Source organism: Vibrio natriegens NBRC 15636 = ATCC 14048 = DSM 759, assembly GCF_035621455.1.
GTDB classification, from domain to species: Bacteria; Pseudomonadota; Gammaproteobacteria; order Enterobacterales; family Vibrionaceae; genus Vibrio; species Vibrio natriegens.
In genome coordinates, this window is sequence record NZ_CP141823.1 from 1 (window position 1) to 57,671 (window position 57,671).

The 57,671-nt window shown below is 44.9% G+C and carries 55 protein-coding genes and 1 tRNA gene (1 of these 56 running past the window's edge); 14 read left to right on the forward strand and 42 right to left on the reverse strand.

Features of this window, described 5'->3' with window-relative positions; translation table 11 throughout:
* Positions 1 to 371 precede the first annotated feature (371 nt).
* Entirely contained in the window at positions 372 to 1,103 is a 732-nt protein-coding gene (locus VER99_RS14575; RefSeq protein WP_020334825.1) for an AzlC family ABC transporter permease, read from the forward strand.
* Positions 1,100 to 1,408, forward strand: a complete 309-nt coding sequence (locus VER99_RS14580; protein ID WP_014234163.1) for an AzlD family protein — start codon at positions 1,100 to 1,102, stop codon at positions 1,406 to 1,408. Before VER99_RS14575 ends, VER99_RS14580 begins: the two co-directional genes overlap by 4 nt.
* 101 nt (positions 1,409 to 1,509) lie before the next feature.
* Here VER99_RS14580 and dld read toward each other — a convergent pair whose 3' ends face one another.
* The 5 genes from dld to VER99_RS14605 all read right to left on the reverse strand — a co-directional run bounded on the left by dld (position 1,510) and on the right by VER99_RS14605 (position 8,150).
* Positions 1,510 to 3,216 (reverse strand): D-lactate dehydrogenase, encoded by a 1,707-nt coding sequence (dld, locus tag VER99_RS14585; protein ID WP_020334824.1) that lies wholly within the window; start codon positions 3,214 to 3,216, stop codon positions 1,510 to 1,512.
* A 388-nt stretch (positions 3,217 to 3,604) separates the two neighbouring features.
* Complete coding sequence (locus VER99_RS14590; protein WP_020334823.1) at positions 3,605 to 4,507, reverse strand: LysR family transcriptional regulator; 903 nt, start codon at positions 4,505 to 4,507, stop codon at positions 3,605 to 3,607.
* 206 nt (positions 4,508 to 4,713) lie between these two features.
* Positions 4,714 to 4,787 (reverse strand) — tRNA-Cys (locus VER99_RS14595).
* Positions 4,788 to 5,024: 237 nt separating this feature from the next.
* Positions 5,025 to 6,479, reverse strand: coding sequence for an ATPase RavA stimulator ViaA (viaA, locus tag VER99_RS14600; RefSeq protein WP_014234160.1), 1,455 nt, complete (start codon positions 6,477 to 6,479; stop codon positions 5,025 to 5,027).
* Positions 6,480 to 6,488: 9 nt separating this feature from the next.
* Positions 6,489 to 8,150: an ATPase RavA domain-containing protein gene (locus VER99_RS14605; RefSeq protein WP_020334821.1), complete on the reverse strand. Its 1,662-nt coding sequence runs from the start codon at positions 8,148 to 8,150 to the stop codon at positions 6,489 to 6,491.
* A 360-nt stretch (positions 8,151 to 8,510) separates the two neighbouring features.
* Between VER99_RS14605 and VER99_RS14610 the strand changes: the two genes are divergently transcribed.
* From VER99_RS14610 to VER99_RS14625, 4 genes are all read left to right on the forward strand, one after another.
* Complete coding sequence (locus VER99_RS14610; protein ID WP_020334820.1) at positions 8,511 to 9,026, forward strand: NUDIX hydrolase; 516 nt, start codon at positions 8,511 to 8,513, stop codon at positions 9,024 to 9,026.
* Between the two features lie 15 nt (positions 9,027 to 9,041).
* Entirely contained in the window at positions 9,042 to 10,046 is a 1,005-nt protein-coding gene (gene ltaE / locus VER99_RS14615) for a low-specificity L-threonine aldolase (protein WP_020334819.1), read from the forward strand.
* A 78-nt stretch (positions 10,047 to 10,124) separates the two neighbouring features.
* A complete protein-coding gene (locus VER99_RS14620) occupies positions 10,125 to 10,442 on the forward strand; it encodes a c-type cytochrome (RefSeq protein ID WP_020334818.1) in 318 nt (105 codons plus the stop codon).
* A gap of 149 nt (positions 10,443 to 10,591) precedes the next feature.
* Entirely contained in the window at positions 10,592 to 11,587 is a 996-nt protein-coding gene (locus tag VER99_RS14625) for a succinylglutamate desuccinylase/aspartoacylase family protein (protein ID WP_020334817.1), read from the forward strand.
* Between the two features lie 59 nt (positions 11,588 to 11,646).
* On the opposite strand, the gene VER99_RS14630 is transcribed toward VER99_RS14625, so the two are convergent.
* The gene (locus VER99_RS14630; protein ID WP_020334816.1) at positions 11,647 to 12,168 is read right to left on the reverse strand and encodes a lipocalin family protein; all 522 of its coding nucleotides are present in this window, start codon (positions 12,166 to 12,168) and stop codon (positions 11,647 to 11,649) included.
* Between the two features lie 260 nt (positions 12,169 to 12,428).
* Here VER99_RS14630 and VER99_RS14635 point away from each other — a divergent pair, with 260 nt between their 5' ends.
* A complete protein-coding gene (locus tag VER99_RS14635) occupies positions 12,429 to 12,809 on the forward strand; it encodes a cystatin domain-containing protein (RefSeq protein ID WP_024372929.1) in 381 nt (126 codons plus the stop codon).
* A 57-nt stretch (positions 12,810 to 12,866) separates the two neighbouring features.
* Here VER99_RS14635 and VER99_RS14640 read toward each other — a convergent pair whose 3' ends face one another.
* The 7 genes from VER99_RS14640 to VER99_RS14670 are packed head-to-tail and all read right to left on the reverse strand — an operon-like array spanning position 12,867 to position 18,929.
* Complete coding sequence (locus VER99_RS14640; protein ID WP_020334814.1) at positions 12,867 to 13,220, reverse strand: RidA family protein; 354 nt, start codon at positions 13,218 to 13,220, stop codon at positions 12,867 to 12,869.
* Positions 13,192 to 14,652: an FAD/NAD(P)-dependent oxidoreductase gene (locus VER99_RS14645; RefSeq protein WP_020334813.1), complete on the reverse strand. Its 1,461-nt coding sequence runs from the start codon at positions 14,650 to 14,652 to the stop codon at positions 13,192 to 13,194. Before VER99_RS14645 ends, VER99_RS14640 begins: the two co-directional genes overlap by 29 nt.
* A gap of 11 nt (positions 14,653 to 14,663) precedes the next feature.
* Positions 14,664 to 14,987 carry a (2Fe-2S)-binding protein gene (locus tag VER99_RS14650; RefSeq protein ID WP_065286550.1) on the reverse strand — a complete coding sequence of 108 codons (324 nt, stop codon included), beginning with the start codon at positions 14,985 to 14,987 and terminating at the stop codon, positions 14,664 to 14,666.
* The gene (locus tag VER99_RS14655) at positions 14,947 to 16,044 is read right to left on the reverse strand and encodes an NAD(P)/FAD-dependent oxidoreductase (protein WP_020334812.1); all 1,098 of its coding nucleotides are present in this window, start codon (positions 16,042 to 16,044) and stop codon (positions 14,947 to 14,949) included. The genes VER99_RS14650 and VER99_RS14655 overlap by 41 nt, the downstream gene beginning before the upstream one ends.
* A gap of 59 nt (positions 16,045 to 16,103) precedes the next feature.
* Positions 16,104 to 17,129: a TRAP transporter substrate-binding protein DctP gene (gene dctP, locus VER99_RS14660; protein WP_020334811.1), complete on the reverse strand. Its 1,026-nt coding sequence runs from the start codon at positions 17,127 to 17,129 to the stop codon at positions 16,104 to 16,106.
* Between the two features lie 12 nt (positions 17,130 to 17,141).
* The gene (locus VER99_RS14665; RefSeq protein WP_014234147.1) at positions 17,142 to 18,440 is read right to left on the reverse strand and encodes a TRAP transporter large permease; all 1,299 of its coding nucleotides are present in this window, start codon (positions 18,438 to 18,440) and stop codon (positions 17,142 to 17,144) included.
* 3 nt (positions 18,441 to 18,443) lie between these two features.
* Entirely contained in the window at positions 18,444 to 18,929 is a 486-nt protein-coding gene (locus tag VER99_RS14670) for a TRAP transporter small permease (protein ID WP_020334809.1), read from the reverse strand.
* A gap of 112 nt (positions 18,930 to 19,041) precedes the next feature.
* On the opposite strand from VER99_RS14670, the gene VER99_RS14675 reads away from it, so the two are divergent.
* Positions 19,042 to 19,956, forward strand: a complete 915-nt coding sequence (locus tag VER99_RS14675) for a LysR substrate-binding domain-containing protein (protein ID WP_014234145.1) — start codon at positions 19,042 to 19,044, stop codon at positions 19,954 to 19,956.
* Positions 19,957 to 20,084: 128 nt separating this feature from the next.
* On the opposite strand, the gene VER99_RS14680 is transcribed toward VER99_RS14675, so the two are convergent.
* Positions 20,085 to 20,936, reverse strand: a complete 852-nt coding sequence (locus tag VER99_RS14680; protein ID WP_020334808.1) for an SDR family oxidoreductase — start codon at positions 20,934 to 20,936, stop codon at positions 20,085 to 20,087.
* A 131-nt stretch (positions 20,937 to 21,067) separates the two neighbouring features.
* On the opposite strand from VER99_RS14680, the gene VER99_RS14685 reads away from it, so the two are divergent.
* Positions 21,068 to 21,472 carry a winged helix-turn-helix transcriptional regulator gene (locus VER99_RS14685; protein WP_020334807.1) on the forward strand — a complete coding sequence of 135 codons (405 nt, stop codon included), beginning with the start codon at positions 21,068 to 21,070 and terminating at the stop codon, positions 21,470 to 21,472.
* Between the two features lie 86 nt (positions 21,473 to 21,558).
* On the opposite strand, the gene VER99_RS14690 is transcribed toward VER99_RS14685, so the two are convergent.
* The 6 genes from VER99_RS14690 to VER99_RS14715 all read right to left on the reverse strand — a co-directional run bounded on the left by VER99_RS14690 (position 21,559) and on the right by VER99_RS14715 (position 29,193).
* The gene (locus tag VER99_RS14690) at positions 21,559 to 22,125 is read right to left on the reverse strand and encodes a hypothetical protein (RefSeq protein WP_020334806.1); all 567 of its coding nucleotides are present in this window, start codon (positions 22,123 to 22,125) and stop codon (positions 21,559 to 21,561) included.
* Positions 22,126 to 22,127: 2 nt separating this feature from the next.
* Positions 22,128 to 22,823 (reverse strand): hypothetical protein, encoded by a 696-nt coding sequence (locus VER99_RS14695; RefSeq protein ID WP_014234141.1) that lies wholly within the window; start codon positions 22,821 to 22,823, stop codon positions 22,128 to 22,130.
* A gap of 40 nt (positions 22,824 to 22,863) precedes the next feature.
* Positions 22,864 to 23,442, reverse strand: a complete 579-nt coding sequence (locus VER99_RS14700) for a DUF2589 domain-containing protein (RefSeq protein WP_014234140.1) — start codon at positions 23,440 to 23,442, stop codon at positions 22,864 to 22,866.
* Positions 23,443 to 23,760: 318 nt separating this feature from the next.
* The gene (locus VER99_RS14705) at positions 23,761 to 26,817 is read right to left on the reverse strand and encodes an AAA family ATPase (RefSeq protein WP_020334805.1); all 3,057 of its coding nucleotides are present in this window, start codon (positions 26,815 to 26,817) and stop codon (positions 23,761 to 23,763) included.
* A 9-nt stretch (positions 26,818 to 26,826) separates the two neighbouring features.
* Entirely contained in the window at positions 26,827 to 27,960 is a 1,134-nt protein-coding gene (locus tag VER99_RS14710) for an exonuclease SbcCD subunit D (protein WP_020334804.1), read from the reverse strand.
* A gap of 237 nt (positions 27,961 to 28,197) precedes the next feature.
* On the reverse strand, positions 28,198 to 29,193 hold the full coding sequence (locus tag VER99_RS14715; protein WP_020334803.1) for an NADP-dependent oxidoreductase: 996 nt from the start codon (positions 29,191 to 29,193) through the stop codon (positions 28,198 to 28,200).
* 241 nt (positions 29,194 to 29,434) lie between these two features.
* On the opposite strand from VER99_RS14715, the gene VER99_RS14720 reads away from it, so the two are divergent.
* Positions 29,435 to 29,869 carry a MarR family winged helix-turn-helix transcriptional regulator gene (locus VER99_RS14720; protein ID WP_020334802.1) on the forward strand — a complete coding sequence of 145 codons (435 nt, stop codon included), beginning with the start codon at positions 29,435 to 29,437 and terminating at the stop codon, positions 29,867 to 29,869.
* A 65-nt stretch (positions 29,870 to 29,934) separates the two neighbouring features.
* Here the strand turns inward: VER99_RS14720 and VER99_RS14725 are convergent, their stop codons facing one another.
* From VER99_RS14725 to VER99_RS14745, 5 genes are all read right to left on the reverse strand, one after another.
* A complete protein-coding gene (locus tag VER99_RS14725; RefSeq protein ID WP_020334801.1) occupies positions 29,935 to 30,495 on the reverse strand; it encodes a DUF1439 domain-containing protein in 561 nt (186 codons plus the stop codon).
* A gap of 174 nt (positions 30,496 to 30,669) precedes the next feature.
* Entirely contained in the window at positions 30,670 to 31,344 is a 675-nt protein-coding gene (locus VER99_RS14730) for a response regulator (protein ID WP_020334800.1), read from the reverse strand.
* A 45-nt stretch (positions 31,345 to 31,389) separates the two neighbouring features.
* A complete protein-coding gene (locus VER99_RS14735) occupies positions 31,390 to 32,823 on the reverse strand; it encodes an ATP-binding protein (protein WP_020334799.1) in 1,434 nt (477 codons plus the stop codon).
* Between the two features lie 164 nt (positions 32,824 to 32,987).
* Positions 32,988 to 33,251 carry an EF-hand domain-containing protein gene (locus VER99_RS14740; protein ID WP_014234132.1) on the reverse strand — a complete coding sequence of 88 codons (264 nt, stop codon included), beginning with the start codon at positions 33,249 to 33,251 and terminating at the stop codon, positions 32,988 to 32,990.
* 237 nt (positions 33,252 to 33,488) lie between these two features.
* Positions 33,489 to 35,243: a DUF3466 family protein gene (locus VER99_RS14745; RefSeq protein ID WP_020334796.1), complete on the reverse strand. Its 1,755-nt coding sequence runs from the start codon at positions 35,241 to 35,243 to the stop codon at positions 33,489 to 33,491.
* A 345-nt stretch (positions 35,244 to 35,588) separates the two neighbouring features.
* On the opposite strand from VER99_RS14745, the gene VER99_RS14750 reads away from it, so the two are divergent.
* On the forward strand, positions 35,589 to 38,090 hold the full coding sequence (locus VER99_RS14750) for a penicillin acylase family protein (protein WP_020334795.1): 2,502 nt from the start codon (positions 35,589 to 35,591) through the stop codon (positions 38,088 to 38,090).
* Between the two features lie 70 nt (positions 38,091 to 38,160).
* Here VER99_RS14750 and VER99_RS14755 read toward each other — a convergent pair whose 3' ends face one another.
* The 14 genes from VER99_RS14755 to VER99_RS14820 all read right to left on the reverse strand — a co-directional run bounded on the left by VER99_RS14755 (position 38,161) and on the right by VER99_RS14820 (position 53,349).
* Complete coding sequence (locus VER99_RS14755; protein ID WP_020334794.1) at positions 38,161 to 39,546, reverse strand: ABC transporter ATP-binding protein; 1,386 nt, start codon at positions 39,544 to 39,546, stop codon at positions 38,161 to 38,163.
* The gene (locus tag VER99_RS14760; protein ID WP_024372934.1) at positions 39,521 to 40,330 is read right to left on the reverse strand and encodes an ABC transporter permease; all 810 of its coding nucleotides are present in this window, start codon (positions 40,328 to 40,330) and stop codon (positions 39,521 to 39,523) included. The genes VER99_RS14755 and VER99_RS14760 overlap by 26 nt, the downstream gene beginning before the upstream one ends.
* Positions 40,327 to 41,265: an ABC transporter permease gene (locus tag VER99_RS14765; protein ID WP_020334792.1), complete on the reverse strand. Its 939-nt coding sequence runs from the start codon at positions 41,263 to 41,265 to the stop codon at positions 40,327 to 40,329. Before VER99_RS14765 ends, VER99_RS14760 begins: the two co-directional genes overlap by 4 nt.
* Entirely contained in the window at positions 41,265 to 42,857 is a 1,593-nt protein-coding gene (locus VER99_RS14770) for an ABC transporter substrate-binding protein (RefSeq protein ID WP_020334791.1), read from the reverse strand. Before VER99_RS14770 ends, VER99_RS14765 begins: the two co-directional genes overlap by 1 nt.
* 704 nt (positions 42,858 to 43,561) lie before the next feature.
* Positions 43,562 to 44,290, reverse strand: a complete 729-nt coding sequence (locus tag VER99_RS14775; RefSeq protein ID WP_014234126.1) for an amino acid ABC transporter ATP-binding protein — start codon at positions 44,288 to 44,290, stop codon at positions 43,562 to 43,564.
* Positions 44,277 to 44,927 carry an amino acid ABC transporter permease gene (locus VER99_RS14780; RefSeq protein WP_014234125.1) on the reverse strand — a complete coding sequence of 217 codons (651 nt, stop codon included), beginning with the start codon at positions 44,925 to 44,927 and terminating at the stop codon, positions 44,277 to 44,279. Before VER99_RS14780 ends, VER99_RS14775 begins: the two co-directional genes overlap by 14 nt.
* A gap of 12 nt (positions 44,928 to 44,939) precedes the next feature.
* On the reverse strand, positions 44,940 to 45,608 hold the full coding sequence (locus VER99_RS14785) for an amino acid ABC transporter permease (RefSeq protein WP_014234124.1): 669 nt from the start codon (positions 45,606 to 45,608) through the stop codon (positions 44,940 to 44,942).
* Positions 45,609 to 45,620: 12 nt separating this feature from the next.
* Positions 45,621 to 46,412, reverse strand: a complete 792-nt coding sequence (locus tag VER99_RS14790; RefSeq protein WP_014234123.1) for a transporter substrate-binding domain-containing protein — start codon at positions 46,410 to 46,412, stop codon at positions 45,621 to 45,623.
* A 372-nt stretch (positions 46,413 to 46,784) separates the two neighbouring features.
* Complete coding sequence (locus tag VER99_RS14795; protein ID WP_020334790.1) at positions 46,785 to 47,600, reverse strand: MurR/RpiR family transcriptional regulator; 816 nt, start codon at positions 47,598 to 47,600, stop codon at positions 46,785 to 46,787.
* A 363-nt stretch (positions 47,601 to 47,963) separates the two neighbouring features.
* Positions 47,964 to 48,698 carry a beta-ketoacyl-ACP reductase gene (locus VER99_RS14800; protein WP_020334789.1) on the reverse strand — a complete coding sequence of 245 codons (735 nt, stop codon included), beginning with the start codon at positions 48,696 to 48,698 and terminating at the stop codon, positions 47,964 to 47,966.
* Between the two features lie 40 nt (positions 48,699 to 48,738).
* Positions 48,739 to 50,304 carry an acyl CoA:acetate/3-ketoacid CoA transferase gene (locus tag VER99_RS14805; protein WP_020334788.1) on the reverse strand — a complete coding sequence of 522 codons (1,566 nt, stop codon included), beginning with the start codon at positions 50,302 to 50,304 and terminating at the stop codon, positions 48,739 to 48,741.
* A 95-nt stretch (positions 50,305 to 50,399) separates the two neighbouring features.
* Positions 50,400 to 51,338, reverse strand: a complete 939-nt coding sequence (locus VER99_RS14810) for a LysR family transcriptional regulator (protein ID WP_020334787.1) — start codon at positions 51,336 to 51,338, stop codon at positions 50,400 to 50,402.
* On the reverse strand, positions 51,338 to 51,967 hold the full coding sequence (locus VER99_RS14815) for a response regulator (RefSeq protein WP_014234118.1): 630 nt from the start codon (positions 51,965 to 51,967) through the stop codon (positions 51,338 to 51,340). The genes VER99_RS14810 and VER99_RS14815 overlap by 1 nt, the downstream gene beginning before the upstream one ends.
* On the reverse strand, positions 51,964 to 53,349 hold the full coding sequence (locus tag VER99_RS14820; protein ID WP_020334786.1) for a cache domain-containing protein: 1,386 nt from the start codon (positions 53,347 to 53,349) through the stop codon (positions 51,964 to 51,966). Before VER99_RS14820 ends, VER99_RS14815 begins: the two co-directional genes overlap by 4 nt.
* Before the next feature lie 210 nt (positions 53,350 to 53,559).
* Here VER99_RS14820 and VER99_RS14825 point away from each other — a divergent pair, with 210 nt between their 5' ends.
* Genes VER99_RS14825 through VER99_RS14835 form a run of 3 tightly spaced genes read left to right on the forward strand, consistent with a single transcriptional unit; the run spans position 53,560 to position 56,601 of the window.
* Positions 53,560 to 54,633 (forward strand): TRAP transporter substrate-binding protein, encoded by a 1,074-nt coding sequence (locus VER99_RS14825; protein ID WP_014234116.1) that lies wholly within the window; start codon positions 53,560 to 53,562, stop codon positions 54,631 to 54,633.
* 53 nt (positions 54,634 to 54,686) lie between these two features.
* Positions 54,687 to 55,229 carry a TRAP transporter small permease subunit gene (locus VER99_RS14830; RefSeq protein WP_014234115.1) on the forward strand — a complete coding sequence of 181 codons (543 nt, stop codon included), beginning with the start codon at positions 54,687 to 54,689 and terminating at the stop codon, positions 55,227 to 55,229.
* Positions 55,216 to 56,601 carry a TRAP transporter large permease gene (locus VER99_RS14835; RefSeq protein WP_020334785.1) on the forward strand — a complete coding sequence of 462 codons (1,386 nt, stop codon included), beginning with the start codon at positions 55,216 to 55,218 and terminating at the stop codon, positions 56,599 to 56,601. Before VER99_RS14830 ends, VER99_RS14835 begins: the two co-directional genes overlap by 14 nt.
* Positions 56,602 to 56,698: 97 nt before the next feature.
* Here VER99_RS14835 and VER99_RS14840 read toward each other — a convergent pair whose 3' ends face one another.
* From VER99_RS14840 to VER99_RS14850, 3 genes are all read right to left on the reverse strand, one after another.
* The gene (locus tag VER99_RS14840; RefSeq protein ID WP_020334784.1) at positions 56,699 to 56,950 is read right to left on the reverse strand and encodes a DUF2999 family protein; all 252 of its coding nucleotides are present in this window, start codon (positions 56,948 to 56,950) and stop codon (positions 56,699 to 56,701) included.
* A gap of 112 nt (positions 56,951 to 57,062) precedes the next feature.
* On the reverse strand, positions 57,063 to 57,452 hold the full coding sequence (locus VER99_RS14845) for a MazG nucleotide pyrophosphohydrolase domain-containing protein (protein WP_020334783.1): 390 nt from the start codon (positions 57,450 to 57,452) through the stop codon (positions 57,063 to 57,065).
* A 43-nt stretch (positions 57,453 to 57,495) separates the two neighbouring features.
* A protein-coding gene (locus VER99_RS14850; RefSeq protein ID WP_020334782.1) for a PaaI family thioesterase crosses the window boundary here: on the reverse strand, positions 57,496 to 57,671 show its end. Its footprint extends 250 nt past the window's final position; only the last 176 of its 426 coding nucleotides appear in the window; its start codon lies off the right edge, out of view; it ends in the stop codon at positions 57,496 to 57,498.

Below are 57,671 nucleotides of genomic sequence, written 5' to 3' on the forward strand. Positions count from 1 at the left end.
GTTAGACACCATCTCTCTCAACGACCTTTGCCGTGAGAACGAGGCGTACTTTAACGGAATAATTTATCTGGTCAACAATAAATTTTATCTTTTTGATTTAAGTGCTTAAAAAGCGATCCGACCGGTATAAACCGCGCGCAAACTGAAGATAATTCACTCATCACAGTTACCCCAATTCCTTCGCAACTTATTTTCAGTCAGCCACAATGTCTCATTGAGTCGATGTGATGCTGCCACTTCAAATATTGGATCTTCTTATAAACGCCGTTTGTGTTTGAAAACCGCCACAATTGATGATAGAGATACGCTTTACAAAAACATAACAATCATCTTACTTGGGTAACCCCCTTTCCCGCTGGCTAGGTATTTCTATGACAGAAAATCAACAACATATCCAAACTCCGTCGAGTACGCTGCACGAATTTACGCGTATGGATGTATGGAGTGGCTTTACACAACTATTACCCCTGTCCATATTCGTGGTCATATTCGGTCTCGCGTTCGGTGTAGCGGCAGTACAGACTGGCTTAGACGCATTTCCTACATTGTTAATGAGTGGCCTCGTGTTCGCGGGAGCTTCTCAATTTGCGACGTTAGAAATGTGGGGAGCCGAAGTCCCATTGATTCCAGTACTGATCACCGTCTTCGCGATCAACGCACGTCACCTGCTAATGGGGGCAACACTTTACCCGTGGTTACGTCAACTACCACCCGCTAAACGTTACGGTGTCATGTTGGTTGCATCAGACGCTAACTGGGCAATGGCGATGAATTCATTTTCCAAAAAAGAACCGGGTCTCGGCTTACTCGTAGGTGGTGGCTTGGCACTTTGGGGCTTTTGGATTGTCGGTACCTGGATGGGCATCTACTTCGGTGGCGCAATAAAAGATCCTGTAAGCCTTGGTTTGGATATGGTAATGGGATGCTTCTTACTGTCTATGGTTGTAGTTGGCCCTAAAAACTTACGTATATTCGCAATTTGGGGAGCCGCAGCTGGGTCTTCTTTACTGGCTTACTGGTACCTACCTGAAAATAGCCACGTGGTGGTTGGCGCTTTTGCAGGTGGCATACTTGGCGCTTGTTGGAAGGAGAAAAAAGCATGAGCATAGAAACAAGTTTTGGCGGTACGCTTCTTATTATTTTCGCCATGGGGCTAGTGACATTAGCGACGCGATGGGGTGGCGTATTTGTGATGTCATTCATTCCTATTAGCGAACGCGTGCAACGCTTTATCACTGCCATGTCCGGCTCCGTGTTAGTTGCTCTTTTAGCACCAATTGCCGTTGAAGGTGACATCGGGGCGCGCATGGCACTGCTTTCTACTACCGTAGTGATGTTCATCGTCAAAAAACCGCTACCTGCTATTGCAGCCGGAATAGTCGCAGCAGCAGCAGTGCGGGCAATTTAGCGGAACAAACCTAGTTGCTAAGCATTCCAAACAAAAAGCCCCTCCACGACAACGCGTGGAGGGGCTCTACTTTTTATAAGGACTCACTTAAACGAAATGAATTAAGCGCAGCAGTTACAGTTACGCTTATATTTATCCATTTTACCTATACCCGGATTGAAGGTATTAGTTGGGTCTAATTGATGGTAGAACGTCTGCAACGAGTTCTCCGCTTCATACAAATGCCCCACATTGTGCTCAGCTGGATATTTCGCACCACGGCTGTTTAGATGCTCTAGCATTAGCTTCTTCATCAGCTTAGTATCTGTGCCCTTTTTGAACACATAATCCTGATGGAACACATAACACATAAAGTGACCGTAGTAGAGCGACTGAACCAAGTTCTTGCTCACTTCTTCTGGCAAGGTTTCCAACCACTCTTCGTCATTACGGCGCAGCGCAATATCTAACGCAACAATATCTTCCACATCTTTACGATGAATGGTCTCATAACGAATCGCAGCTCCAGCCGCAGCAAAACGATGTAAGAACGCTTTTTTGCCTTCGTCTGGGGTACATTCATAGAAATCGCAATCGCTTTCAACCGCCCATACTTCTTGCAGATATTTTTGAGCCTCTGCAATACCGCCATCGCTCATTTTTAGTATCAAGTGATGTTCGTACTTGTCACGGTAATCCAGCATGCGTTCAGGTAGGTGTTGCGGAAACAGCTTACTCGCGTAATACAAAATGGAATCTGGCAGATATTTACTAACAAAAGGCACACGCTCTAAAAAGTTTTCTACTTTCGCTTTCAGCGCGAACATTTTAGGTAATCTGTCCGTACCCAATTTGTCGATGGAAAGAAATACATCCTTGCCGTACTTTTCTGCCATGTTGAAGATATCGCGGTGTAGATATTCCCCCATTTCTGGCAGGTTTTCGAACGTCGATAAAAAATCTTTTCTTAGCTTAGTTAATTTCGATGGATCATTCGTACCAAGATAAAAGACCTGCTCTTTGTCAGGCACTGGGTAGCTGTCGACACGAACCGCAAACACACCAAGCTTACCCGCACAACCACTGGCTTCGAACAACCGGCGTTCGTCTGCATTAAAACGAGATGGGATATCAGAGGTAACATCACGAACACGCTCATCGTACTCTTTATCCGAAGCCATACGATCATCGTGAATGATCTTGGCAGGATCGAAGTTACCTTCCTGCAAGTTTGTCAGGATTTCTTCCGGAGTTTCACCCAAGCCTTCAATGCCAAGGTGGTTAACGAGGTTCAGGTTACCCTGCTTATCCACCTGAGCATAAATCGCCAGTTCCGTGTATGCAGGTCCTCGCTTAACTAACGCGCCACCAGAGTTGTTGGCGATACCGCCCACCACTGTCGCTCCTAACGAAGAGGAACCAATAATAGAATGTGGCGCGCGGTTAACGGCTTTAAGCGATTTTTCTAGTGAGTGTAAGCTAGCACCCGGTAAACAAACCGCCTGCTTGCCACCATCGAGCAAATGAATTTTCTTAATTTTTGTAATATTGATAACGACAACATCGCGGTCGTAATCATTACCACTTGGAGCAGACCCTTCAGTCAGACCAGTCTTCGCCGCTTGCATGATGATGATGCAGTTCGCCTCGACACACTGTTTGATGATGTTCCACTGTTCTAATAATGTGTTAGGAAACACGACTGCAAGCGCTGTACCGCTACCAGAGCGAAAACCTGAACGGTAATACTTAGTTTTAACTTGATCGGTCAGGACGTTTTCTTCACCGACGATCGTTTTAAATTCTTCTATCAGCTGCTTTTGTTTCATATCCGTATCTCTAGTTATTTTGCTTCACTCACTCAAACTGGGTTGATTGAGTTTGGCTCACTATAAGCAGTCCATTTTCCTGCGTCTATCGATGTCATTCGAGCAATCTGAATCCAACGACAAACAATCACAATAATGTTTTTAATTATCATAATGTTAGGTATGGTTTATATAAAATTTAACGAAAGAAACAGATTGTTTCCCAAAAGAAACAATAACAAAACCAATCGTTAACATGTGTGCGCAGTATCAAGATATTAGGTTTGTGAATAATTTGGCTTAGCCACGTAACGTGCTAAATAGGAAGGAGATTTAAATGGTGTGAACGAAGCACAGACACACCATTCAACACATTGGTAATGTTGCGTTTATGTACCAAATAGAGAAATTAAAAGCGATGGCTCTGGCTTTGAAAGCAGGCGTATAAGTGGTCAATAAAGATTTTAACCTTTTCTGGCTGCTGCCTTGTATAAGGATACACAGCGTAAATACCGAGACACTTTGCCGTTTCCTCTTTGAACAATTGGGTTAATCGGCCTTGTTTTAAATCTTCATAAACCAAAACGCGGGGAACGTAGATTAAGCCTTGCCCTAAAAGTGCGACATTTCTTAGAACCGACGAGTTATTAATACATAGATTGCCATCTACCGTCACTTGATACACGTCTTCGCCATCTTTGAAAGCCCATTCGCGCGCGCCCGTTTCCTGGTAAGAATAAACGAGACAGTTGTGTTTTTCTAACTCAGTAGGCTGCTTTGGAATGCCATGTCTGGCAAGGTATTGAGGTGAGGCACACACTATCCAGTTTGCGTCGACAAGCTTTCTTGCAATCAGACTGGAGTCTGGCAATACGCCCGTTCTTATCGCCAAATCAAAGCGCTCATTCACGATGTCGACGAAACGATTATCAAGTTCCATATCGATCTTGATGTCAGGGTATTTGTTATTAAATTCAGCAATAACACCAGGCAGAATCAATTCGCCAGAAATAGTAGGAACGGTAATTTTGATGTTGCCGGATAAATCCTTACCTAACCCAACAATTGATTCTTCCGCAGTAGCAACAGCCTGATAGACGGATTTTGCGTGCTCAAAGAAATACTGACCCGCTTCACTCAGGGTTATGGTACGTGTCGTACGATAGAGCAATTGAACACCAAGATCCTGCTCGAGCTTCGCAATGCGTTTACTGACCACAGACTTGGTCAGCTCCATTTGCTTAGCCGCACCACTAAATGAGCCCTGCTCGACCAAATGATAAAAAATGATGTAATCGTCGGTGTTTCTCATGCTGCTTCATTAAATCCTTTAGAAGAGCGTATTGTAGGCGGATTATGTAACAGGTGCTGAAAGTAGAGTCACACTTATTCCAATCACACCACCTAAACGGCAGATACAAAAAAACCAGCTTTCGCTGGTTTAATGTTGATGCTTTTAGCATCGAGATATCGCTAATACCAATATTGATAAGTATGAAGCCATATCTGAATAATTTATGGAGGCGCCTCCCGGAGTCGAACCGAGGTCCACGGATTTGCAATCCGCTGCATAGCCACTCTGCCAAGGCGCCGTCACATTAACGCGTTAAGAGGTCCCCCCCGTTGCGTTGGTTGCTACTTTACGGATTCAGAAAAGATAGTCAAACATAAATCCACTATTTCCTGTTTGTTTGCTTCCTTTTAAGTCAGTTAGATCAAGACTCGAGCAATTTGCGTATTTATTAGCACTCTGGTTTGTTTCTGTGCCTTGCTAACTCTGCAAAAATAAAGCGGCTCAAGTGGCCGCTTTATCATGTTTGATTGTTTATCTAACCGTTACTTACACGTTTGAGTAATCGCCCAACGACATTTGGATGATAAGACCACACATGGTCAAACATCGACATTAACGCCGGATTACCGTATTTGGACAAACTGATCGCATGAAAACGGTTTTTCTTCGCTTTAAGCGCATTTACTTTTTCGAGTAGCTCATCCTGCTGCTTTGGTGCAATAAAATCCGAAATCACCACCATATCGGCGTTTTTGTACTTGTCACCACTCATCAGATCGATGGATTTGATCAAGGTCGGTTCCAAATCGGTGCCGCCATGGAAGCTATAGGTCAGGAAATCAGCCGCTTCGCGCAAGCCATCTTGTTTAGTCAGCTCGTAAGTAATGTGCTCGGTAGAGAATATGATGACGTAGCAGTCACGCTGCTCTGCTAACGCAATTTGCATCAGTGCGTACGCCATTGCCTTAGCACATTGTTCTGGAAAACCACTCATTGAGCCTGACGCGTCTACACAGACAATAAATGGACCTTTTTCGATATCCACCGCTTTGTTATCAGGTCTATGTGCTTTTACTTTTCGCAGCGTACGAGATTTACCCTGAGTTCGATAGTTCATCAAACGCTTGTCGACAAGGTGTTTATAGAACACAACTTCAAGCTCTGGATATGCCAAAAACATGGTTTCATTTGGGAGGAGTTTATTTAAATCGTCACTTTCGTGAATACCAACAATGTCGTCGGTCGCTTCGTCACTCTTTTCCTCAACCATTTGCAACTCTTCAGCCGGAGCGCGATTCAGATCAGGATCATTCACCTGCCCTGCCATACGACCAAGTTGTTCAGCGATCTCTTGTAACCCTTTATGCTTTTTCAAAAACTCCGCATGACGCTTCATTACCGTAAGGTCGGTCTTACTCAACTTGGCAGACGCCATATCCCATAATCGACCTACGCTTTCCGCATCACCAGACTCGGTCACTTTATCCATATTGCGCATGGTTTCCATACGCTGATAAAGATCGTTGAGCACTTTTTCTTTATTCGCTTCCAGTTCACTCACCTGAGCTTGTTTGATGGCATCCGCCAAGCTCTGGTACCACTGGTCACAAAAATAGTGTGGGAACATCGGGTTGTTGACCCCTTTGTTCTTCTCCATCATGCGACGCGCTTGCATGTAAAAGGCAGAGTGCCATTCGAGCTTTTTGATTACGTCTTCGATGCGGTCAAAAAACTCATCTTCACTCCAGTGAATCACTTCTTGATACAAAGCGAGTTCTTGCTGAAATCGCTCTGTTTCACATACCTTAGTAATACGCTTCTTAACATTGCCACGCCATTTTAACAGGTGACTTTTCACGGAGGATTTTACTCCTCGGTTTTCTGCCATCATCATGACTTGCGAGCGGGCCATAAGATCGTTCACTGCGCTGTCGATGATCCCCGAGTCTGCTATCATCAATGCCAAGTTGAATCCATCTGCACCTAACATGAAGCCTCCTTACGAGAAAAACTGTTGTAAGTTCTTAAAGCGCTGAACAATTTTCTCGCTTTCTCCCTGGATAGATTCAAGTCTTTGACTAACCTGTTGCAGACTCGATTCCATTAAACGCGGCAATTCTGGGTCGACAAAACTGTGTGGCAGCGCATCGTGAAAGTTGGCTTTAACTTTGCGCATGTGATGTTCTGCTTCACTTAACTGACTCACTGCTTTTTCACTCTGAGCGAGCCAATTTTGGTAGCGTTCCATATCTAAACCTTCTTGCGTCACTAGACCGACAAGAATGCCTCTATTGGCTATATCACGAATCACCAGGTTATTGGCTGCATCGACATCAAAACGCAAGCGGCACATATTGGTGTTTTGGTTAACATAACCGTACACATCACCGTGGCCGTCTTTAATCACACGGTCTAGTTCGTCTTTAGGAACATACACCCAGCGACTGTCACCTTTCTCAGATTCAGATACCGACATGTTGCTCTGCAAAATCACTAGTTTTACTAAGTTCACCGCCGCGCCGACTTTGTAACTTTTCGCTTTAGACGTATCAAAACGCATGGTTTCTTTACGCAGAATGCCCGTTGCGGCTTCTGATGTCAGAGTCATGCGGTAGGTATCTTCAAGCTCGTGTTGCACGTCTATAAGTGACTCTCGGCAATATTCGATTTCTTGTTCTGCATCTTGCTGATCGAAAGCGTGTTTCAATGCAAATTCCTGGACGACATTTCGAACGACATCACGAGATTCAGGGCTGTTCCACAAACAGTCTTGCAGAAGCAAAAGATCGAGCGGGTTTATCTCATCTCGGCCATTAAAGAACGCGCTCGCTTTAAGTAGCTTCACCGCTTTTTTCCAGCGTCGGTCAGAAACGTACATGTCCGTATTCGCGATATCACCAAACTCAGCTTCAACCTTACTTTCTAACATGGTCTTGAGCTGGAACAGCTTTTCGAAAGCATTATCTGTCAGCGACAATTTATCGAACTGTTGTTGCCATTGATGATACTCGTCGTCGGTAATCGCCAGGCCTTCTGGTATTTTTGCTTCCTGAGAAGTACCCACGGTTAGCATTGACTTAAAATTCTGTTTGTTCTGAATACGGTTAACAAACACACGTACCAGCATACGGTCATACAATGCGTCTAAGCCGCTGTCTTCGTCTGGTAGTTCATTCGATGCCGACACCAACAAACGCATTGGTACGCGTTCGATGTCACTGCCGTTTTTAAATGTTTTTTCGTTCACTACTGTCAGCAAAGTATTCAGGATTGCTGGACCAGCTTTCCAAATTTCATCTAAGAAAACGACTTGAGCCGTTGGAAGGTAGCCTTCAGTCAGACGAATATAACGGCCGTTATCTTTCAATTCTTGGATACTAAGCGGGCCAAACACCTCTTCTGGGGTCGAGAATCGAGTCATCAAGTATTCAAAATAGCTGCTGTTATCAAACGCCTGAATTAAGCGTTTAGCAATTAAGCTTTTCGCAATACCCGGAGGGCCGAGAAGAAAAACGCTTTCGCCAGCAAGGGCTGCCAGAAGACAAAGTTTGATGGTATGTTCACGTTCGTAAACGCCATCAGTCAACGCTTTCGCTAACTTATTGATACGCTCGGAAAGAAGTGCTTTATCGGCATTAGATGCAAAAGAGGGTTGTATCATGAGGGCTCCGGCTGCTGAACTGATGCGGTATATTTATTTTTATACATTTGTTATCACTTTGTTACAAGTGTAATTTATTTTACCTCCCCTTATAACAGATGCTTAGTTACCACATCGCCTAGCAATCAAAGTTTCCATTTATGAGATGCATATCACTGAAAATATGTACACTTTTGTAGTGTTAGAATGGCTTTCAGATACAGCACGCAATGATTTCTCGCTGACACAAGCTCAAGGAAATCACACAATAGAATTGTTTACTCTGTACAAGTTATTGGGTTGTAAACAGACTTTTTCTTTTGTTTGATGACGAATGTCGTTAATGTTCATACAAGCCTTAATAGTTTGGATTACCACTTCATGACTAAAACCATTCATAAATGGAAGCAAATCGCACTCGTAGAAGAAGACGTTGAACTACCCACTGGTCAGGTCATTTCACACACCACGATTCATCACCCTGGAGCGGCGGTTATCTTGCCTATAACAGAGAACAATGAAGTCGTACTTGTGAATCAGTTTCGTCCTTCTCTGAAAAAATGGTTGCTTGAACTGCCGGCAGGAACACGCGAAGGTGTTGAAGACCCCTTGTCATGTGCAAAGCGAGAACTGGAGGAAGAAACAGGGTTTAGCGCACAAAAATTTATTTCGCTCGGACAAGTTACGCCTTTAGCTGGCTTCTGTGATGAAATCCAATACTTATTTATCGCACAGGAGTTAACCGCGACTCATCGCTATGAATGTGATGAAGACGAAGTGATTGAAGTGGTGACGCTGTCACTAAAACAGCTAGAAGAAAAAATTATCGACGGCACGATTACCGATGCTAAAACTATCGCTTGCTTAAGCAAAGCTCGTCTTTGCGGGTATATTTAAACCAAGGAGATATTCATGGACTTTCGATCTGATACAGTAACTCAACCGACTCAAGCCATGCGCGAAGCCATGTTTACAGCACCAGTTGGGGATGACGTTTACGGTGATGATCCAACAGTGAATGAGCTGGAGCAATACGCTGCAGAACTAGCAGGCTTTGAAGCAGCCCTGTTTACTACATCAGGCACTCAAGCGAACCTGTTAGGTTTGATGGCTCACTGTGATCGCGGAGACGAGTACCTTTGCGGCCAACAAGCGCACAACTACAAATACGAAGCGGGTGGCGCGGCGGTTTTAGGCTCCATTCAACCTCAACCAATCGAGAATAATCCCGACGGCACTTTACCTTTTGATAAACTCGCAGCTGCAATCAAGCCCGATGACATGCACTTCGCTCGAACGCGTTTGCTGAGCCTTGAGAACACCATAAATGGTAAAGTTCTACCGCTTACCTATCTTGCAGAAGCTCGTGAATTTGTTAATCAGCACAACCTCAAGCTACACCTAGACGGTGCACGCGTGTTTAACGCTGCAGTGGCGCTCGATGTACCTGTTAAAGAAATTGCGCAGTATTTTGACTCAATGACCATTTGTCTTTCAAAAGGACTCTGCGCACCTGTTGGTTCTCTCCTTCTCGGCAGCAAAGAGTACATTGCAAAAGCACGACGCCTAAGAAAGATGGTTGGCGGCGGAATGCGCCAGGCAGGTATCTTAGCCGCTGCGGGTAAACTCGCGATTACCGAGCAAGTCCTCCAGTTAAAGCAAGATCATATTAATGCCAAAACGCTAGCTCAAGGATTGGCGGAACTTCCTAGGTTCTCAGTCAATCCTGATTTAGTCCAAACCAACATTGTGTTTGCTAAGTTAGATCCTCAAGTCGATATCGTGAGCATCGCTGAGAAACTAAAACAGCAAGACATCATTATTACGCCGGGGAATCCTATCCGATTTGTGACCCATAAAGACATTTCAGAACAAGATGTTGCCACGTTCTTATCTGCGTTGAAATCTATTCTCTGACTTGATTTTGATCATTGAGCTTCCCCTTAGGGGAAGCTTTAATCTACAGCGAGTATACGCACCATAAAGAGCTCGCTAATGTTAAAGTACCTGTTGTTTATTTCTGTTATTTTTGCTCCCGCCACTATGGCAAACCCTTCTGGTGACGCAGCCAAAGGTAAAATTAAGTCACCCAGTTGTGTCTATTGTCACGGTGCGACGGGAATCAGTGTCAATGAAACTTACCCTAACCTCACAGGCCAGGACGCTCAGTATCTATTTAACGCAATGAAGTCCTATCAAAACAGTGAGCGCCAAGGCCCCTTAGCAGAAATGATGGCAAGCCAATTAAAAATGCTCAATGATGAAGATCTGAAAGACGTGGCTGCGTTTTATGCGGAACAACTAACTCATTGATATTGATGTACTCTAAAATTACGGCGACATAAAGTTAACTTGCACAATTCTACTGGCACTTTCCCCTAGTACTCTTTACCCTATCGGTTATTAGAATCCAATTCAGTAAGCAAGCATCAATACAAATGCTTTTTGGAGTGATCACCTTAATGGCAACACAATTTTCCGATGACGTAATTCAAGGACACAAAGTAATACAAGCCCTAGATGTGGAAGATCTCCCATCCGGTGAACATAAGTTCTGGTTTCGTATTGCAACCAATGCACTTTCGCAATGGCAACACCTGCCTGTACTCGTGTTTAAAGGTCAGAAACCTGGTAAGAAATTAATGATTACCGCTGGTGTTCATGGTGACGAATACAACGGAGTATTGGCAGCACAAAAAACGGCCAGGGAACTGATTGGCGCTGACCTTGCTGGTACAGTAACCATCGTACCGGGGATCAACTTGAGCGGCATGTTGAATAAAAGCCGGGATTTTTGTTCTCCTGACCCGGATGCTGCACGCGCGAACCTAAACCGCTTCTTTCCAGGCAACGAGTTCGGTAATGAAGCGAACCGCTACTTGTACACGCTTTGGAATCAGTTATTAAAGCCAAATGCTGACTTAGCAATAGACTTACACACCCAAACCAGCGGCGCAGCCTACCCACTTTATGTCTTCGCCGATTTCCGCATTGAGGACTCGTTAAAAATGGCGCGCCATATTAATCCAGACATTATTTTGGATGATCCGGGCGAAAATGGTGTATTGGAAACGGCATGGAACAACGTGGGAGTACCAGCTGTCACGGTTGAAGTTGGGACAGGACGTTATACCGATCAAGCTCTGATCGATCGGACGGTAACCGGTATCTTCAATATTCTTAAACAGTTCGAATTGCTTTCTGGTGTTCCAACGCCGATTCAGTCTTGTGTGGAAGGCCGTGAAATAATAAACGTTCGAGCAGAACTGGGTGGTTTCGTTCTACCTCAAGTCAATATTTTGCAATCGGTGGAGCAAGGTCAACTGGTGGCAATCCAATATGATAGTTTTGGAGGCGAGATACAACGGTACACTGCTCCTGCTTCAGGCACCGTCATCAGCCATAATGTCGAATCGATTCGAGCGGCGGGATCACTCCTAGTTCGCCTGATTAAATAGCATTAAACAGTTCTATCATATCCCCCGATTAAGGGGGACTATTCTATCTATCGTCTGAGCTATTGAGTCTGATCAACCAGAATTAACTCGTCTACAGCAAAGCCTTTGTCTCTGGCTACTTGTTTGAATCTTTCAAAGGTTTCTGAATCCACTTGCGGCTGACGTGATAGCAACCAAAGATAGTCGCGATTGTAGCCAGATATAAACGCGTAATCATAATCTTCACCAAGCTCAAAGATGATATACGACGAATAGAATGGGCCAAAGAAAGAAACTTTTAAATGGCCAGTTGACGGCTCATCAACAAAATACGCTTTCCCTTCCGCTTGCTTCCAACTTTGTTCTTCTTGTGAATAGCCACGGTTTATTACCGTTACACCGCCGTCTTCGCGAAGTTCATATTCAGCGGTTACATTGGATAATCCGCGCTCAAAAGAATGGTCTAATCGCGCAATTTCAAACCATTTCCCCAAATAAGGTTTCAGTTCAAAATTCTGAATTGGATCAACACCTTCGGGCTTCGATGTACAACCAAACAAAACAGCGACAGACAGCAACAGAAGCGACTTTATCAATTTCATTACAAGTTCCCATATTAGTTAGTGACTGATTTTACTGAATATGGTCCAAAACGGATCATAAACCCTATTTGTTTATGGGGGGCATCACAATCATACCTATGTTTTTGGTAATTAAAGTACCATTCCTACAAATATTCCTACAAATTCAGTTATTTATTTTGCATTTTGACGTCTTGCCTATCGAAAGTTTGCACAACATAGACATTTCTCTTCATAGGAGCCTTTTATAATACGCCCCGATATAAATTGAGGTTATTGTTATGAAGTTTAAGACAATGTCAGCTTGTGCAGTTTTGGTATTGCTTGTTGGTTGCCAACAAAACAGTCCCGAAGAGACGACAGAAATAACAACCTCGGCAGACGTATGCAGTAGTCAGGGAAATATGCCAGGTGGGTGGAAAATGTTTAAGTCTACACCCGACGTTCAAAAGGCGATGGCTTTTGTACTGACAGAAATGGATTCAGCTTCATCGTTCAAACAAATTATCAATGTTCATGCACAAATCGTCAGCGGCGTGAATTACGCGATTGAATTTGAAATGGATGATGGTGTGGTTTGGAACACGATCGTTTATCGCAATTTGGATGGTGACTACTCTATTACACAATCACCACACGAAGGGAAATTCTGCGAACAGTGATTTCAAACCTTGAAAGCCCCTAATCTGGGGCTTTTTGGGCATATAGACCGCTACGTTTTAATTTTTAAGGGCGGCTGTAACAATCAGCTCTACTTTGAGTTCTGGGCTGGCAAGTTTTGCTTCGCCACATGCTCGGGCAGGCGCATAGCCGTCTTCAAACCACTGATCCCATACGCCATTCATTTCATCAAAGTCTTTCATATCGGCTAACCACACAATGGTCTGCAGTACGTGCTTGCGGTCACTTCCCGCTTCGATAAGCAGGCTTTCGACTCTTTTCAGCGCTTCTTCTGTTTGCTCCGCAACGCTCGTGCCACGAACGCCAACTTGGCCACAAAGGTAAACCGTATCATTGTGAATCACTACTTTGCTCATTCGCTGGTTAGTGTACTGTCTTTGGATCTCGCTCATTGTTCACTCCTTCACTCTTATACTTTTTCATAAATGATTTGTTTGCTGGCGTTAAGCTTGCGAGCTCACCCAGTTTTAACGGTTTTATTGGGTTACGAAGACGGTAATATCCTACTTGTTCCATCGATTGCCCGATTTTATCGCTAATGATATGTGCCACGGTCGAGCCGCAATATCTGCCTTGGCATGGTCCCATTCCACAACGGGTAAAGGTTTTAATTTGATTGATACCATTTGCGCCATCGACAGCATGCTTTCGAATTTGTCCAGCCGTGACTTCCTCACAGCGGCAGACAATAGTTTTATCAGATGGCACCAGTGCTTGTTTAGGCGGCGTATACAATGTGTCTAAAAACGGTCGCACGGTCAGTTCATGCTGGATTGATTTTTTAAGTGTTGCCGACTCACTGATCTGATGTTGGCTGTCTCCAATAGATAAAGCGCTGAGCACATTCACAGCAACCAGCTCTCCTTGAAGTTCTGCCACCAGCGCACCGCCAATTCCACCGCTATCTCCTGCAATGTACACACCTTGGCGAGAACTCATATTGTTTTCATCCAGCGCAGGCTTCCAGCAAACTTGCAGCTTGTCCCAGTAATGATCTAAGCCCATCGCTCTGGTTAATTGCACGTTAGGAATCACACCAATATGCGCTAGTACCGTTTCCGTCTCTAACGAGATTGATTTTCCACCACATTGAAAATTGAGGCGTTTCACACTGTCTGAACCCTCAGCCTCAATGTCAGTTACGCCCGTGTAACGCTTTATACCTGCTTTACGTAATTTGGCTAACAGACCAAGTCCTTTGATCAGGTATTTGCGCCCTTTCCAGGCATTTGAAGCATAACTGATGGCTTTTACATAGCTGTCCGATTGTTGGATATCGACAATCGCCTTAGGTGGTGCACCAGCGTCAATCATTTGCGCAGCTAACAGATAAAGCAGTGGTCCAGTTCCAACCATCACTGCCTGTTTAGGTACCAAACCTGATGTTTTCATCATGATCTGACAAGCACCCGCCGTCATCACTCCGGGCAATGTCCAGCCAGAAAACGGAAAAGAGCGTTCAATTGCACCTGTCGCAATAATGATCTGCTTAGCCACAGTCTTTTGTGCTTTTCCGTGTTGACTCCAATACACCGTATTGTCGTCATCAATACGCCACAATGTTGCCTGGGCTATATGTTTGATCGGTGCCTTATTAAAGGCTTTGACTAGCGCAGATCCACGAAGGTAATCAGGACCAAAAACATCGCCGTTAGGATGGCCATTTTCTCGTACCGCTCGATAGATTTGACCGCCTGGACGTGGCTGTTCATCAATAACGGTGACGCTGGCACCTGCCTCAGCACAGCGTACCGCGGCTTTCATTCCCGCTGGGCCAGCACCAATCACGCACACATCTACCACATTTTGTATTTCGACTTGCATGATTTCTCCTGTTAAGTTCTTTGGCGGCTAATCGTCATGCCGTCTTCAATCAAATTCATGCAGGCTTGAACATTCTGTTCACCGTTAACGACTACACGACATTCAAAACAGCTACCCATCATGCAGAACGGTGCGCGTGGTGAGCCTGATTGTGGCGTCTCGCGAGTGTGGTTCACATCAGCAGCTAAAAGTGCCACAGCTATCGTGTCTCCTTCGCAGGCAGTGTATTCTTTGCCTTCCCAATAAAATCGAACTATTCGAGGTCGTGTACCCGAGTTTGAAATCCGTTGAAACTTAGAATCTGTCTTCACTGAACAACTCCAAATTTGGTGCATCAGCCGTTTGCTCTAGCCAATGAGGTAGTAAATACGAATGGACCGCGGCCAACGTAATGCCACTGTGGCAACTAATCAGGTAGGCCCCTGAGTTGGTTTTAGATTGCTGGTAAATAGGCAAACCGTCAGGCGAGATAATCCGGATGGCTCCCCAGCTACGGACCAGTTTGGTTTTCGCCAAGAATGGATACACAGCAATAGCACGCTCTGCAATGGCAGCCGTCATTTCGAGTGTGTCACTGTCATCAAAGCCCGCGTTCTCTTTAGAGTCACCGATTTGAATGCCGCCCTCGTCGACCTGACGAATAATCCCTGAAGGTCGCTTCAAGGTGGGAGCAAGCTTCTCAGTGATCAGAACCTGACCTTTCTGTGGTGATATAGGCGCAATAAAACCGAGTTTAGGACCAAGTGTCGCAGTACCTAATCCTGCAGAAAGGATGACTTTATCGCCTATATACTGGGTACCATCTTCAAGCGTGACCTGAAATTTTCCGCGACTGTCTTTATTTACATCAGATACGTTAACACCCGTGATCAAATTCGCACCGAGATCCTGTATCGCTTTGGTGTATGCCTTGAGTAACTTTAACGGATTAACATGACCGTCTTCTGGGCCATAGATTGCCCCAATCACATCCGGACCGATATGCGGATCTTCTTTAAGTAGTTGATCTCTGTTCCAAACCTCATAAGGATGGTCGGTACCTAACGCTTTTCTTAAAGCTTCATATTGTTTTGCTTTGGCCGCCATCTCTTTCTCACAAAAATGAAAGTCGTATCCGCCCTGTTGCTTTAGGTTGAGGTCTTCACCCGTCGCTTTTTCTAGCTCATCTGCTAACCCTCTCCACAAGTTAACAGAACGGCGAGTCCACGCTGCATAGTGCGGTGCATCTAACCCTTTACTGGAAAGCCACACCAAGCCAAAGTTTCCACGTGATGCCCGATGTGCGCTGTCTCCACCGTCCAAAACGGTAACTTTATGGCCAGCTTTTAGTAGGCCGTAAGCCACTGCGCAGCCCACAACACCGCCACCGACAACAATGTATTCCGGTTTCATAACATTCTCTTCAGACTGATAGTTTGGGGGCGGTTTGCCCCCTTAAATTTGCGTTTCGCTTAGTTCAGCGCTTTGTCCAGGATTGGTTGGCTCCACTCAGAGCCCATATCATTAATGATTTGTGGCCAAACTGTCGCTCGTACTTTTTCAGCGGTTTTGCTTAGCTGTGCCGGTGTCATTTCAACAATGGTTGCACCCGCCTCAACAAGTCTTTGCTCATTCTCTTTCTGATCGATTTGAGCAGCATCCCAACGACGAGATTCAAATTTCTCGGACGCCGCTTTAAGTGCTTGCTGTTCGTCATCATCAAGGTCTGCAAGGCGCTCAGAATTAATCAATAAATACCAAAGTTCAAAATGCGTATTCAAAGGAATGTACGTTTTCGTCACATCACGGAATGACGCGTAGTAACCTTCAGCACCAGAACCAATTACACCGTCTACTACGCCCGTTTGCACTGCAGTAAACGCTTCAGAAAATGGAAGGGGTGAACCTATATAACCCACATTATCTGCCAGTAGTTGGAAGCTCTTAACTGGTGGTACACGCAGCTTGATCCCTTTCGCTGCATCTGGATCTCCCGCGTCTATCGCGTCACGGTTTAACGAGATGCCCCCGAAGTAAACTGGGTAAGCGGCAAGCAAGGTAATATCTTGTTGTTCAAACAACTCTTCCATGGCTACACGAACAGGAGAACCGGAACCATAAATGTTCTTCGCTTCTTCCCAGTTATTAGCTAGAAACGGCAACACGCCAAGTTGCATTCTTCTGTCTGTTGATGTGGCTGCTGGCTGCAACGCCATGTCGACAGCACCTACAGAGATACGTTCCTGAACTAACGTGTAATCTCCCAAAGCGTTTGCAGCGTATATTCTCAGTTTTACATCACCGTCGGTTGCCGTTTCTAAATCGCTGCTTAGCTGCTTGATATCGTTATCGACAACCGTACCTTGTGGACGAACGTGACTGATTTTTAGCGTTGTTGCCTGAGATGGTATCGCTGCTAATGAAGCAGCAACTAACGACGCAATCACAGTGCATTTTTTCAGTGCTTTTGATGGTGCAAACTTACTTGTTTTTGTCATGTTAATTTCCTTTTAATAACCAAACACATTAGGTAGGTACAGAGATAAATCAGACCAGAATGAAGTCAGTATCACGACTGGCAGATAACCTAGTAAAATCAATAGCATTGCAGGGCCGACAACCTCGGAAAACTTGACGTTACCGATACGAGCGCCTAGGTAAAGAATCGATGCGTACGGCGGAGTTACGCCCCCCATCGCGGTGTTCACGCCCATAATGGCCGCAAATTGAATCGGGCTGATGCCAATCGCCGTCATTAGAGGCAATAACAGTGGCGCGATAAGAATAATCGCGGTTAGATCGTTAACCACCATGCCGACTAAAAAGAGCAAAATATTGATGAATATAAGAAGCAGCGCTTTGTTGTCAGTGATGCCGAAGATAGCTTCTACCAGCTGCTGAGGGATATCTTCAACAACAAACATCTGGCTTAGGATCAGGCTGAATAAAATCATAAACATGATTGAACCCACTGCCGTCGCCGATTCTTTTCCAGATTCAAGCAGCGTTTTCCAACTCAACCCTTTGTAGATCATAAAACCAACGGGTACGGCATAAATAACCGCTACGGCTGCTGCCTCAGTCGGCGTCATAATACCGCCGTAAATGCCGCCTAAAATAATCACTGGCATCAACAGTGCAGGAATCGCATTAAAGGTTTTGCTTGAGGCCTGCTTAAAGATCTCTGACACGGTTGGTTTGTCGTCCAGAACCAACGGGAACTTACGTGCCATAAAAAGGTTAATCACAGCAAAATTAAACGTCACCAGTAAGCCAGGGCCTAACGTTGCCAAGAAACACGCCAGGATAGATGTATCCGTCACCCAACCGTAAACAATCATTGTTACGCTAGGTGGGATCAAAAGTCCCAAGATAGATGAATTTGCAATCAGTGCCGTGGCGTACGCTCTTGGGTAGCCACGCTTTTCCATTTCAGGAATCAGCAAAGGCCCAATTGCAGCCACACCAGTTAAACCGCTGCCCGAGATTGCGCCAATGATTGCGCAGCTTACGGAGGCCACAATGCCCAAACCACCTCGAATATGGCCAACAAATACGTTAACGAAGCCCAGCAAACTAGCAGCTATTCCGCTCCTACTCATAATCGTGCCAGCTAACACAAACAGTGGTATTGCAAGCAGAACCGGATTCATTAATTGTCCTGCTCCCCACATCATATTTCCCTTCATCGACATATCGCCGACAAAGCTCATCACCATTAATGCCCCGCCAAAACAAAACGGTAATGGCACGCCAAACGTTAGCAATACGACTAAAACCGACACTGCTAATAGAGCTACTTCAACCATAATTTAAACCTTACTCACAGTGTAGGATGGAGACTGTTTAAGTTGACGAATCAACTTAACGATGTGTATTGCTATAAAGAGAGTGATAAAGATCAGTCCGATGAAAACAGAGATCTCATGATAGAAAGTTGGTATATAAAGCGTTGGACTCTCTTTCCAGACTCGCCATGCGTACTTTGCATAATCCCACGCCCAATAGGTTAACCAAGCTGAAATGACAAAACTGATCGTTTCACTAATCAGGGCAAGGATGGTTTGTCCGCGCTCCGTCTTTATGAATATCTCCAATACATTTGCACGGATTTGCGTATCTTCCCTAGAAGCATTCACCGCACCAAGCATATAGAGCCAAACAGTGGGGATAACCATTGACTCCTCCAGGCCCATGATAGGAACCTCAAAGACGTATCGCGTGACCACCTGTATAAATTGCATCAATGCAACAGATGCAATCAGGCAAGTCAGTAGATATCTAAATTTTTGCTCCACAGCACATTTCCCTTTTGTTGTATTTGTAAATGTATCGTTAATTTAATGGTGACAATCAATAAAAACAAATTTAAAATTTCTCTAAAGTCATAAATTTTTCTTATAGGGACGCATGAGCAATATTTCGATCAAACAGTTAGAAACATTCCGTACCGTAATGCGCTCAGGATCGGTGACTGTGGCAGCAAAAACACTGTGCCGCACACAACCTGCGATCAGTGCCATGCTGGTGAGTCTTGAGAAGGAACTTGGGTTTGCTCTGTTTGAGCGACATAAAGGGAGATTGATACCAAACCCAGAGGCGTATTTTTTACTGGAAGAGACAGACGCGATACTAGAACGATTATCGCGCTCCACACAATTGATGGCGGAAGTAAAAAACCTCACCAGGGGCAAACTGCGTATCGCTTGCATGCCCGCAGCCGCACTATTTTTTATGCCTCATTTGATTGCAGAGTTTGTTAAAGGCAGACCAGAGGTAGAGGTATCGATGATGATGAGAAGTTCAACAATGGTACAAGACTGGGTCGCCTCCCAGCAGTACGATATTGGCTATTCAGAACTACCAAAAGATCGCGACTCTTTTCACGTAGAACCGATTCACCTGGAAGGTGTCTGCGCGATCCATAAAGATCATCCTCTTGCACAAAAAGATACGATTATCCCTACCGATTTGGATAACTTCCCTCTCGCAGCCCTCTATGGTCGTCACTCAGTGAGCGAACATATTCGAATGCTGTTCGAGGAGCATGGTGCTACATACCATCCAAGGTTTGAGCTGCAAAACTACATTTCAGGACTCGAATTTGTTGAGCAGAAGCTGTGTGCCTGCATATGTGACCCAATTAGCGCCGCCAGTTACAAGCTATATAAGTCCGGCCATGGTGATATTGTGTTTCGACCGTTTGCACCTTCGGTGATATTTGACCACGCGATACTAACACCAGCTCATAAGCCAATGTCTCAACTCGCAAAAGTATTTGCAGAAAACATACGACTGGGTGTCGATAAGTTTGTATCGATGTAATGATTTGGGAGAAGTAACAAGGCAAATAACAATTGAGCATAGATACTATTACTAAGCGTAAAGGAACTTTGTTTTTAAGGTCGCGTATGTCTTAGCTAGCGCGACCTTATTTATGTTTTTTGAATTTATTAAATGTAATCAGAGATCAATTGTTCTAATGACTTGGTTGGATGACCAATCAACGCGCTGAGCGTTTTACTATCGTCGTACAACGCGCCTTGAGATGCACCAGTATCAGAGTTAGCTAACACAGCGGCAAATGGTGCCGGAAGCCCTGCACCTTCTAGTGCTTTTGCAAAATCCGCTTCTTCCATATTGATGTAAGGAATCGCCTTTCCTGACTTCTTGCTGATTAACGCGCTCAGTTCGCTTAAGGTATAAGCTTCATCCCCGGACAGCTCATATACTTTACCATTTTGCTCAGCTTCACTGGTCAACACCGCTGCCGCTGCTTCGGCATAATCTTCGCGAGCCGCAGAGCTAATTTTTCCATCTTGAGCACACCCAATAAAGCCACCATTGGCCAGTGCTGGTGCAACGCTAGCTAAGTAGTTCTCTGTATACCAGCCATTGCGTAAAAGCACATGAGGGACTTCAGCTTGTTTTAAATACGCTTCTGTCACTACGTGTTCTTCAGCTAAAGCAAGTGGCGACGTGTCAGCATGCAAAAGACTGGTGTATGCAAGTAGCTCTACGCCAGCTTTCTTCGCAGCATCAATAACATTTTTGTGTTGAGTAGCACGCTGACCTACCTCGCTCGACGAGATCAATAGTAATTTAGCCACGCCGTCTAATGCAGATTCTAAAGTCTCAGGTTTTGAGTAATCGGCCTGACGAACCTGGACACCCAAAGATGTCAGTGATGCTGCTTTTTCTATGTTTCGAACTAGAGCGACTATTTGCTGAGGCTCAACTTTGTTCAATAAATGTTTGATGACCAATTGGCCCAATTGGCCAGTAGCGCCTGTAACTGCAATCATTGTACTTTTCCTCGTCTGTTAATGAAGAGCTTGTTTGTGTATAATCTGCCACACTAACTTACTTTTGGTAAGTACGTACTTTTTAGTAAGTATGAATTATTTTGAAATTTCCAATAAAGGTTATTGAATTTATGAGCGAAGCTATGGGTAATTTGCTATCGGAAAAGTTTAGCCGAGGAAATGTACTCGCGAAGGAATGCCCTTCTCGCAGTATATTGCAAGATGTGACCAGCCGTTGGGGCGTACTTGTGTTGTTCGCATTACTCGGTGGAACACATCGATTCAGTGAACTTAGAAAAAAAATCACAGGTGTCAGCGAAAAAATGCTTTCCCAAACATTGCAAGCATTAGAGGCCGATGGATTTGTATTACGTACCGCGCATCCAGTAGTGCCGCCTCACGTTGAATATTGTCTGACAGACAAAGGAACGGAGGTCGCACACAAAGTCGAACAATTGGTCGACTGGATTGAATCTAATCTGGGTGACATTTTGAACGCGCAACAACAATATGATGAGGCTAAAGCCAATAACTAGTGGTTTTACAGTAGAACCGATAAGCACACTCACAGCAAGGCTCCATTTCGTAAGCCTGGCAGGAGTACATTTCACGTATTAAAGCTCTAATCGGTTTCGGGAATCATGTTGATTAGCAAATGACTTAGTAGGTAGCGCCTGTCGGTCGCGCTGATACGCGCTTGCAAGTATAAGTACATGGATTTGGTTTCCTGATGCTCACCAAGTGTTTTCCAGATTGAGTTTAGGTATGCAGAGGTAATATTTTGCACGATAGGCAAAGGCTGATTTGCGAATACCAAGGCAATAAGCTGCGCCAGTTTCTCATTCACTTCTGCAAAGTTACTGTCTATACGTTGCAACTCCGCGTTGAGAATCGTATCAGCTCGAGTTAACAATGACGCAGCCAACGCGCGCTTCCCTTTGCGCTTACTCCTGCTTGAATTCATTATCCTATCGTCTTGATAACCATCGTCGCAGGCTTCTAACAATCCGCGTAATGATGCAAGAGTCGAAACAAGCGGACAGCGCAGTGGCTCAAGTTTTTGCTCGGTTTGCTTTAGCCAGAGGGCGACATCCATTACATAGCTAGGGTCTTGCGCGAGGTATTTATCACTCAGTTGTGGTAACAGCATTAGCCTTGCGATGATGGTTTCTTTCAGTACCGACTCCATACTCACTCCGGCATAAGCTTGCTTTTGGTTCGTCCATTTTCAATGCTCGTTGCCCACTCCAGACCCTCTTCACGTATAGTGATGTTTAAGCGAATCGCATTGAGTGGCGTCGCGCTTTCTTTGACTTCAGAACTGACCACGCTGGTCTTTAATGTGATTGGGATAGATTGAGATTTTAACGCGATAGCTGCTATGCGATGACGTAATTGCTTGCTCACTGATTCAAGCCTGTCAAAAGGAATCTCCTGCGTAGAGCTTGTCTTTTTGAGTGCTTTTTGAAATGCGTCATCAACCGCGCGCACCAGGCTTTCTTTGGTAATCCGAACGTCACCACTGCGTTGACGCTCGGCTATATTTTCCAGAGCGAGTTTGAGCTCTTTATCGAAGTTGTTTTGGAAGGTTTTAGTTCGGCTAAGTATGTCTTCGTCGTCTAGTGACTTGGTTAGCTGAGCCATCAGCGCTTGGTGTAAAACACGCGGGCTGTCGAGCTCTGCAACTTTCGCAGGGATCTGTTTGTCGATGGTTAACGGCATATCAATGGTTAGCTCCGGAACCCGCACTCGCGGGAGACTCATTCCTTCAAGCAGAGGATGATCCTTATAATATTCGGCAACCGCAGCCGTTTCCTCATCGGCAAGCCTGCGCGCATGGACCAGACTGATCATCAGCGCACCCAAGACTTCACTTAACTCAGACATACAACCTCCCTATTTGTTATCGAACTCGTCATCGACTGCTTTAAGCCTGTGACTCAACCTCTGTGATGGAGTTTTCAAGAATACCGAGCAACTTCTCTGTGCCTGCGGGCAATTCATCTTGAACGGCACGAACATTCACGGACATACTGTAAGTTCGTTCAATTTTTGATGAGCTAGATGTGGATTTCTTATAAGAGTAACTCGCACTAAGCTTGGCCGATACAGGCCCCCAACCCGCTTTTACTGATAGCTTGGTATTAAGGTCATGTGAAGAAGATGTCGTTGATTGCTGGACTGAATTAATTTTGGCGTTAAATGCAATCGTTGTTTCTTCCACGCGAATAAATGGAATAGGTAACATCGTTAAGATAGGGACGGTAAGATCGTACTTTTTAGGCTCTGTGCCTGTGACTTCACCCTGTTCGTTCTTGACTTCAATCGCCTTCATATAACTGAAGGTGATCATCGTTGGTTCATTACTCTCAGCTTCAAAGCCGACAGACTTGATAAAGTCTACGGATGTTTGTGCTGATTGAGCTTGCGCGCGAACCACTGCATTGAGTGGACCGCCGATCATAGATTCAAAATCTATGCTGGATAGTTCGTCGCCGATGGCCATAATTACGCTCCTTTTCAGGCGAAATATGAACCCGAATCTGACTACTTAATCGGGAAGATACGTGCTATGAAACACGTATAATATATAGTTCCAGATTATGTGTGACACAACCATTTGCATATATTTTATTAATATTTTTATCAAGCAGAATTCTAAGTCATTAATATTGTATATAGTTCTTGGATCGACTAATTAACCGTCGCTGAATATTCGTCTTAGCTAACGAAGAATTATGGAACGAGGAGTAGAGAAGAGGTGCCTTGCTGCTTGTTGACTATGTTAGCAGCAAAGCACTTGTAGATTGGATTGATATGGTAATTAGTCAGCTAATGCCATTTGAGACTTAACCGAAACAGTTGAACCAACACGAGACGGCTCCACATCAATGCGTTGCGCCATCTGTTCTTTAAGTTCCGAGACGTGAGAAATTACACCGATCATGCGGCCTGTTTGCTGGAGGTCGACTAAGGTCTGAATGGCAAGGTCCAAAGATTCAGGATCCAGGCTACCGAAACCTTCGTCAATGAACAGTGTATCCAAGCGAATACCACCGCTGTATGACTGCACCACATCAGACAGACCAAGCGCTAAAGCCAGTGCAGCCATGAAAGACTCTCCACCAGACAGCGTCGCAACGTCTCGCATTTTACCGGTGTAGCCATCTTCAACGACGAGATCAAGCCCTCGGCCTGCTGCGCCTTTAAACCCTTCTGTCTTACGTGCCAGAATGTATCTGCCCTTACTCATCAAACTTAATCGTTGCGAGGATTGGATTAAGACATCGTCTAAAAGAACACCGAGTACAAAACGATGTAAACTGATACGACTGCCTGTTTTACCACTCGCCACATCGTAAAGCGTACCAAAGACTTTGTACTCATCTTCTAGCTTGCTGTTCTTGTCATGCAAACTCGCTATATCACTGCGCACTTTTTCCAGCCGTTCAAAAATTGACCTAACAGAATCAAGCTTGTTTCTCGATTCAACATAGTGTTGCTGTTGAATGTTTAAGTTGGCATTAATAGCTTCAATGTCTGGTTTTTCAATATCTTGTAATGCTAGTTTAAGATCACTAAGTGTTTGCTCAAGCTTGATTTGAGTTTGCTTAAATTGATCGATTTCCTGTTGCCACGATTGCAGTTCTTGTTCTGTCGCTTTGCTTTGAAGATAAGTTTCTTCATCCTCAAAACGGCTTTCGCCCAGCGCTTTTTGCCAGTTCGAATTTGCCTCGTTGAGTTTTAGCTCCGACTCCGCTAACCATTGCTTGTTGGTGGTTAGCTGACTTTCAATATTCGACTTGGCTAACATCGCTTGTTGAAGCTGCGACTGTGCACTTTCCAGATTGTTATTAAGGCGCTGAATCTGCTCTTTGGTTTGAGTAATTTCCTGTTCTAAAACTTCTACCGAGCCATATTTCGGGTCTATGTTTGCCAACAGTTTACTGAGCTGATCTTGATTTGCCTTGATTGTTGATTCATTCGCCGCCATTTGATTTTGCAGCTCATTGATCTTTGTTTCACCAACAACGCAGCGCTGGTTAAGCTGCTCGACGTTTTTCTCTAACTGAGCAATATCAATGGCTGTCAAACGCTGTAATTTTTCATGAGCGGATTGAAGTTCTGCCTGAATTTGTACCGCTTCAGTCGTAGCGTGTTCACCAAGCTCTTCTGAGAGGTCATCCAGTTGCTTTTGATATTGTCGAGAAACAACATAGTGTTGCTCCAGTTGGTTACTGAGCTGGTTGTATGACGTTTGCGCAGCACGCTCTTGAGCGCGAGCCGTTTGAACTTGCTCTTTTGTCACCTCTTCTTCACTAAACTGTGCAGGATGAGGATGCTCACAACTACCACAAACCGGACACGCTTCCCCTGCTTGCAGCCTTTGGGCTAAAACTGCCGCTTGCGCGTTGTGCCATTTTAGTTCCAGGCGATCAGCTGACTGTTGTGCCGAGACATAGGCCTGTTTATCTTGCTCAAGGTTTTGTTGCTTGCTGGAGGTCAAAGCATCATACTTAGCAAGCTCTTGCTTCAAACCAGACAGTTTTTGAACATCTTGTAAAAGGCGTTGCTTTTGCTTAATTTCAGCGTCGACACTGGCCACTAACGCGACATCAACACGGGCTTGATCAAGCGTTTTTTGACCCTGCTGTGCTTCTTGCGTCAGTTTTTCTTTTAAAGCGATGTATTGCTGCAGTTTTGTTTCAAATTGCTGTTTCTCTTGTAACCCGTTGGCGATTTTTGCTTCCAAGTCCACTTTTTCAATCAGCTTTTCTTTCATTCCTTCGAGGTTAAACTGCAATTGCGTCAATTGAGGCACTTGTTCAACATTCTGCTTCGCGGTTTTGAGCTCAGCTTCTTTTCCTTCCGCCACGCTCGTCGCTTCAGTTAAGTTATGGCTAAGTGAACTAATCTTCTGGGTTAACTCTTGTGATTGCGTCTTAGCGTTCTGTACAGCAACATACTGTAACTCGATTTTGCTCGCGCTTTTCGCTTTCTCTAATCGTTGCTGACGCGCGTCTATTGCTTCTGAATTTTTTAAATGTAACTTCAGCGATGCCTCAGCTTGTTCACGGCGAGTAAACTCAGCTGACAATGCCTGCGCTTTTTGTAACTCCGACTTAATGGTGTTGAGCTTTTCCAGACAAGCTTGCTCACTCTTTTTCTCTTGTTCCAGTTGTTCTGAAACGGATTCTTTCTGTTGAATCAATTCCTCTTCTGAACTTACTCCCGCAACTTGCAAGGCACCGCGAATCTGGTTATCAAACTCATTCTTCGCTTTACTGATCGCGCTCGCTTTATCTTTGAGCGCATACTCAATTTTTTTGTAAATGTCAGTCTGGAACAGCTGGCCGAAAATCTCTTCGCGCTCTTTAGAGCTTGCCAGAAGTAACTCGCGAAACTTCCCTTGAGGAAGTACCATCACTTGGCGAAACTGTGTTTCTGTTAAGCCAATAATATTGGTAATTTCGGTCTTAACTTGCGTGGTTTTGCTGGTAATGAGTTTTTCGCTATCACCCAGCTCATACAGAGAAGCCGTGTGCTTTTTCACGGTCATACCATCACCACGAGCCTTCGGCGCTTCTTGTTCCGGGGCACGAGTAACTCGGTATACCTTTCCGTGCAGTGAAAAATCCAAAGTAACTTCGGTTGGCAGATCGGCAGTGGCCAAATCACATCGCATCTGAATACCCTGGCGCTCATTACCTGTAGTTTCACCATAAAGCGCGAAACAAATCGCATCGAGAATCGACGTTTTACCTGAACCCGTTGGTCCATTAATTAAAAATAGCGGGTTATTACCAAGCTTCTCGAAATCGATGGTTTCCGTTTTTGCGAATGGACCAAAAGCTTGCATGGTGAGTTTGATAGGCTTCATTTGGGGCCCTTACAGCTGAGATAATTGCTTGATAATATCGTTGACGGCTCGCTCTTGTTCTTGCGACAACTGACTGTCCTGCGCTTCACTAAAGAAGTCGCGGAACATATCGATTTCACTGCGAGCAAGTTTGGCTTGTGCCATCTCCTGTTCAACCCCGATCAACATGCCCGGTTTCTCTAGGTGCAAAACATTTGGGTAGACCGCACGAAGTTTTTCCATCGGATTTAAAATGGCATGTTTATCCATCAGACGAACGAGTAGATAGTCCTCGCTTTTCGGGTCCGTTTTTCCTTTCTCGATGACCTGCTCTAAATCACCTTCAATAATTCGCATCTCATGCGGAGCGGTCAGCTCAATATGCTCAGCAGACGCAAAACCACTCTCGTTGATTTCCACCAGAGTGAAACCTTTCTTTTGGTTCTGTTCACCAAAACTGTATTTCATCAAAGAGCCAGAGTAACGAATGTATTCTTCACCCTTCTTCTGCGGCTGATGTAAATGGCCAAGTGCGACATAGTCGAAATCCAGGAAGTGCTCATGGCTTACACGATCAGAACCACCAATAGAAAGCGGGCGTTCCGAGTCAGACTCAATCGCCCCATCAACGAAACAGTGGCTGATAAGCACTCTTCTTTGCTGCGGTTGAAACTGCTCTGTAATTTTTTCAACAAGCAGTTTGTGCGCTTCATCATGGGTCGAAACCGATTCTTTATAGGCAAACCTGACCTGCTCAGGATCGTTATAAGGCATGCCGTAAAGTGCCACCTCACCAGCCGCTTTGGTCGTAATCACCACAGGCGAAAGCATATCTTCAAAGTTACTGATGATATGCAAACCCGAGTTTTTCATCTGTTCAGAGCCAAACCCCAAACGCTCTGCACCATCGTGATTACCAGAAATCAAAATCATCGGTGTTTTCAGCTCAGTACAAATTCGTTTTACCACACGATTCAAAAGTTCGATGGCAACCGTAGGTGGAACAGAGCGGTCATACACATCTCCCGCCACGACGACTGCGTCGACTGGGTTGTCTTCAATGTAGGAGATCAATTGTTCGAGAACCGCTTGCTGATCATCGAGTAATGAAACGTTGTGGAACTGTCGGCCTAGGTGCCAATCTGAGGTATGGATAAACTTCATTCGAATTCACTTTTTGCCATAACTTTCTAGTATGCCTATGGGGGCTTTCGGAACCTGAGCACAGGCTACTTTATTGTCCCGTTAGGATATCGTGACTTTGTAAGCTTTTCATGTAGTTTGTGCTATTAACGCGACAACTGGCTAACCATTGCCCCGAGCAAAAATAGTGGATGTAAAAAAGCCAGTCAGATTTACAGACTGGCTTTTGTGAATTGACAGTGGTTTTAATTTAGCTAATTAAATTTTAACCAGCATCTTACCTTTGTTTTTGCCTTCGAATAGACCGATGAACGCTTCAGCAGCGTTTTCTAGCCCTTCGTATACGGTCTCTTCAGACTTCACTTTGCCTTCTTTGATCCACTGACCCATTTGCTCAACGAACTCACCAGCAAGATCCCAGTAATCCATTACGATGAAGCCTTGCATCGTCAGCTTTTTGGTGTTGATTTGCAGTAAGTTGCTTGGTCCCGGTTGAGGCTTGTCAGCATTGTAGTCTGCAATCATGCCACATACCGGAATGCGACCGTATGGGTTGATAACTTCCAGCGCCGCTTCTAAATGCACACCACCCACATTTTCAAAGTACACATCAATGCCTTCTGGTGCAGCTTCGCGTAGTGCCTGCGTCAAGTCGTCAACTTTTTTGTAGTTGATAACCGCATCTGCACCCATTGCTTTTACCATTTCAGCTTTATCATCTGAGCCTACTGAACCAATCACTCTACAGCCATGCAGTTTGGCAATCTGACATACAACGCTACCGACCGCGCCTGATGCTGCGGAAACAAAAACGGTATCTGTCGGCTTAAGTTGAGCGACTTTAAACAGACCTACCCAACCGGTTAAACCAGGCATACCAATAACACCTAGGAAGTGTTGATCTGGTAAACCAACCGCTGGTAACAAAGTTAAATCGGTGCCGTCACTGATAAAAGTCGTACGCCAACCGCTAATGTTGCTGACTTTTGAGCCGACTGGGAAGTTCTCATTTCTTGATTCGATAACTTCTCCGATTGCCCCGCCTTCCAAAACCTGGTCAATTTCAAATGGTGGAATGTATGACTCTCTCACGTACATGCGACCGCGCATGTATGGGTCAACAGACATCCAAGTATTTTTAACTAGCACTTCGCCTTCTTGAATTGCTGGTAACTCTACTTCAACAGATTTGAAGTTTTCTTTTGTTGGCATACCAACTGGGCGTGATGCTAAATGGATTTGTTGGCTGATCATATTGCTCTCTCTTACTTTTGCTTCAATGTGCGTTTAACCGTTCGTAATAAACAGTTATCACCTCTTAGATAATCAGATTGATTGCATCGCAATTTAGTTTGCGCACAAACAATTTGCGAGTAAGTTAACTTGAGTTCGAGAGTAAAGCAACCACTTTGCTAAAAAATAATTTGCGCGCAATGTATTTTAAATGACACAGAATTTGTTAGTATTGTCGTCTTGCTCAAAATTGGACTCATCTATGGCCGAGAAATTATCAGATAACGTTTGTTTTGCTTTGTACACGGCGACCAACTCGTTGGTACGTGCTTTCCGTCCTTTGCTCGACGAATACGATCTTACCTATCCTCAGTACATTGTGATGCACTCACTTTGGTGTAAAAACAACGTGAGCTTGAAAGAACTTTCTCAGGATACTCATTTGGATTCAGGGACGTTGACACCGATTGTTAAACGATTGGAATCAAAGAGTTTATTAACCCGAAAAGTTTCTGAGTTAGATGAGCGTAAGAAAGTCATTTCACTGACACCCAAAGGCAGTCAGCTACAGGAAGATGCGCAAGAGTTGACCGCAAAGCTAGAGTCGCGATCAAGTATGACGGCAGAAAGTATTGAAGCGTTGAGAGTGCTGTGTCTCGAATTGGACACAAATTTGCGCAAGAGCGACGACAAATAAAGGTTGATTACTGCCGTCACTGTCTATCTTAGACCGGTCACGGCAGATCATGCTAGTTTGCGAGATTAATCAAACAACTCAATCACTAATTGATTGTTTTTGATAACTAAATTAGGGCTTGCCGACTTTAGAAGTATGGACTGCACTTTATCACTTTCTAGCTTATAAACTGGCTGATTTGACAGTGCGTAGCCGATCATCGAAACAGCGGGTTTAATAAGATTGCTAATTTCCGGTGTCAGTAAATTGCTTTTGTCTTCAAACTTCTCCAGACGAAGTGACTGCAGAAACACTTCACCTGTTTTTTGGTCGTATTTAGGAATCGCGCTAAATTCAAGGTCGAGATCTAGGCCTACCGTTCGTTGAGTTAAAAACTGTACATCCGCCGTTGTGTTAGCAAACACCGAAATACGGTCATTGTCTACTCGGCCAATTTTTACTTCTAGATCATCGACTGACACTTGTGCATACATGACATTTTCAACCCCAACGGATTGGTTAATTGTCGCTTTGTCTTGGAGATATTGATTCATATCTCGTTCAGTGATGCTGTAACTGGCACACCCGTTAAGCAGCAGTGCCGCAGCGGATAAGGCAAAGATTTTTGCTTTTATTTTCGTCTTCAATGGTTAGCTCTTATTTATCCAATATAATCCATTAAATTTTATACTCGGGCCTGAGATAGAAACAGTCTAAACAGGCTCAAGCTATTGGATTTCACCAAATCCTGACGATAACGTAACGTCGTTGCACGAAGAATCGACAACGTTAGTTTACCCTTCTCCTAGATTAAGCCAGGTTTATGCAATCTCGAAACGATAGCCCACACCATACACGGCCTTAATGCAGTCCAACTCGGAGTTAACGGCAAATATCTTTTTGCGTAAGTTCTTGATATGTGTATCAATCGTACGGTCCGTGACTATCCGCTCATCGTTATAGATTTTATTCATCAATTGCTCGCGGCTGAACACTTGGCCTTCGTGCTGATGAAAATAAGAGAGCAACTTAAACTCCACCGATGTTAGGGTGATCAACTCACCATCTACCCACACTTTCATTTGGCTTTGATCAATGATCATTGGGGCAGCCTCGTCGTCGCCTTTTGGTGTATTGATAGCGTTGTATCTTCGTAATACGTTGCGGACGCGTACCACCAGCTCGCGTGGGCTGTATGGTTTACACACATAATCATCGGCGCCGAGTTCCAAACCCAGTAATCGATCTATCTCTTCGACTTTCGCCGTCGCCATAATGGTTGGAATATCGCTGAAGGTTCTTAACTCTCGATAGATACTTAACCCGTTTCGATTCGGCAACATCAGATCCAATAAGATCAGCTCTGGGTTGTGTTTCTTAACCCACTCGATCACTTGATTGCCGTCACCGATAATATGGGTTTCGAATCCGTTATGAATTAGATAGTCGGAAACAACATTTGCCAATGAAGGTTCATCTTCAACAATTAGTATCATGGTTTTTCTTATTTATCCTAAAGACGTATAACTGGAAAACGGGCTCTATTCGATAGGTAAACGCACAGAAACTTTCAAGCCACCCAGCTTGGAATGTTCCAGTTTTAGGTCACCGTTATGAGCCTGAATGATGCTTTTACATATTGATAATCCAAGTCCTGAACCACCAAAAGCTCGACTACGCGATTGATCCACGCGATAAAGTCGATCACAAAGTTTTGGTAGTGCATCGTTTGGTACACCTGGTGAGCTATCTTCTATGGCAAGCAAAACTGAGCTTTGTTCCTGCCCTAAATAGATTTTTACCTGCCCTCCCGAGTCTGTATAGCGAAAGCTGTTTTCCAATAAGTTGTTCAGTACCTGACTCAGCTTTTGTCTGTCGGCTTGGATATTTAAGTTTGCATCAATAGCAAAATCTACATCCAGGCTCAGCGACTTTTTCTCAAAGCGATTTAAATGGCTTACCAAGACATTTTCGACGCCACTTTTCACGTTCACAGACTCCGTTTGCAAGCGAACCGTGATGTCTGCTTTTGCAGAAGCGCGTAAGTCTTCCACGAGCTGAGTGAGCGTAAGTACTTGTTGGTGGAGGGATTGAATATAGGCCGGTTCAGGACGACGAATGCCATCCTGAAGCGCCTCAAGCTCCCCTCTGAGCACTGCTAATGGTGTGCGCAACTCATGAGAAATATCCGACAGCCAGCGTTCTCGCATCTCTTCTTGAGTTTTCAGCGAGTCGACCAAGTGATTAAATGCTTGAGTTACATCGGCAATTTCATCATTGCTGTGGTATTCAATCTGATAGCTGAGGTTGCCATTTCGTACCGCATTAGCACCTTGATGAAGCGCGCGCAAAGGCGTCAAAAGATAACGCACAAACACAACAGCAAAAAGTAAACTGACGAAAATAGCAGCAACACTGATGATCATAAGGTTCGTGGTTTGAGACTTTAAGAATTGATCAGCTAAATGATTGTTGAAAGAATCACTTTGCAAGATCGAAATATAGCCGACTACTTTACCTTCAAAGAGAATTTCTACTTTGTGTAGATGCATCCCTTCTTTGACATCCAGGTTTTCATAATGACCAAATAACACTCTTTCATCAGCATCTAACAAATTTAACCTAGCGCTCAATGGTGCCATCATCGGGTCTTTAAAGGGCTTTGCATGCAACGATGGTTGGCGATCTCCCGGCGGAAGCATGTCGTCTCTCGGTGGCGGCATTTCACCAGACAACATCAGAAAATCCTCCCACCAATGGGGAGAATCTTCAAACCGCGACCAATCTTTTGATTGAGAATAATATTGGCTTGCGCGTTCCGCCATTAATCCCACTTTGGCTATTTCTTCCTGGTTCAAATACCGCTGAAATCCATCTTTAAAACTGGCGTTAATTTGTAGTGCCATGATCACGATAACCAGAGCACTACTTAGGAGTAACGCAGAAAACAGCTTTTGAAACAGAGAAATACGCACGGCAGACCTACGGGATGTGATGATAATACTTTTGTTCAATGGGTGAGTTACAACGCTTAATGCTTTTCCACAATAACCGATTCTATCTTAAGTCACCATTACTGAGTGTGATATCACGTAACTCACCTTGCTGCTGTTAGCTTGTCAAACTAACGAAGCGACTTTTATCGAGGCTCTGGTGGCGTCGGTAATTCATCTTCCGTAAGCGAACCACTTCCATCAACATCAAGCTTGTCGAAGTCTTCAAGGAACGGACCTCGAAGCTCGTCCTTAGTCAAAACGCCATCACCGTTAGTATCAATATCACTAAACGATGGCGGCTCTGGACGGTCGCCATTCGGTGGAGGCGCAGGTCGATCGTCTGCGAATACGGACAATGAGCCGAAAGTCATCAATATTGTCGTTGCGACTAGTACAAATTTTTTCATGTTTTCTCTCCAGTTAGTCAGTTCATACTATTTATGCGTACGACTGCCCTATTAAACCGACGCTCAATGTATCGGGAAAATGTGAGTAGATTATGGAGTAATGCGAAATAAATGGGACAAGGGAGATTGACTGCTTTGATTTACAGAAACAGTGAAACGAAAAAGAGCGAACTCAAAGTTGAGCTCGCTTTAAAGTGGCTAAAATGAAATTAGCCAAGCAACAAGATGGTACACTATTTACTGTGTTCTAGTACGTAGGGACGACTTATTAACGAAAGTACGGTATCCAAATAAAGCCAAAAGAATAAACAATCCGAAATAGTTTAAGCTTCCTCCGGAACGGCTTGTGGTTGTCTCTTCCGCTTCATCACTTCGTTCTTCAATATCATCTGCAGTAGCGCCAACGATAGGAACCAGTTTAACGGCTACCACTTGTTCATCCTCTTCTTCATCACCACAGGTGGCGAAGTGGCTGGTGTCATCGTATCCAGATTCACACTTCAAAGCGGTCGCGGATATTACGCCCGCATCATTTATTCCAGACGCATCAATAATTCGGTAAAAGTTGTTATCGTCTGAATAGTCTCCGCCATTGGTCAAATCATCTAACCACCAAGCTTGATCACTTAACCTTGCGCTACGTGTGTCACTGGTACCTTCTCCATCATATGGGTAGATAAAGCCACGCTTTCGTCTCGGTTTGCCGCTGCTCTCGTTGGTATTTTCAGCGTCCACTTGTCCAACAATTTCATTGAAGTTATTAATTGCTCGCGCTTTGCCTCCAACACCGTCAAAGAATATACCACCACTCAAGTAGGTCGCCGATAGGGAATTCTCTGATATATCATCGACAACATACATTCTGTTTGATGCGGCATTTTCGTACGGATAACTACCAGAACGCTTGGATTCACCAATCGCGACCAAGTTACTGTTTACGCCAGTTAGTAAGGTATTGCTGTAAATATAATCATCGTCACTTTCGACTCCAGCTCCGGAGATTTTCTTTGTTTCCCAGTTATCCGCGTCAAAAACATCGCTATCTAAATCAACAGAAAATACCGTTGCTTCCATGAAATAGTAGTAAGAATCATGTAGGTAAGTGTTGTAGCCAACGCTATATAACGTATTGTCAACAATAACGAAATCGCGGAGGCTCCCTTGTGCAGTCCTGTTTTTGTATACCGCGGTATCAGACACCGAACTTGCCCAATCCAGCTCAACTAACGAACCTAAAGACGAACTCCACAGCGCCGCCTTTGACGAGTAAAAGTCACCGTAATCATTTGATGCGCTTGTCGATACGCTACCTACCGTGTAATCGCCGTCTGTTTTCCACGCTCTCGACTGCAGATAGGAATCCGTAATTGGGTTTGTATCGTCTAAAGCTTGGGTATAATTTCGCATATAACTGGTTACATTTCCCAAATCATGCAGAATACCCACGGGTTCAGCGTCTTCAGTTAATGAGTTAATTACGATGTTGTAGCTTTCGTTGTAGGCAGTGCCGGTATCATAGTCACCGAGAAACGCGATTGAATTGGGCTCTGTGCTACCGCTTAGCTCGTCACTCCACAGTGCCCAATGTAAAGCCGCCCATGATTCACAGGTACCATACAGTAACTGTGCATCACAGTAGTCTTCAAAATCACCTTGTTCCTGGACATACATAAAGCGGTTATCAATACCAAATGGCGTTTCTTCACGATAACTCAATCCATCAACGGCCTTCCCTTCACTTGGCTCAACAAGGCGAGTCTCTCCCGCCAATGTATACGCTGAACAAGAGATCCCATCCCCTTCTACATAAGATGATTCAAAGCAGTTGTCACTTTCACCGGTGACTGTGGACGGTTGAATCGCGACACCATAAGCACTTTCATAGCTGTAACTTGTATCAGGCGTCACTTCTATCACCTGATACAAAGCAGCTTGAGGTTGGGCTGACGTTATCAATAAATAACTAATACACGAGATTTTTACCGCTTTCATATTTAATTTAACTTACCAATTTGGGGTAAATTTAATCAGCATGCTCACCAGAAACATCCTTAATTAAACTCAAACATCACAAGAATTATTTAAACTATCGCCACACAAATTAACGAGGCAATGTGAGGGAATTAAGGAGTAAAAAAGGATAAGTGCATCAAGTGACGATAAGACGCTAAACCTTCTTGACGATAAACAGGAGTGATAATCCAAATAGGTTAAGGAAGTTAAGACTAATTTTCAGAACCTTGCGTTCCATCATGAATCGCTGCAAAGAAAATTGACAGTACTTGACGCCCCTATAATGTTATAGAGTTGTTACACTAACTTATACATGGAGCGTTAATGAGTCACAAATATAGAGTTTCAAAACTGAATAAGGCCACACTAAGTATCGTGTCCCTGTTGATATTATCAGCCTGTAACGACGACAGTTCTTCCAAGAGCTCGTATGAGGCGACGATTACTTACACCGAGCATAACGTCCCTCACATTAAAGCGGATAGCTATTCTGGCTTAGGATATGGCATTGGATACGCACAAGCTGAAGAGAATCTCTGCACGCTTTCCGAGCAATTGATGAAGTTAAAATCTCAAAAATCCCGCTATTTGGGTGTTGGTGAAAACTATTCAAACTTTTTATCCGATGCGGGTTATTTGGCACTTGGCTACCCAGAACAAGCGAACGCTCTTTACGCTGACATCCCTGCCGATGAAAAGGCGTTACTAGAAGGATACGCAAAAGGGTTTAACCAATTACTCAGTGAACGCGCTGCAACAAACAATTATCCTTCACCGTGCCGAAACGCGGAATGGGTAACGCCGATTACCGCTCAGGATTTGCTCGCCTATCAGCTTGATGTTGCCGCTTTAGCCAGTTCCCGGAACTTCATAGCCGCCATCGCCGCAGCAACTCCGCCAGAGGCTATTCAGGCCAGCAGACAGCTAAAAACAAACTTCAATTTGCAGTTGGACGCAAAGACCGTATTTACCTCAGAGGGTATCGGAAGTAACGGCTGGGCTCTGGGTGAGGATAAAGTTGAGAACGCTAAATCAGCCCTACTCGGAAACCCTCATTTTCCTTGGGATGGCGAGTTGCGCTTTTATGAACAGCATCTGACGATCCCTGGCGAAATGGACGTGACTGGAGTTGGGATGATTGGTTTGCCTGCCGTGGTTATCGGATTCAATCAGAATTTGGGCTGGACGCATACGGTTTCACAATCCAAGCGATTTACTCTATACCAACTCGATCTTCACCCACAAGATCCGCTCCGCTACAGCTATGATGGCGAATACAGAGACATCACGTCAAAAACGTTCAACGTAACAGTAAAGCAAGCTGATGGTTCCTTAGTCGAGAGCCCTCATACCGTTTATTACAGTCACTTTGGGCCGATTATTAATTTGGCGTCGATCTCACCTACATTAGGATGGACGAGTTCTAGTGCGATTACTTTCCGTGATGCAAACTCAGCCAATACACGTATGTTGTCTCAATGGTTAGCAATGGGAAAAGCGAAGTCAAAGCAAGAGTTCTTTGATGCTTTTGCTGACAATCAGGGAATTCCATGGGTAAATACATTGATGATATCCGACGAAGGTACCGCGTCTTACATCGATGGAACCCAAGTCCCTCAGTTAAGCGCGGCAGCCGAGGGCTATTGGGCGCTTGCATCACAGAGTCCTCAATTAGCGGCGATCTGGCAAGATGGTTCGGGCAACGTTCTTTTACCCGGAAACAGCTCGGTTTATGAGTGGGTAGATAGTGGTAATGCCGGTGCTCCGGGATTAGTTCCATTCGCCAATGCTCCTCAACAAACCAGAACAGATTACGAGTACAACGCCAACAGCAGTTATTGGTTAAGTAATCTGGATGCTCCGTTAGAGGGGTTCAGTTTGATGTATGGCCCAGACCAAACTATCCGTAGCCCTCGTACTCGCTACAATGCTCAGCTCATTAGTGATAATTCAGGAACTGGCTTATCTGGTGCAGACGGTCGATTCTCTTTAGAAGAGCTTAAATCCGTAGCGACTCATAATGGCTCACTATTTTCCAGAGAATTCCGTAACGAGTTAGTTTCGAGGTGTACACTCTACCCAAGTATTCAGGTAGATGGTCAACCATTTAATCTCACTCCAGCATGTAACGCACTTAGCGCTTGGGATGGCACGTATAATTTGCAAAGTACTGGCGCGCAAATCATGAGAGAGTTTTTAGCAAGTTTCATGGTGTCAGGACATCGATCGCTAAACGACGAATTGTTTGAAGTACCTTTTAACCCACTAACGCCTTCAACAACCCCTTCAGGTTTAAAAGCGATAGACACAAATGATGTGGACAATGACCCGATTCTTCAGGCATTAGCCACAGCAACTAACCGCTTATCAGACGCTGGCATTGCGTTAGATGCACCACTAGGGTCAATCCAATACGTGATTAAAGCGCAAGGCAAAACTGCGATTCCTATTACCGGAGGAAACAGTTACGAAGGCGTGTTCAATATGGCTGAAAGTAGTGTGCCTTCCCGTTCGACCTCTGAGTTAGCAACCGTCGTAGTTGGTGCGCCGCGTAGCGACTCCCCACTGACGGATTTAGATGAAGACGGAAGTGGTTCGACTGCACGCTATCGCATCAATTACGGTTCCAGCTTTGTTTTTGCACTGGAGTTCAATGAAACGGGTCCAAATGCGCAAATGTTTTTGAGCTACAGCCAATCCCATGACCCAGAGTCAGATTTCTTTGACGACCAGACTCAACTTTATAGTGAATTAGAGTGGCGAGACGTACTCTTTATAAATGAAGACATTGAAGCCAATACAATTCGTAAAATTGAGTTAGATTAATCGAAGAAGTACGACACTTTAAAAACGCCTTTGATTTTATCAATCAAAGGCGTTTTTTATATTCCCGTGCTTAACTTAAGCGAATAACGGTATCACAGCACTTTTCAATCAGGTTCGGATCATGGCTGACGAGCAGCAACGCACATCCCTGTTCTTTTGCCAGATCAACCAACAAGTCGGTCACCTCTTGAGAAATAATGGGATCGAGCCTTGATGTTGGCTCATCTGCGAACAAGAATACCGGATCCAATAATAAAGCCCTGAGAATGGCAAAGCGCTGAAGTTCTCCGCCAGAGACTTCAGTACTTTTTCTCTCTAACAACTCGGGAGCGAGCTTTAGCTTTTTCATTAATGGCGTGATTTTGTCCCTATCTATCTTATGCAGCTTGACCAAATCATCCAAAAGCACGCCAAGTGTCACACTAGAAGTAAACGCAGCCGGAGGATCTTGAAATAGCTTCAACCATTGATACGGCTTTGTATTCGGAGATAACTTGGCAACTTTACCCTCAACGGGTGGCAATAAACCAAGTAGGGTATCCCCCAGCGTGCTCTTACCACAGCCACTGTCACCAACAATACCGATCACTTCACCCGTATGTATCGTAAAGTTAATCTCTCGTGATAAAGCATTGCCGTTTCGTCCTATAGCAAGATTCTCAACGTTTAACACGGGCATCGACTCACTCAAGTACTTTGCCCTTGCAACCCAATGTTTTGGATCGGCGGCAATCAAAGCTTGCGTATAGGCGTGCTGAGGGTGATTCAATACTTGGTCCGCCGTTCCCTGCTCAACAACAACACCTTCTTTCATCACAATGATGTCACCGCCTATCTGACGCGCAACTTCGATATCGTGAGTGATCGTCAGCAGTCCACCTCCTTGAGCACTTTGAAGTAAGAGTCTAACGATGTCGTTACGTCGACTGACATCCAACCCTTTAGTGGGTTCATCAGCAAACACAACTTTTGCACCACCAGCCGTAGCAGCAGCGACAGCCAAACGCTGTGCCATACCGCCAGAAAGTTGCCCGGGCCGTTTATAAGCGCTGCTTTTTAGTCCCATATTGTCTAAATCGTCAATGGCTCGATGAAAGGCAGACTCCTCACTCAACCCATGCAGGCACTCATAAACTTCGGCAACTTGCTTATAAGCAGGCATCAGGGGATCAAGCGCTCGCCATGGTTCTTGCGGCAACATAATGACCTCTTTTCCCCAAAGGTTTGTGAGAGAATCCCGGTCATGGTTATTACCGAATATTTCGACTGTTCCGAATTGTGTTAGTGAATGCGGCAATAGACCAATCACTGCCTGTGCGAGCAGACTTTTACCTGAGCCAGTTTGGCCAAGAATGGTTACCGGTTTATCTTGATATAGCTTTAACGACAGCGGCTGAAGAAGCTCGACATCTTTTGCTTTGATCGATAGATCAGTCAGTTGAATTAAGAGATTCACGGCTCGCTCCTGCTAATAAATGAAAGCCCAACACCAACAATGCCACAACCAATAGTGGCTGAGCTAAAACCCAAGGTGCATCAACATAGAACGGGAACAGCTCGACGCTCATTAGCCCCAGCTCGGCTAACGGTGGCTGGATACCCACTGAGACAAATCCGAGAGAAGCCATCATTAAAATGGCATTGGCCCCACCAAACGCCGCCATCGTAAAGACCGATGAAGAAATCGCTGGCCAGATATGTCGCTTAAACTGATACCATTTGCCAAACCCCATCATCATCGACACTTGTCGCTCTGGGCTATTAATGACAGTGCGAGTGATAGCACGTGTTACTCGGTAATACTCAACCCACTGAACCAGTGAAATCGCCAGGTACATAACCAGGAACGATCCGGGCGCAATGGCTGACAACAGAAGAACTAAGACTAACCCCGGAAGTGCTAGTAGAACATTGACGAGAATATCGAGCCCCTGCTCAACGCGTCCACCCGCCCATGCAGAACACACACCTAACAAAACGCCCAAAGTTGATGAAGTGATGACACAAAACACACTCAGTGCGAAAGATAAGCCGATGGCACTTGCAAGGCGCGTCATCATATCTCGACCAAAGTGATCAGTACCGAACCAATGTTCACCGCTTGGTGCCAATAGTCGAGTCGACAAGTTTTGTTCGTCAATTGAATACGGAGACAACCATCCAACAAAAAGCGAAAAGCTAAATAAACCGAGTAAGAGTGATAATCCGAGCTTTTGATTTAATGTAAATTGTTTCATCATTTTTCTTGCTGACCTCTTGGGTCAATCCAGTAGCACAGCACGTCAATAATGCTATTGAGGAGCACAAACAGAATACCCATCGTCAGTGCACAGCCTTGAATCACCGGAATGTCGCGGGCAAAAATCGCGTGTGCGAGACCATGACCAACACCCGGCCACGAGAAGAGCGACTCAATCATAATGATGCCTTCAATCACACTGACTAGTTGAATACCAACAAATGCGACGATCGATACTGCCATATTACGTAAGCCATGGCGGAAGAAAGTCTGCGTTTCATTTAAGCCTTTGACGCGAGAAAATATATAGAAAGGAGAACGAAGAACGCTGCGCACACTGTTATGCACAACTCGGTTCGAGACTGCCGCTAAACTAATTGCTAAAGTAATACTTGGTAAAACCAAATGCTGCCAAGTACCAAAACCCGCAACAGGGAACCATTTCCAACTGATCGCGAAAATAAGGATCATCAACAGACCCAATACAAACACCGGCATCGCACGGGTGAAGGTCGAGAACCACACGACAAGAGAATTAACCAGTCCCCCTTTCTTCGCGGACCAGGTTCCTAGCGGAAGCGCTATCAATACAGATAGCGTGATACCAACTCCAGCAAGAAGCATAGAGTGCCCAAGCTGATGCACAACCGCTTCACTCACTGGTAGACCACTCACGAGGGAATTACCTAAGTTGAGCTGTAGCAGATCACCCAACCAGCTGACATAACTACTGAACCATCCTTGGTCTAAATTGAGCTCTTGACGCACCAGCTCAGCCGCTGCGGAATCCACGTTATCCTGCCCATAACGACTGGCCGCAATAAGATACGCCATGTCTCCCGGTAAGCTTCTCATAAGTACAAATGTGAGCGTACCGACTCCCCAAGCCACCAGAATCAGTTGATAAAGTCGCTTTCTTAAAATCCTCAAAAGCATCAGTTAATTTCCATCTGGTTGATGAAGTAATTGCGCTCAAACGGATCAAACCTGAAGTGTTTAACTCGTTTATTCACCGAGGTATGTTGGCTGTAGCTAGAAATCGCAATCACTGGTGCATCCTGATGAATTTCTTGCGCGACGATCTGGCTTAGCTCAAATGCACGTGTCGCATCGTGATTGTGAAGTAAGCGATCAATCGTACTGTCTACCTTTGCGTTTTCCCAATTCATCGTTCCCCAGTCGCCGCCTCCGTTCGCAAAGTCAGAACTGATGATAGGTAGCGGATCAGCGCTGAAGCCAAAATTACGCGCGATCAAAGCCGTTTCTAGTGAGCCATCCTGATGACCCGCTGGGATCATACTTGAGTTTGTAACATCGACTTTTAGGTCAACACCAAGCTTGGCCCATTGCGCTTGAATCGCGGTTGCGACCGTGGTCAATTCAGGGCGATCGGCATAGGTGATCATCGTCAGTTTGAACGGCACACCATCCCGCTCTAGAGTGCCGTTTTCTCCGCGTTTCCAACCTAAATCACCCAAGGTTGAGCGTGCCAGATCGAGATCGAAATCGTCGTTTTTCACGTCTTTAATAAACCACTGAGACATGGAACTTGGCATTATCTGTGTGGTTTCCGAACCCGGTACACCAAGCACATTTTTTGCAATCGACGCTCGATCAATTGCCATACTCAATGCCTTTCTCGCTCTCGCTTCATTCAGGAATGGATGACCCGCATTTACTTTTACCAACATGGTTCGCGGGATCAGGTCACTGTGAACTTGAACCTCATTACCACTTTTTAGCTGCCCTAACATGGATGGCTCAAGATTGAATACGATATCGGCTTCGCCAGACTTCGCCTGCAGCAAACGACTTTCTGCACGATGGCCCGTTAAGTAGGTTGCGAAATCGATTTTTGCTTCTTCCCCCCAATAACCATCAAACTTTTTAACCAAGAACTTGTGCGGCGGTGCAAAGCTTTCCATTTGATATGGCCCCGTACCGTAAAGTGTTTTTACGGCTCCGTTAGGCTCGTAAGATTCAGGCGACAAGATAGCGTTAGAATAGTTGGTCAATAGCGAGGCAAATGCAGCGTAAGGTTTACTCAATTCGATTAGAATCTCATTGTCACTAATCGCGGAAATACTGCGTATCTCTGCCTTGTTAAGTGTACCGTGTTTGCGCTGAGCAATAGCAAGGCTGCGAACGACCGCTTCAGCGTCCAGCTTAGAACCATCATGAAACGTTACGTTGTCGCGCAATGTAAAATGCCAGGATAAGCCGTCTTCACTGCTTTGCCATTTGGTTGCCAATCCAGAGGTAATAATCCCCTTACCATCAACGTTGAGCAGGGTCTCTACTACCTGCATACGAATTAACATATATCCCTGTTTTGAAGGATCTAAGCTGGAAATCTCCCAAGGTCCACTAATCGATAATGTATTACTCTTGTTTGGTGTAACCTGCTCAGGCGATGTTTCTTGGTTACTTAATGTAATAGCAGCACCTGCTGCAACTACGGAAGCCAAAACCAGGCCACGAATAAGCTTCTTCTTTTTTGCGATAGAAGTATAAGATATTTCGGTCATAACGATCCCTAACGTATTTTTTAGACGCTATTTTCCCCAAATAACAACTGCACTAGCCGATGCATCGCCGTGAACTTTTTACAAGCGCAAGCCGACATCAACTCGCCCTGACAAAAATTGCGAGGTTATTGGGGTATTAAGTTAAAAAGTGTTGGATTCTCCGAAAAGGAGAAAGCGTTAGACCAGTTGAGGTGGCGAGCGTGTTCGGGGTAACTCTGAAGAGGCAAGAGTCGTGAGCTGGATATCGAATCGCTGATAGCACTGCGCTTTATCAGAGAGTATGCTCAGCGAAGATTGTGAGCTTAAAGCATGACAAATTGCTTCGTAGATTTCACAGGTATGGTGTTCGTGAACGTTTTGATCCGTTTCCATCGAGTGCGCAAGCGAGAGCGTACTCAACCCCAAAGGGATTAAGAGCATCGCAAGAAGCAACAATTTCTTTAGTTTAAGATGATGGAAGTAATGCACGACAAGAACAGTGAAATAAACGTAACGTTATACTATTACATTTTGATGCAAATCAAAGTACTTTGTTTGTGATTACTGTTCATTTGTACAATTATTGTTCAATCCACTACTTTCTTTAACGATAGTTAGTGTTCGAAATTAGGCCCTACGCTCGCCCACTTCGATAAGCGATTTGTAAAAAGGAAGGCAACCCACCAAAACCGCTGTTTGGTGGGTTAGAAAATAGAACCTGTTTATTACTTCACGGCAGATAAAAAGCTACGCAGTTCTTCGGTTTGTGGATCATCGAAAACTACTTCACTTGGGCCACTTTCCCACACTTTCCCTTGGTTCATGAACACGACTCTATCGCCAACTTCACGGGCAAAGTTCATCTCGTGAGTAACCAGAATGAGCGTCATCCCCTCTTTCTTTAGCTGCTCCAGTACTTTTAATACTTCACCGACTAACTCTGGGTCGAGCGCAGAAGTGATTTCATCACATAACAGCACCTTTGGATTCATAGCTAGAGAACGCGCGATGGCAACACGCTGTTGCTGACCACCAGATAGGTTCGCTGGATAAGCATCAAATTTATCGGCTAAGCCAACCTTTTCGAGTAACTCTCTCGCTTGAGCTTCACAGGCTTTAGCGTCCTTTTTCAATACCAGCTTTGGCGCCAACATCACGTTCTCACCCACGGTCATATGAGGGAAAAGATTGAAACTTTGGAATACCATACCAACACTTCGGCTCAGCAGGCGCAGTTTATAGTCATCATCTTCTACGGCCTGACGGTCTACGATGATCGCGCCATCCTGATAGGTTTCCAGGCCATTCATACAACGCAGTAACGTACTCTTTCCAGATCCACTGCGGCCAATAATAGAGACAACTTCACCTGCCTCAACTTTCATGTCCACACCTTTGAGAACATGGTTTTCACCATAGTACTTATGTACTTGATCAACACTAACGAGAGACATAGGTTTTTTTCTCCAAATGACGAGCCAATAATGACAGAGGGAAACAGATAACAAAGTAAAGTACAGCGACCATGGCAAACACTTTAAATGGTTGGAATGTCGCGTTATTCAGCATGGTTCCGGCTTTAGTTAACTCGACAAAACCGATGATCGAAGCAAGCGCGGTGCCTTTAACAATTTGAACCGAGAAGCCAATCGTCGGTGCAATGGCAATTCGATAAGCCTGAGGAATAATGACATTGCGCATAGTCTGCATGTAATTGAGACCCAGAGTACGACACGCTTCCCACTGACCTTTAGGTAACGCCTCAATACAACCGCGCCAAATGTCGTGAAAATAGGCGCTGCTGTATAGCGTTAACGCCAACGCAGCGGCGGACCATGCACTGACTTCTATCCCCAGCAGAGATAAACCGAAAAACGCCATAAAGAGCTGCATCAGAAGTGGCGTTCCCTGAAAAAGCTCCACATACAGTTGAATGCCTTTCCCAAGATGAATGTTCTTCATACTTCTGAGTAAGGTAAGGCCAAGCCCCACCAGACCACCACCTATAAAGGCAATAATTGATAGCAGTACGGTCCAACGCGCTGCAAGTAGTAAGTTGCGCAGAATGTCCCAGTCTGTAAATTGCATCATAATCGTCTTCTCCTACAGCGCTGGGTTTTTGAATACGCGAGCTTTGATCAATGCAAACAATTGACGCATTAAGATCGCAAGGACAAGGTAAATCAGTGCAGTAACAGCATAAGATTCAAAACTTAAAAAGGTTCTGGACTGCACAAAGTTCGCCGCAAAGGTCAGTTCCTCGACTGAAATCTGAGATACGACGGCAGAGCCGAGCATGACGATAATGCACTGACTAACCAACGCTGGATAAACCTTCTGATAAGCTGGCGGCAATACGATTCGAGTAAAAATTTGGCGTCTGGTTAAGCCCAACGTTTTACCCGCCTCCCACTGGCCTTTAGGTGTTGCATCGATACCCGCTCGGATGATCTCCGCACTGTAGGCACCAAGGTTAAACACCATCGCGATGAAACCCGCCTCCCACGCGCTTAGCTTGACACCTAACGCTGGTAAACCGAAGAAGATGAAAAATAACTGAACAATAAACGGGGTATTACGTGTTAACTCGATATAAGTCGCACATAACCAACGTAACCATGCTTGCTTACTTGTGCGTCCTGCTGCGCACAACGTTCCCACAGCCAACCCAGCAACGGTTGAAATAACGGTTAACTCGACGGTTGTCCTTAGACCTGCCACAAACTGTGGCAGGTAGGGAGCCAAGCCAGTAAATTCTAACTGGTAACTCATTGCACTTATTCCTTACGCGCCAAGATCTTTAGGGAAAGGCGCTTTCAACCATTTTTGCGATAGCTCTTCTAATACTCCGTCTGCTTTCGCTTTTGAAATGAGCTTGTTCACTTCTTCGACAAGTTCAGTTTCACCTTTCATCACACCCACATAACACGGAGAGTTCTTCAGCATGAACTTCGCTTCAGGTGCTTTAGCCGGGTAACGAGTAGCGATTTCTGTGACGACAAGGTTACCCGTTGCAATGAGATCAATCTGACCAGATAGGAAAGAAGACAATGTCGCGTTGTTATCTTCAAAACGCTTAATCGTTGTCGTCTCTGGCGCAATTTTGCTTAGTTCAATATCTTCAACTGAGCCACGCGTTACACCAATGGTTTTATCAGCAAGGTCTGCTGCTCCGGCGACGTTCTCATCTGAAGTGCCGAACACGCCGAGGAAAAACGGAGCGTATGCTTCGCTGAAGTCGATCGCTTTTTCACGCTCTGGGTTTTTACCCATACTGGAAATGACCAAGTCAACTTTTTGAGTTTGTAGATAAGGAATGCGGTTTGCACTGGTAACAGGTACGAGTTCCACTTTTACGTTTAGTTCTTTGGCCAGATATTTGGCCATGTCAATGTCATACCCTTGTGGCTTTAAATCCGTTCCGACAGAACCAAAAGGAGGAAAGTCTTGTGGAACCGCAACTTTGAGTACCGCTTTTTCTTTAATGGCTTCCAACTGGTTTGCAGACGCAGCAGAAACGTTGGTCACTAATGCCGCAGCAACAGCGACTAAAGACACTAACTTAGATAATTTCATGGCTATTTCCCTATACATATAAGATACGATTGAAACACTTAGCTAGTACACTGCAACGATCGTACCCATTTAAAACAAATTTATATTTAACTGATTTTTAAGGAAATTATTTTTATTAAGCATTTAAAATTGGATAAATTGATAATATTGACCAAATAGTGGGGATCATTTTTGGTGCAATAACCACCATTATGTAGCAAAGCTATTCAAGGTTTAGACGCATACTGGATCGCATCACTTTGTTAGTGATCTTTCTTTTAATTGAGTAATGGAAAGAAACAAAGGTGAATAAAAATAGCTGTGACTAAATGCAGCCACAGCTATTTATTAAGGAGGAAAGATTGAGTTGGGATCACACGGCTATTGGGCCAATTATTCTAGTTCGCTCAACTGATGATAATTAGCACTGATCGTTTGACTGAGGTTTGAAGCCTCTTCTTTTAGCAATATAAAAGTTTCATTTACAAAGTAGTGAATAAGACTCATCGGAACCGCGTAACTGTCTAGTGGCAGTTCATTATTCATATAACAAACGAAGACCTCGTTTACCGTCGACGCATACTTCTGTCCCGATTGATCGGTGATCAATAAACAATCATAGGGTTTAAGAAATTCAACAATTCGTTCAAAGTTCGCAACGCGACGACGAATACCAAACAAAATGACAAAGTCGTCTTCGTTTATCGACGCTAAATCTTCACCAATGGTTTGTCCCGGAAGAGGCAACAGCTCGACGCCCTGACGACATTGGGCTAATTGTTGGCGAAAATGCATGGCTAACGGATAGCTATTACGATAGCCAATAATTTTTATCCGCTTCGCAGTCGCTAGCTTTCTGATAATGTGCGCAGTGTTTCCTTCCGCTAACTGCATCCATAACTTTTCTAGCGAAATTGCATCCTGGCAAAAGCCTGTATCCTGCAGCTCACCAGTGATTACCGGGTTGCCTTTATCCCGCTCAGACATCATCTCATTTCTCAATGCGACATGATCGTTATAGCCAAGTTTGCGAATAAAACGGCTGACACTTGTCTTGGATACCAGGCATTCCTCAGCAATTTCACTGGTAGATAACATCAGTATTTTTTCTGGATTCACCTGAAGGAAGTCCGCGATGCGTCTATTGCCATCACTGAGTGAAGAGTAATGCTCCGTAATACGGGCACTTAATGAGTTGTTATTCGTCATTAGCTATTTCCGGTCACTCCGTTAACGACCTAGTCGTTAATGTATATTTCTGACTTTCGTGTTCCAAATGAACCATCCTTTTCCAAGCTATGTTCATGCCAGAGAGAAGCAATTGGAACACCACAGCTAAATTACTGCAACGATTGTACCACCTCAACAAAAACGGTAACTCATTGATTTTTAGTACCCTACCTTTCAGACAGTTGTATTTTTTACCTAACGACGAACTTGTGCAAAAGAATCGTTCGCGTTTACGTGCACGAATCACCAAAATGGGGCGAACGATAACTCTAAACAGCGAGACTGGTTTATCTGCAAACCGCAAGGTTATCGAATCGCTCTACAATGGTTATCTTCATGACGTTACAAAACTAAGCCGCCATCAACCTTCAACACCTGCCCCGTAATAAAGCTAGACTTGTCACTGGCCAAAAATTCAACACCATCGGTGATATCTTCTGCGGTGCCCATTCTCCCAAGCGGAGTCTTCTGTTTCATGAGTTCGAGGACTTTTGTAGGTAAGTCGGCTGTCATCGGGGTCTCAATAAAACCAGGAGCAACACAGTTAGCGCGAACTTGGGCACCTTTACGAGCAAACTCTTTAGCCCAGCCTTTCGTCATCGCTATCACGCCACCTTTGGTTGCTGCGTAGTTAGACTGTCCAATATTACCGTCGGTCCCCACTACCGAAGACATGGTGACAATAGAGCCATAATTGTTTGCCATCATAATTGGTGCAACTGCTTGAGTGAGATTAAAAACACCTTTGAGATTAACGTCGATCACGAAGTCCCAGTCTTGTTCCGTCATTTTTTCCAATAGTGCGTCTCGGGTAACTCCAGCGTTATTCACCAAAACATCGATACGACCATAGGTTTCTCTGATGCTTTCAACCAAATATTGAATCGCCTCTCTATCACAAATATTGATGACGACTGGTTTAACATTTTCGTGGTCACTAAACGCACTTTGCAAAGTTTGAGCGTTAACATCTAAGGCGTAAACACACTGTGCTCCATTGTTAGCAAATCGTTCCACAATCGCTCGGCCAATACCTTGCGCCGCGCCAGTGACTAAGCAGACTTTGTTTTCAAACATATCCTAATCCTTTGGTAGAAATTAAATAGTTATCCAGCATTTATAGAGTAAGTTCGAATGATGGCTGGAAGATGGCATTTGGCATTACTTTCAGTGACGGACTGATGACAGGTGTGAACTCCATCTGCTGAAGGATGTCTTTTTCTAAGTCCACCCCAGGGGCGATTTCAATCAGCGCTAATCCAGACGGAGAGAGTTCGAACACGGCACGCTCGGTAATGTACATCACAGGTTTATTGTTGCTTAACGCTTGGGCTGCGCTGAAAGTGATTTGCTCAACCTGCTTGATGAACTTCTTCTGCTTCCCTTCTTGGACGATATTAACAGCCTGATTGTCCACTTCCACTGCTAGGCCTTGCGCGGTAAAAGTGCCACAAAAGTAAACCTGTTTGGCGTTCTGAGTAATGTTAATAAAGCCGCCACAGCCAGCGATTTTACTGCCAAAGCGCGATACGTTTATATTTCCTGTAACGTCACTTTGCGCTAAGCCAAGAAAGGCTTGGTCAACACCGCCACCATCATAAAAATCAAACATCTGGTCTTGGCCGATAATCGCCTGAGGCAGACGAGACGCCCCAAAATCGAGACCGCTTTGCGGTATCCCACCTACCGCTCCAGGTTCTACGGTTAAGGTAAATTGATCGAGTATTCCGGCTTGCTTAGCGACCTCTGCGATGTATTCCGGCGCACCAATCCCCAGATTAAGAATGGAGTTGGGTTTTAGCTCCATAGCCGCACGACGGGCAATGATGGTTTTTGCGTCCAGCTTTGATTGGGTCGAAGGTGATGAGCTCGTTGTGAGGTCGTCATCTGAATTTTCAATACCAACAAACTCCGGGTTCATCATGGTTGCAAAAGTTTGCATGTGCTCCGTCGGATCTTCACACACAACAACCGCATCGACGAAGATTCCCGGAATCTTAACCGCATGCGGATCAAGCTTTCCGGCGGGCACTATTTGTTTGACCTGTACAATAACCTTACCACCGTTGTTACGTGCCGCTTGTGCCGCCGCCAGACTTTCGACGATCAAGCATTCATCTTCCATGGTAATGTTGCCATTCTCATCTGCAGTCGTTCCGCGAAGAATAGACACCGTTACAGGTAGCTTGTGATAAAAAAGATGCTCCTCACCGCCGAGCTCAATCAGTTCTACCCAATCATCGGACGTCGCCTGATTGATTTTTCCGCCCTCTAAACGCGGATCCACAAAGGTACCTAAGCCAACTTTACTCACGGTGCCCAACTTACCTGCCGCCGTATCTCGAAGTAAATGGGAAATGATACCCTGCGGCAAGTTGTATCCTTGTATGAGGTTATCTACCGCTAACTGCTGAAGTTTAGGAACCAGCCCCCAGTGGCCGCCAATGGCGCATTTCACTAACCCTTGTTCCGCTAAGTGGTTGATTGCCCGGCCTTGACCGTCACCTTGACCCGCAGCAAATAACAGCGTTAAATCTCGCGGTGACTGAGTGTCTCTAAAACGTTCGCCTATTGCTCTTTCAATCGCTTCCGGTACTACGCTACCGATAAAACCACCCAGTAAGACCGCATCGCCATCTTCAATCCACTCTGCCGCTTGTTCTGCTGTCAATTTCGTAACCACATTAACCTTCCTTAGTTACTGTACTTTATTGGTTTTCAGCTTAGTGCGATGTTACCCAGATGTTAATTGCAGAATTAGAGATTGAGAATTTCATATTAGGAATGATCGCATAGCTCTCCTACTCGTCTATAGAGGTATTCTTTGAAACCACTGCAACGCTCTGGCATTGGTGAGCGTGGACGATAAAACATATTGATATCGAAACTGGCACATTGGTGATCTTGCAGGATATGAACAAGCTCCCCTCGCTCTATTGAGTCAGAGACCAACGAGTGCGGAAGATAGGCAATCCCGGCGTGTTCCAAGGCAAGATCCAGCAGCATTTCACTGTTGTCACACTCCAAAGTGTCACAAATAGTCACGATTTCGACATTCGCCTGAAACTCGAAGCACCAACGATTCCCACCCACCAACGTTCTCGCATACAAACAACGATGTTGGCTGAGGTCTTGCGGTTTTTCAGGCATCCCATGCTGCTCCAGATAGTATTTGGAAGCACACAGATACAAAGGCTCTCGTAACAAGCGGCGCTTAACGAGTAACGAGTCTTGCTCTGGCTCACCTTGATAACTCGCACTGGCACGAAAGGCAAAATCAACATTGAGAGGATCAAATTCCCCCGCTTCAATAAATATTTTGAAATTCACCTTCGGGTGCAGCGTCATATACTCTGCAACAATTTTAGTTAAATATTGCCGGGCGAATAAGGGCGTAGAAGAAAGCTTAATTTCACCCTGTTGTTCCTCTGCCAGATTTTGTACCTCTTCACATAAACTGGCGATATCTGGCAGTAAAGGGGCGAATTTATCATACAGAAGCTGACCTGCTTGTGTGGTCACCAACTGGCGAGTGCTTCGCTTTATCAGCTCAACCGACAGCGACTCTTCGAGCTCTTTCACCCAGCGGCTTCCTGCGGCAGGCGAGATCCCTTGCTGCAACGCGGCTTCTCGAAACGAGCCCAACCGGACAACCGCGCAGAAAAAAACAATTTTATCTAGGATCGGCTGACGGCTCGACAGTAAATTTGCAACCATCAGCTCACCAATCCTTTCTGCAGAGCGAGCTTAACCAAAGCTGCTGTCGAAGTGGCTCCGAGTTTCTTTTTGATCCGAAGCCGGTGCGTTTCTACCGTACGAACACTGATATGGAGCGAATCCGCAATTTCCTTGTTACAGGCACCATTGGTAATCGCTTTGAGCACATCCGATTCACGTTTTGACAGCGTGTTATCACTCGGCTCAGGTTTTTGATTGATCTGTTCAAGAAGACGATCCGACGCTTGAGAACATAGGTAAGAGCGCCCTTCCGCAACTTGATTAATTGCCATGACTAACTCTTCTGAGCCAACGTCCTTTAATACGTAGCCCTTAGCGCCAGCTTTGATGGATCGCATAACGTAGTCGCGACTATCATGCATAGAAAGCATGATGACTGCCGTTTTGCTGGCGCTTTTTGTCAGCTTCTCTAACACTTCAATCCCATTAAGCTTTGGCATATTAATATCAAGAAGCAGCACGTCTGGTTTTAAGGTCAATGTACTGTTCAAAGCATCCTTGCCATTTCCGACGCAATCGAGGATCTCCAAGTTATCTTCTCGTTCTAACCGTGATTTGAGCCCGTCTTGCATTAACCTATGATCATCGGCCAATACCAACTTAATCATATAAACTCCATGTTTAAACTGACACGAATTTCCGTGCCTTGTCCTGGTTCGCTATTGACCTCAAACATGCCGCCAATAGCTTGAATCCGTTCTTTCATGTTTTGCAGCCCCATATGCTCTAGCGTCGATTGCTTGTTCTTATACGCTTTGAGATGGTTCGCAGGGATTCCGACACCATCATCGCTGACGGTCAGAATCAACATCCTTCCTTCACGCTGCATGATGATATCGACACCTTGCGCATTGGCGTGTTTTTCTACGTTGTGCAACGCTTCCTGTACGACACGATAAAGTGTGGTTTCGACTTGAGGAAGAAACTCTTCACCTTCGATATCGTGTTCAAATATCACCTCTAATTGAGTACGCTCACGTAATTCGTTCAGATATGCCTCTATACCTGCTACTAAGCCTAAGTCATCCAGCTGTGGCGGTCGTAAATCTTTTGAGATGCGCCGAACCTCGACAATCGCCTGTTCCATGGCATTTTTACTCGCATCTAACTCAAGCTGTTTCTTCGCATCATCCTGCTCTTTAGTCACGTTATCTAAGCGGTATTTGGCAGCCACCAGCAGTTGATTTACGCCATCGTGTAATTCGCGCGAGACTCGATGACGCTCATTTTCCTGCGAATCAATAATCTGTTGGTTTAAGACGCTGAGCTGCTCGTTGGCTAAACGACGCATGTTTAGGTTCAGTGACGCCCCCAACCCTGCAATAACGGTGATGGCAACAAACATCAGTACAAAAAGCGCACTGCTGGTTTTTCCGATATTCTGATCGAAGCCATTTTCCATCTGCGCGACTTGTTTCTCGATATCGTCTATATAGACACCCGTTCCGACCATCCATTGCCACTTATCAAGAGAAATAGCATAGCTCAACTTGGGGAGTGGTTCTTTTGTCGATGGTTTGTGCCAGAGGTAATTCACAAATCCGCCCCCAGCTCGCCCTGCGTGAATAAGCTCCTGAAGCAGCTTTTTGCCCGTAAGATCTTCCACTCCCCACCAATTTCGACCAACCCTTTCAGGTTGATATGGTAGGACTAAAGCGTCACCTTGCCAGCTGTAGACAAAAAAGTATCCGTCTTCCCCATATGTGAGTTGGCTCAATTTTTCAGCCACTAGTTGCTTAGCAACTTGGGGAGATAATGACTCATCTTCGTAGTATGGCTTGATACTTTTCACTGCCATTTCTACGTACTGCTTCAGCTCTTGCTTTTTGACCGACAATACATTGAGTCGTGTTAATGCGACTTGGTCATCAACTAACTGTTTTGCCTGACTAAATAAGATACTTGCAACGATGACCACCACCACAATCAATGGAACGATTGAAAGTAAAATGATGTTTATTGTAAGCCTGCGGTTGCTAACCAATCCCATTTTCCGAATCCGTTCTTATACGTAGTTTTACTGAATCTTCGTGTCAAAAATTGCACTTAATACCGACTCAATTTGCGCAATTTTGCTAATGGAGAGCATCCAATCTCCTTCCTAAACTAAAGCTCAATGTAACATTGCATTAACATCAATTAATACGCTCTGTTCACATTTAGCAATATTAACAAGGAATACCCAAACAAGGAGATCTCCATGAATCTTAAGAAAGTTGCCATTGCTACTGCGTTAACGCTCACCGCTTCTGGTCTTTCTGTTAGTGCTCAGGCTGCTGATAAGAAGGTACTGCTAAAAACCCCTATTGCTTTTGGTAGCCACCTTCCAGCTCTAGGTACCCCTATCCAATGGTTTGCAGACAGAATTGAGCAAACCTCCGGTGGCACCATCAAAATGAAAATCTACGAGCCGGGTAAGTTGGTTAACCCACCGGAGATTCTCGATGCCGTATCCACGGGTAAAGTGAACGCTGGCTACGCCATTTCTGGTTACTGGCAAGGTAAACTGCCAGCTTCAGCAATTTTCTCGTCTATCCCTTTCGGCCCTGAAGCCCCTGAGTTTATGGCGTGGCTTTTCTTTGGTAACGGCTTGAAGCTTTACCAAGAGATGTACGACCAAGGCGGCTTCAATGTCAAAGTAATGCCATGTGCGATGAACTCTCCTGAAACATCAGGCTGGTTCCGAAAACCTATTGAAAAACCAGAGGATCTAAAAGGTCTCAATATGCGCTTCTACGGACTAGGGGCGTCTGTGATGGAAAAACTTGGTGTGGGTACAGTTCAGATCCCAGGCGGCGAGATCTTTGGTGCACTTGAGAAAGGTGCGATTGACGCCTCTGAGTTTTCACAACCTGCCGTTGATGACCGCTTAGGCTTCCACAAAGTAGCCAAGTACAACTACTTCCCAGGCTGGCACCAACAATCAACGGTATTTGAACTGTTGATCAACAAAGACACATGGAATGGCATGAGTGCAACTCAACAATCTGCAGTCGAAACCACTTGTATGGCGGCAATGACTTACTCGATCGCAGAAGGTGAAGCGATGCAATACGCAGCCATGGAAAAAGCGAAACAAAATGGTGTCGAGATTCGCTACTGGAACCAAGATATGTTGAATCTATTCAAGAATACTTGGATGGAAGTAGTGGAAGAGAAGAAAGCAGAAGACCCATTCTTCGACAAAGTTTGGACCGACCTAAGCAACTTCCGCAAGGGTTATGCGTTGTGGTCTGCGAACGGATTCCTGCCTCGTGAAACACAAAACCAATAAACGTCGTTGTTAATAAAAGGCCAGCGTCTCTCGCTGGCCTTTAGGAGTAGCCAATGAGCAAAGTGCTATATTCTTCCCCAACCGTCCCACTCTATTTTCAAATCGAGAGGCTGGTTATTTCCGCGAGTAAAGCGTTGGCCTGGACAAACCTCGCGTTAATAGCGGTGATCATCATTCAGGTCGTAATGCGCAAAGTCTTTTCCAACGGGCAAATTGCGCTTGAAGAACTGCAATGGCACCTCTATGCCACAGCAGTCATGTTCGGAACCGCTTATGCACAGGTGACCAACTTACACGTTCGAGTCGACCTGTTTTATCACAAGTTCTCCGCTCGCAAAAAAGCCCTAGTCGACATACTCGGCATTCTGTTTCTCGCCGCACCATTTGTTGTTATCGTCATTCTCCATTCCTACGACTTCGCTTACGAAGCTTGGCGCGTCAACGAGAGTTCAGCCGCACCTTCCGGCTTACCTTATCGCTGGATGATAAAAGCCGTGATCCCTTTAAGCTTTAGCTTGCTGTTGCTCTCAATGGTGGCGAAATTATTACGCGATCTGGATACGTTAATCAAAGGAGACGACCATGGAAGCGAATGAATGGATTGTTATCGCCATGTTTGGCTCGTTCATCCTGTTGTTATTCACTGGTATTCCCGTAGCGTATGTGCTCGGTGGGATCGGCATCGTCTTCGCGGCAATCGGTTATTTTGCCGATCTCTATCTTGATACGTTTACCGGGCTCGATTACACCACCCTTGGTCTCGTTGTTAACCGTATTTATAAGGTGATGGATAACTGGATATTAGTTGCCCTACCGATGTTTATTTTTATGGGCAACATGCTAGATAAGTCCGGCATTGCAGAAAAACTGATGACCTCGATGCAGGCGCTATTCGGCAAAGTACACGGTGGTTTAGCCATTACGGTGATGGCGATTGGTATCATACTCGCCGCCTCTACAGGCATCATTGGTGCATCGGTTGTGCTGTTAACGGTAATGTCTCTGCCGAGTATGATGCGTCAGGGCTATCATCTTCCTCTGGCACTTGGAACGGTCGCCTCAGCAGGTACATTAGGCATACTGCTTCCACCTTCCATCATGTTGGTGATTATGGCCGACCAACTTGGGTTGTCAGTTGGCGATCTGTTTATGGGCGCGATTATGCCGGGTCTGTTACTGGGCAGTTTATACATTTTGTATATCCTTACCGTTGGTAAAATGACCCCGAGCAAAGCACCAATTCCAGAAAATGTAGAGCCTGTTGACTGGAAGCTTATCTTACAAGTGTTCAAAGATATCACACCGACCGTTATCCTGATTTTCTGTGTGTTAGGTTCGATTTTTGCGGGTATAGCGACACCAACAGAAGCTTCTGGCATAGGCGCTTTAGGGGCAACGTTACTTGCGGCTTATAATAAAAAGCTCAACTTAAAAGTTTTGAAGGAAGTGATGCTTTCTTCATACGGAACGACTGCCTACATATTCATGATCTTCTTGGGTGCCTCCTGCTTTGCTTTGGTGCTAAGGGAGTTAGGCGGTGACGAACTGATCGAGTCGTTCCTGAGTGGCTTACCTTTCGGTCAATACGGCATTATCGCGTTTATTCTGTTAATCGTATTTTTGCTTGGATTCTTCCTAGACTGGATAGAAATCACCCTTATCGCACTGCCGCTGCTAGCACCTGTGGTAGCAAGTTTAGGCATTGAGCTTGATGGTCATGGCGTGGTGGATAACCCAAGTCTGGTATGGTTTGTTATGCTCGTCGCAATGGCGCTGCAAACCAGTTTCCTTACCCCACCGGTTGGCTTCGCTCTGTTCTATTTAAAAGGCGTTTGCCCTGAAGGTGTTTCCCTGAAGGATATCTATCGCGGTGTGATTCCGTTTATCGCTATACAGCTAATCGCGTTAATCTGTCTGGTTATATGGCCACAATTGGTGTTGTGGTTCCCTAGTGTTGCTTATGGTTAACCGACCTCGCTGACAAGCAAATAAGAAATCGCGTAAAAATAAAGCCGCTAAAACGTAATATTTTAGCGGCTTTTTATATTTGTTTGAGGATACTCTGTTACTGCTGAAGTTTTTCTTTTGCTTCAACCACTTTTGAAAAGTCCAAACCTAACTCTTCAACCGCTTCTTTAATTAACACAGGATTTTGCATCACTTGCGCCATCAACGCTTGAAGCTGCTCCTGAGGTAGACCCAACTGGCTGATAGTTGCCATTGCTGCAAAAGGGTTTTGCGTCAACGCCTGAAATAGCTCATTAATCTGAGCATCACTGATATTATTCTCTTTCAGCATTGCAAGAATCGGGTTCATCAAATTACCTTTAATCACTAAGTAAAACAGACGTGTAGTTTACCATCTGGTTTTGTCTGTTTATAGTAAGACTTATGCCAAATGCAGTCCGAACCTGTACGCGCCTGTCTCGTCAGATGACGCTCTGCTTGTTTTCTGCCTGCTCTGCCAACTCGATACTTAACGCTTCTTTTTGTTTCAATTTGACGTCTTCCCAACTGCTGCCTGATTCGATAGCGGACACGCGTTGTTCGTATTTCTTACAAGCCCTATCGAGAACTTTCTTCGGGTCAATGCCTTTCTCTCTTTCCAGCGCTTTCAGCACATTCAAATAATTCCACAGCACATCGCCAAGTTCATCTTCCAGATAACAAAGACGATCTTCAGCTATCTCTTCACGTACTTCTTCGACTTCTTTACCAATTGCAACCAGATAGGTTTCGACACCTTTAAACCAGGTATTGGTCAAATCAAACTCTGACTTCCTCGTCGCGATTGAGAGTAGTTCATCAAATTCTTTCATATTCCCTCCATGGAATAGTCATTAGCTACGAGTATACGGTTAGCTAACTTTTAGGGCGAATAAATTTTCCCATTGCACTGACTCTGACTTCTTCATTGACACTTAGCTGAGCGACTAACTGATAAACACCCCGCCTTTCCCTTTCACAACGCGCGGTAATTTCAATATGTTCCTTTAAAGCGATAGGCGCGTGATAGCGGACATCGAGCTGAGCCGTCA

Excerpts from the sequence above, each read along its gene's own strand:
- VER99_RS14575 (WP_020334825.1), top strand. The coding sequence starts at position 372 with ATGACAGAAAATCAACAACATATCCAAACTCCGTCGAGTACGCTGCAC.
- VER99_RS14580 (WP_014234163.1), top strand. The coding sequence starts at position 1,100 with ATGAGCATAGAAACAAGTTTTGGCGGTACGCTTCTTATTATTTTCGCC.
- dld (WP_020334824.1), bottom strand. The coding sequence starts at position 3,216 with ATGAAACAAAAGCAGCTGATAGAAGAATTTAAAACGATCGTCGGTGAA.
- VER99_RS14590 (WP_020334823.1), bottom strand. The coding sequence starts at position 4,507 with ATGAGAAACACCGACGATTACATCATTTTTTATCATTTGGTCGAGCAG.
- viaA (WP_014234160.1), bottom strand. The coding sequence starts at position 6,479 with ATGTTAGGTGCAGATGGATTCAACTTGGCATTGATGATAGCAGACTCG.
- VER99_RS14605 (WP_020334821.1), bottom strand. The coding sequence starts at position 8,150 with ATGATACAACCCTCTTTTGCATCTAATGCCGATAAAGCACTTCTTTCC.
- VER99_RS14610 (WP_020334820.1), top strand. The coding sequence starts at position 8,511 with ATGACTAAAACCATTCATAAATGGAAGCAAATCGCACTCGTAGAAGAA.
- ltaE (WP_020334819.1), top strand. The coding sequence starts at position 9,042 with ATGGACTTTCGATCTGATACAGTAACTCAACCGACTCAAGCCATGCGC.
- VER99_RS14620 (WP_020334818.1), top strand. The coding sequence starts at position 10,125 with ATGTTAAAGTACCTGTTGTTTATTTCTGTTATTTTTGCTCCCGCCACT.
- VER99_RS14625 (WP_020334817.1), top strand. The coding sequence starts at position 10,592 with ATGGCAACACAATTTTCCGATGACGTAATTCAAGGACACAAAGTAATA.
- VER99_RS14630 (WP_020334816.1), bottom strand. The coding sequence starts at position 12,168 with ATGAAATTGATAAAGTCGCTTCTGTTGCTGTCTGTCGCTGTTTTGTTT.
- VER99_RS14635 (WP_024372929.1), top strand. The coding sequence starts at position 12,429 with ATGAAGTTTAAGACAATGTCAGCTTGTGCAGTTTTGGTATTGCTTGTT.
- VER99_RS14640 (WP_020334814.1), bottom strand. The coding sequence starts at position 13,220 with ATGAGCGAGATCCAAAGACAGTACACTAACCAGCGAATGAGCAAAGTA.
- VER99_RS14645 (WP_020334813.1), bottom strand. The coding sequence starts at position 14,652 with ATGCAAGTCGAAATACAAAATGTGGTAGATGTGTGCGTGATTGGTGCT.
- VER99_RS14650 (WP_065286550.1), bottom strand. The coding sequence starts at position 14,987 with ATGCACCAAATTTGGAGTTGTTCAGTGAAGACAGATTCTAAGTTTCAA.
- VER99_RS14655 (WP_020334812.1), bottom strand. The coding sequence starts at position 16,044 with ATGAAACCGGAATACATTGTTGTCGGTGGCGGTGTTGTGGGCTGCGCA.
- dctP (WP_020334811.1), bottom strand. The coding sequence starts at position 17,129 with ATGACAAAAACAAGTAAGTTTGCACCATCAAAAGCACTGAAAAAATGC.
- VER99_RS14665 (WP_014234147.1), bottom strand. The coding sequence starts at position 18,440 with ATGGTTGAAGTAGCTCTATTAGCAGTGTCGGTTTTAGTCGTATTGCTA.
- VER99_RS14675 (WP_014234145.1), top strand. The coding sequence starts at position 19,042 with ATGAGCAATATTTCGATCAAACAGTTAGAAACATTCCGTACCGTAATG.
- VER99_RS14680 (WP_020334808.1), bottom strand. The coding sequence starts at position 20,936 with ATGATTGCAGTTACAGGCGCTACTGGCCAATTGGGCCAATTGGTCATC.
- VER99_RS14685 (WP_020334807.1), top strand. The coding sequence starts at position 21,068 with ATGAGCGAAGCTATGGGTAATTTGCTATCGGAAAAGTTTAGCCGAGGA.
- VER99_RS14690 (WP_020334806.1), bottom strand. The coding sequence starts at position 22,125 with ATGGAGTCGGTACTGAAAGAAACCATCATCGCAAGGCTAATGCTGTTA.
- VER99_RS14695 (WP_014234141.1), bottom strand. The coding sequence starts at position 22,823 with ATGTCTGAGTTAAGTGAAGTCTTGGGTGCGCTGATGATCAGTCTGGTC.
- VER99_RS14700 (WP_014234140.1), bottom strand. The coding sequence starts at position 23,442 with ATGGCCATCGGCGACGAACTATCCAGCATAGATTTTGAATCTATGATC.
- VER99_RS14705 (WP_020334805.1), bottom strand. The coding sequence starts at position 26,817 with ATGAAGCCTATCAAACTCACCATGCAAGCTTTTGGTCCATTCGCAAAA.
- VER99_RS14710 (WP_020334804.1), bottom strand. The coding sequence starts at position 27,960 with ATGAAGTTTATCCATACCTCAGATTGGCACCTAGGCCGACAGTTCCAC.
- VER99_RS14715 (WP_020334803.1), bottom strand. The coding sequence starts at position 29,193 with ATGATCAGCCAACAAATCCATTTAGCATCACGCCCAGTTGGTATGCCA.
- VER99_RS14720 (WP_020334802.1), top strand. The coding sequence starts at position 29,435 with ATGGCCGAGAAATTATCAGATAACGTTTGTTTTGCTTTGTACACGGCG.
- VER99_RS14730 (WP_020334800.1), bottom strand. The coding sequence starts at position 31,344 with ATGATACTAATTGTTGAAGATGAACCTTCATTGGCAAATGTTGTTTCC.
- VER99_RS14740 (WP_014234132.1), bottom strand. The coding sequence starts at position 33,251 with ATGAAAAAATTTGTACTAGTCGCAACGACAATATTGATGACTTTCGGC.
- VER99_RS14745 (WP_020334796.1), bottom strand. The coding sequence starts at position 35,243 with ATGAAAGCGGTAAAAATCTCGTGTATTAGTTATTTATTGATAACGTCA.
- VER99_RS14750 (WP_020334795.1), top strand. The coding sequence starts at position 35,589 with ATGAGTCACAAATATAGAGTTTCAAAACTGAATAAGGCCACACTAAGT.
- VER99_RS14760 (WP_024372934.1), bottom strand. The coding sequence starts at position 40,330 with ATGATGAAACAATTTACATTAAATCAAAAGCTCGGATTATCACTCTTA.
- VER99_RS14765 (WP_020334792.1), bottom strand. The coding sequence starts at position 41,265 with ATGCTTTTGAGGATTTTAAGAAAGCGACTTTATCAACTGATTCTGGTG.
- VER99_RS14770 (WP_020334791.1), bottom strand. The coding sequence starts at position 42,857 with ATGACCGAAATATCTTATACTTCTATCGCAAAAAAGAAGAAGCTTATT.
- VER99_RS14775 (WP_014234126.1), bottom strand. The coding sequence starts at position 44,290 with ATGTCTCTCGTTAGTGTTGATCAAGTACATAAGTACTATGGTGAAAAC.
- VER99_RS14780 (WP_014234125.1), bottom strand. The coding sequence starts at position 44,927 with ATGATGCAATTTACAGACTGGGACATTCTGCGCAACTTACTACTTGCA.
- VER99_RS14785 (WP_014234124.1), bottom strand. The coding sequence starts at position 45,608 with ATGAGTTACCAGTTAGAATTTACTGGCTTGGCTCCCTACCTGCCACAG.
- VER99_RS14790 (WP_014234123.1), bottom strand. The coding sequence starts at position 46,412 with ATGAAATTATCTAAGTTAGTGTCTTTAGTCGCTGTTGCTGCGGCATTA.
- VER99_RS14795 (WP_020334790.1), bottom strand. The coding sequence starts at position 47,600 with ATGACGAATAACAACTCATTAAGTGCCCGTATTACGGAGCATTACTCT.
- VER99_RS14800 (WP_020334789.1), bottom strand. The coding sequence starts at position 48,698 with ATGTTTGAAAACAAAGTCTGCTTAGTCACTGGCGCGGCGCAAGGTATT.
- VER99_RS14810 (WP_020334787.1), bottom strand. The coding sequence starts at position 51,338 with ATGGTTGCAAATTTACTGTCGAGCCGTCAGCCGATCCTAGATAAAATT.
- VER99_RS14815 (WP_014234118.1), bottom strand. The coding sequence starts at position 51,967 with ATGATTAAGTTGGTATTGGCCGATGATCATAGGTTAATGCAAGACGGG.
- VER99_RS14820 (WP_020334786.1), bottom strand. The coding sequence starts at position 53,349 with ATGGGATTGGTTAGCAACCGCAGGCTTACAATAAACATCATTTTACTT.
- VER99_RS14825 (WP_014234116.1), top strand. The coding sequence starts at position 53,560 with ATGAATCTTAAGAAAGTTGCCATTGCTACTGCGTTAACGCTCACCGCT.
- VER99_RS14830 (WP_014234115.1), top strand. The coding sequence starts at position 54,687 with ATGAGCAAAGTGCTATATTCTTCCCCAACCGTCCCACTCTATTTTCAA.
- VER99_RS14835 (WP_020334785.1), top strand. The coding sequence starts at position 55,216 with ATGGAAGCGAATGAATGGATTGTTATCGCCATGTTTGGCTCGTTCATC.
- VER99_RS14840 (WP_020334784.1), bottom strand. The coding sequence starts at position 56,950 with ATGAACCCGATTCTTGCAATGCTGAAAGAGAATAATATCAGTGATGCT.
- VER99_RS14845 (WP_020334783.1), bottom strand. The coding sequence starts at position 57,452 with ATGAAAGAATTTGATGAACTACTCTCAATCGCGACGAGGAAGTCAGAG.